54 protein-coding genes, 1 rRNA gene and 2 riboswitches (1 of these 57 running past the window's edge) are annotated in these 57,671 nt (G+C 46.8%); of the genes, 8 read left to right on the top strand and 47 right to left on the bottom strand.

The window, feature by feature from the left end; all coding sequences use genetic code 11:
• Positions 1-855 carry the 5' portion of a class I SAM-dependent methyltransferase gene (locus tag FQV30_RS17175; RefSeq protein ID WP_146501360.1) on the bottom strand. It extends 141 nt beyond the left edge of the window, so 855 of the gene's 996 nt are visible here — the first part of the coding sequence; it begins with the start codon at positions 853-855; its stop codon lies beyond the left edge, outside the window.
• Positions 852-2,159 (bottom strand): FAD-dependent oxidoreductase, encoded by a 1,308-nt coding sequence (locus tag FQV30_RS17170; protein ID WP_146501359.1) that lies wholly within the window; start codon positions 2,157-2,159, stop codon positions 852-854. Before FQV30_RS17170 ends, FQV30_RS17175 begins: the two co-directional genes overlap by 4 nt.
• A gap of 206 nt (positions 2,160-2,365) precedes the next feature.
• Here FQV30_RS17170 and FQV30_RS17165 point away from each other — a divergent pair, with 206 nt between their 5' ends.
• From FQV30_RS17165 to FQV30_RS17155, 3 genes are all read left to right on the top strand, one after another.
• Positions 2,366-3,598, top strand: coding sequence for an aminopeptidase (locus FQV30_RS17165; RefSeq protein WP_146501358.1), 1,233 nt, complete (start codon positions 2,366-2,368; stop codon positions 3,596-3,598).
• Positions 3,599-4,065: 467 nt separating this feature from the next.
• Complete coding sequence (gene mreBH / locus FQV30_RS17160; RefSeq protein ID WP_146501357.1) at positions 4,066-5,073, top strand: rod-share determining protein MreBH; 1,008 nt, start codon at positions 4,066-4,068, stop codon at positions 5,071-5,073.
• 105 nt (positions 5,074-5,178) lie between these two features.
• A complete protein-coding gene (locus FQV30_RS17155; RefSeq protein WP_146501356.1) occupies positions 5,179-5,742 on the top strand; it encodes a beta-class carbonic anhydrase in 564 nt (187 codons plus the stop codon).
• Positions 5,743-5,765: 23 nt separating this feature from the next.
• Here the strand turns inward: FQV30_RS17155 and FQV30_RS17150 are convergent, their stop codons facing one another.
• The 3 genes from FQV30_RS17150 to FQV30_RS17140 form a co-directional block, all read right to left on the bottom strand.
• Positions 5,766-6,248 carry a DinB family protein gene (locus FQV30_RS17150; RefSeq protein ID WP_146501355.1) on the bottom strand — a complete coding sequence of 161 codons (483 nt, stop codon included), beginning with the start codon at positions 6,246-6,248 and terminating at the stop codon, positions 5,766-5,768.
• Positions 6,249-6,333: 85 nt separating this feature from the next.
• Positions 6,334-6,882, bottom strand: a complete 549-nt coding sequence (locus tag FQV30_RS17145; protein WP_146501354.1) for a GNAT family N-acetyltransferase — start codon at positions 6,880-6,882, stop codon at positions 6,334-6,336.
• 1 nt (position 6,883) lies between these two features.
• Positions 6,884-8,683 (bottom strand): M3 family oligoendopeptidase, encoded by a 1,800-nt coding sequence (locus FQV30_RS17140; RefSeq protein ID WP_146501353.1) that lies wholly within the window; start codon positions 8,681-8,683, stop codon positions 6,884-6,886.
• Positions 8,684-8,897: 214 nt separating this feature from the next.
• On the opposite strand from FQV30_RS17140, the gene FQV30_RS17135 reads away from it, so the two are divergent.
• Positions 8,898-9,620, top strand: a complete 723-nt coding sequence (locus FQV30_RS17135; protein WP_146501352.1) for a tryptophan-rich sensory protein — start codon at positions 8,898-8,900, stop codon at positions 9,618-9,620.
• Positions 9,621-9,636: 16 nt separating this feature from the next.
• On the opposite strand, the gene map is transcribed toward FQV30_RS17135, so the two are convergent.
• Positions 9,637-10,386 (bottom strand): type I methionyl aminopeptidase, encoded by a 750-nt coding sequence (gene map, locus FQV30_RS17130; RefSeq protein ID WP_146501351.1) that lies wholly within the window; start codon positions 10,384-10,386, stop codon positions 9,637-9,639.
• Between the two features lie 85 nt (positions 10,387-10,471).
• Positions 10,472-11,047, bottom strand: a complete 576-nt coding sequence (thiT, locus tag FQV30_RS17125) for an energy-coupled thiamine transporter ThiT (RefSeq protein ID WP_146501350.1) — start codon at positions 11,045-11,047, stop codon at positions 10,472-10,474.
• Positions 11,048-11,151: 104 nt separating this feature from the next.
• Positions 11,152-11,251, bottom strand: a riboswitch (TPP riboswitch).
• 113 nt (positions 11,252-11,364) lie between these two features.
• Here thiT and FQV30_RS17120 point away from each other — a divergent pair.
• Positions 11,365-12,435 (top strand): M20 family metallopeptidase, encoded by a 1,071-nt coding sequence (locus FQV30_RS17120; protein ID WP_146501349.1) that lies wholly within the window; start codon positions 11,365-11,367, stop codon positions 12,433-12,435.
• 70 nt (positions 12,436-12,505) lie between these two features.
• Positions 12,506-12,649 carry a hypothetical protein gene (locus FQV30_RS18060; RefSeq protein ID WP_186725698.1) on the top strand — a complete coding sequence of 48 codons (144 nt, stop codon included), beginning with the start codon at positions 12,506-12,508 and terminating at the stop codon, positions 12,647-12,649.
• Between the two features lie 46 nt (positions 12,650-12,695).
• On the opposite strand, the gene FQV30_RS17115 is transcribed toward FQV30_RS18060, so the two are convergent.
• From FQV30_RS17115 to FQV30_RS17100, 4 genes are all read right to left on the bottom strand, one after another.
• Complete coding sequence (locus FQV30_RS17115) at positions 12,696-13,607, bottom strand: SGNH/GDSL hydrolase family protein (RefSeq protein WP_370512412.1); 912 nt, start codon at positions 13,605-13,607, stop codon at positions 12,696-12,698.
• A 3-nt stretch (positions 13,608-13,610) separates the two neighbouring features.
• Positions 13,611-14,840 (bottom strand): aminopeptidase, encoded by a 1,230-nt coding sequence (locus FQV30_RS17110; protein WP_146501348.1) that lies wholly within the window; start codon positions 14,838-14,840, stop codon positions 13,611-13,613.
• A gap of 2 nt (positions 14,841-14,842) precedes the next feature.
• Positions 14,843-15,997 (bottom strand): DEAD/DEAH box helicase, encoded by a 1,155-nt coding sequence (locus tag FQV30_RS17105; protein WP_146501347.1) that lies wholly within the window; start codon positions 15,995-15,997, stop codon positions 14,843-14,845.
• A gap of 222 nt (positions 15,998-16,219) precedes the next feature.
• A complete protein-coding gene (locus FQV30_RS17100; protein WP_146501346.1) occupies positions 16,220-17,689 on the bottom strand; it encodes an MDR family MFS transporter in 1,470 nt (489 codons plus the stop codon).
• A gap of 163 nt (positions 17,690-17,852) precedes the next feature.
• On the opposite strand from FQV30_RS17100, the gene FQV30_RS17095 reads away from it, so the two are divergent.
• Positions 17,853-18,713 carry a TetR/AcrR family transcriptional regulator gene (locus FQV30_RS17095; protein ID WP_146501345.1) on the top strand — a complete coding sequence of 287 codons (861 nt, stop codon included), beginning with the start codon at positions 17,853-17,855 and terminating at the stop codon, positions 18,711-18,713.
• Between the two features lie 30 nt (positions 18,714-18,743).
• On the opposite strand, the gene FQV30_RS17090 is transcribed toward FQV30_RS17095, so the two are convergent.
• The 35 genes from FQV30_RS17090 to FQV30_RS16925 all read right to left on the bottom strand — a co-directional run bounded on the left by FQV30_RS17090 (position 18,744) and on the right by FQV30_RS16925 (position 56,712).
• On the bottom strand, positions 18,744-20,198 hold the full coding sequence (locus FQV30_RS17090) for an amidase family protein (protein ID WP_146501344.1): 1,455 nt from the start codon (positions 20,196-20,198) through the stop codon (positions 18,744-18,746).
• A 65-nt stretch (positions 20,199-20,263) separates the two neighbouring features.
• The gene (locus FQV30_RS17085) at positions 20,264-20,416 is read right to left on the bottom strand and encodes a Fur-regulated basic protein FbpA (protein WP_255473527.1); all 153 of its coding nucleotides are present in this window, start codon (positions 20,414-20,416) and stop codon (positions 20,264-20,266) included.
• A 144-nt stretch (positions 20,417-20,560) separates the two neighbouring features.
• Positions 20,561-21,325: an ion channel gene (locus FQV30_RS17080; protein ID WP_146501343.1), complete on the bottom strand. Its 765-nt coding sequence runs from the start codon at positions 21,323-21,325 to the stop codon at positions 20,561-20,563.
• Positions 21,326-21,561: 236 nt separating this feature from the next.
• Positions 21,562-22,539 carry a tRNA dihydrouridine synthase gene (locus FQV30_RS17075; protein WP_146501342.1) on the bottom strand — a complete coding sequence of 326 codons (978 nt, stop codon included), beginning with the start codon at positions 22,537-22,539 and terminating at the stop codon, positions 21,562-21,564.
• A gap of 140 nt (positions 22,540-22,679) precedes the next feature.
• Positions 22,680-24,050, bottom strand: coding sequence for a 23S rRNA (uracil(1939)-C(5))-methyltransferase RlmD (gene rlmD, locus FQV30_RS17070; RefSeq protein WP_146501341.1), 1,371 nt, complete (start codon positions 24,048-24,050; stop codon positions 22,680-22,682).
• Positions 24,051-24,648: 598 nt separating this feature from the next.
• Positions 24,649-24,759, bottom strand: coding sequence for a cytochrome bd oxidase small subunit CydS family protein (cydS, locus tag FQV30_RS18405; RefSeq protein ID WP_483312753.1), 111 nt, complete (start codon positions 24,757-24,759; stop codon positions 24,649-24,651).
• A gap of 30 nt (positions 24,760-24,789) precedes the next feature.
• Positions 24,790-25,818 carry a cytochrome d ubiquinol oxidase subunit II gene (locus FQV30_RS17065; protein WP_146501340.1) on the bottom strand — a complete coding sequence of 343 codons (1,029 nt, stop codon included), beginning with the start codon at positions 25,816-25,818 and terminating at the stop codon, positions 24,790-24,792.
• A complete protein-coding gene (locus FQV30_RS17060; RefSeq protein WP_146501339.1) occupies positions 25,815-27,167 on the bottom strand; it encodes a cytochrome ubiquinol oxidase subunit I in 1,353 nt (450 codons plus the stop codon). The genes FQV30_RS17065 and FQV30_RS17060 overlap by 4 nt, the downstream gene beginning before the upstream one ends.
• Before the next feature lie 427 nt (positions 27,168-27,594).
• Positions 27,595-28,548 carry a diacylglycerol kinase gene (locus FQV30_RS17055; protein ID WP_146501338.1) on the bottom strand — a complete coding sequence of 318 codons (954 nt, stop codon included), beginning with the start codon at positions 28,546-28,548 and terminating at the stop codon, positions 27,595-27,597.
• 116 nt (positions 28,549-28,664) lie between these two features.
• The gene (locus FQV30_RS17050; protein ID WP_146501337.1) at positions 28,665-29,225 is read right to left on the bottom strand and encodes a thioredoxin family protein; all 561 of its coding nucleotides are present in this window, start codon (positions 29,223-29,225) and stop codon (positions 28,665-28,667) included.
• Positions 29,226-29,344: 119 nt separating this feature from the next.
• The gene (gene gatB, locus FQV30_RS17045) at positions 29,345-30,775 is read right to left on the bottom strand and encodes an Asp-tRNA(Asn)/Glu-tRNA(Gln) amidotransferase subunit GatB (protein ID WP_146501336.1); all 1,431 of its coding nucleotides are present in this window, start codon (positions 30,773-30,775) and stop codon (positions 29,345-29,347) included.
• A complete protein-coding gene (gene gatA, locus FQV30_RS17040; protein WP_370512413.1) occupies positions 30,772-32,211 on the bottom strand; it encodes an Asp-tRNA(Asn)/Glu-tRNA(Gln) amidotransferase subunit GatA in 1,440 nt (479 codons plus the stop codon). Before gatA ends, gatB begins: the two co-directional genes overlap by 4 nt.
• Positions 32,212-32,259: 48 nt before the next feature.
• On the bottom strand, positions 32,260-32,550 hold the full coding sequence (gatC, locus tag FQV30_RS17035) for an Asp-tRNA(Asn)/Glu-tRNA(Gln) amidotransferase subunit GatC (RefSeq protein ID WP_106534813.1): 291 nt from the start codon (positions 32,548-32,550) through the stop codon (positions 32,260-32,262).
• Positions 32,551-32,651: 101 nt separating this feature from the next.
• Positions 32,652-33,779 (bottom strand): CamS family sex pheromone protein, encoded by a 1,128-nt coding sequence (locus tag FQV30_RS17030; protein WP_146501334.1) that lies wholly within the window; start codon positions 33,777-33,779, stop codon positions 32,652-32,654.
• A 12-nt stretch (positions 33,780-33,791) separates the two neighbouring features.
• Positions 33,792-35,798, bottom strand: a complete 2,007-nt coding sequence (gene ligA, locus FQV30_RS17025; protein WP_146501333.1) for an NAD-dependent DNA ligase LigA — start codon at positions 35,796-35,798, stop codon at positions 33,792-33,794.
• A 15-nt stretch (positions 35,799-35,813) separates the two neighbouring features.
• On the bottom strand, positions 35,814-38,027 hold the full coding sequence (gene pcrA / locus FQV30_RS17020) for a DNA helicase PcrA (protein ID WP_146501332.1): 2,214 nt from the start codon (positions 38,025-38,027) through the stop codon (positions 35,814-35,816).
• 31 nt (positions 38,028-38,058) lie between these two features.
• Positions 38,059-38,760 (bottom strand): heptaprenylglyceryl phosphate synthase, encoded by a 702-nt coding sequence (gene pcrB, locus FQV30_RS17015; protein WP_146501331.1) that lies wholly within the window; start codon positions 38,758-38,760, stop codon positions 38,059-38,061.
• 74 nt (positions 38,761-38,834) lie between these two features.
• Positions 38,835-39,155, bottom strand: coding sequence for a YerC/YecD family TrpR-related protein (locus tag FQV30_RS17010; protein WP_146501330.1), 321 nt, complete (start codon positions 39,153-39,155; stop codon positions 38,835-38,837).
• 29 nt (positions 39,156-39,184) lie between these two features.
• A complete protein-coding gene (locus tag FQV30_RS17005; protein WP_146501329.1) occupies positions 39,185-40,216 on the bottom strand; it encodes a DUF3048 domain-containing protein in 1,032 nt (343 codons plus the stop codon).
• Positions 40,217-40,220: 4 nt separating this feature from the next.
• Positions 40,221-41,948, bottom strand: coding sequence for an adenine deaminase C-terminal domain-containing protein (locus tag FQV30_RS17000; RefSeq protein WP_146501328.1), 1,728 nt, complete (start codon positions 41,946-41,948; stop codon positions 40,221-40,223).
• 143 nt (positions 41,949-42,091) lie between these two features.
• Positions 42,092-42,682 (bottom strand): GNAT family N-acetyltransferase, encoded by a 591-nt coding sequence (locus FQV30_RS16995; RefSeq protein WP_146501327.1) that lies wholly within the window; start codon positions 42,680-42,682, stop codon positions 42,092-42,094.
• A 215-nt stretch (positions 42,683-42,897) separates the two neighbouring features.
• Entirely contained in the window at positions 42,898-44,154 is a 1,257-nt protein-coding gene (gene purD / locus FQV30_RS16990) for a phosphoribosylamine--glycine ligase (RefSeq protein ID WP_146501326.1), read from the bottom strand.
• Between the two features lie 15 nt (positions 44,155-44,169).
• The gene (gene purH / locus FQV30_RS16985; RefSeq protein WP_146501325.1) at positions 44,170-45,705 is read right to left on the bottom strand and encodes a bifunctional phosphoribosylaminoimidazolecarboxamide formyltransferase/IMP cyclohydrolase; all 1,536 of its coding nucleotides are present in this window, start codon (positions 45,703-45,705) and stop codon (positions 44,170-44,172) included.
• A gap of 151 nt (positions 45,706-45,856) precedes the next feature.
• Positions 45,857-46,429 (bottom strand): phosphoribosylglycinamide formyltransferase, encoded by a 573-nt coding sequence (gene purN / locus FQV30_RS16980; protein ID WP_146501324.1) that lies wholly within the window; start codon positions 46,427-46,429, stop codon positions 45,857-45,859.
• A complete protein-coding gene (gene purM, locus FQV30_RS16975) occupies positions 46,419-47,480 on the bottom strand; it encodes a phosphoribosylformylglycinamidine cyclo-ligase (protein ID WP_146501323.1) in 1,062 nt (353 codons plus the stop codon). Before purM ends, purN begins: the two co-directional genes overlap by 11 nt.
• A gap of 11 nt (positions 47,481-47,491) precedes the next feature.
• Positions 47,492-48,913, bottom strand: coding sequence for an amidophosphoribosyltransferase (gene purF, locus FQV30_RS16970; protein ID WP_146501322.1), 1,422 nt, complete (start codon positions 48,911-48,913; stop codon positions 47,492-47,494).
• Positions 48,889-51,114: a phosphoribosylformylglycinamidine synthase subunit PurL gene (gene purL / locus FQV30_RS16965; protein WP_146501321.1), complete on the bottom strand. Its 2,226-nt coding sequence runs from the start codon at positions 51,112-51,114 to the stop codon at positions 48,889-48,891. Before purL ends, purF begins: the two co-directional genes overlap by 25 nt.
• A complete protein-coding gene (gene purQ / locus FQV30_RS16960) occupies positions 51,098-51,781 on the bottom strand; it encodes a phosphoribosylformylglycinamidine synthase subunit PurQ (RefSeq protein WP_146501320.1) in 684 nt (227 codons plus the stop codon). The genes purL and purQ overlap by 17 nt, the downstream gene beginning before the upstream one ends.
• Positions 51,778-52,032: a phosphoribosylformylglycinamidine synthase subunit PurS gene (gene purS, locus FQV30_RS16955; RefSeq protein WP_146501319.1), complete on the bottom strand. Its 255-nt coding sequence runs from the start codon at positions 52,030-52,032 to the stop codon at positions 51,778-51,780. Before purS ends, purQ begins: the two co-directional genes overlap by 4 nt.
• Positions 52,029-52,745, bottom strand: a complete 717-nt coding sequence (purC, locus tag FQV30_RS16950) for a phosphoribosylaminoimidazolesuccinocarboxamide synthase (protein WP_146501318.1) — start codon at positions 52,743-52,745, stop codon at positions 52,029-52,031. The genes purS and purC overlap by 4 nt, the downstream gene beginning before the upstream one ends.
• 15 nt (positions 52,746-52,760) lie before the next feature.
• Entirely contained in the window at positions 52,761-54,056 is a 1,296-nt protein-coding gene (gene purB, locus FQV30_RS16945) for an adenylosuccinate lyase (protein WP_146501317.1), read from the bottom strand.
• 16 nt (positions 54,057-54,072) lie between these two features.
• Positions 54,073-55,197: a 5-(carboxyamino)imidazole ribonucleotide synthase gene (gene purK, locus FQV30_RS16940; protein WP_146501316.1), complete on the bottom strand. Its 1,125-nt coding sequence runs from the start codon at positions 55,195-55,197 to the stop codon at positions 54,073-54,075.
• Positions 55,194-55,682 (bottom strand): 5-(carboxyamino)imidazole ribonucleotide mutase, encoded by a 489-nt coding sequence (purE, locus tag FQV30_RS16935; protein WP_146501315.1) that lies wholly within the window; start codon positions 55,680-55,682, stop codon positions 55,194-55,196. The genes purK and purE overlap by 4 nt, the downstream gene beginning before the upstream one ends.
• A 138-nt stretch (positions 55,683-55,820) precedes the next feature.
• Positions 55,821-55,920, bottom strand: a riboswitch (purine riboswitch).
• 85 nt (positions 55,921-56,005) lie between these two features.
• A complete protein-coding gene (locus FQV30_RS16930) occupies positions 56,006-56,194 on the bottom strand; it encodes an NETI motif-containing protein (RefSeq protein ID WP_146501314.1) in 189 nt (62 codons plus the stop codon).
• Entirely contained in the window at positions 56,191-56,712 is a 522-nt protein-coding gene (locus tag FQV30_RS16925) for a DUF2179 domain-containing protein (protein ID WP_146501313.1), read from the bottom strand. Before FQV30_RS16925 ends, FQV30_RS16930 begins: the two co-directional genes overlap by 4 nt.
• 223 nt (positions 56,713-56,935) lie before the next feature.
• Here FQV30_RS16925 and FQV30_RS16920 point away from each other — a divergent pair, with 223 nt between their 5' ends.
• On the top strand, positions 56,936-57,493 hold the full coding sequence (locus FQV30_RS16920) for a cysteine hydrolase family protein (RefSeq protein WP_146501312.1): 558 nt from the start codon (positions 56,936-56,938) through the stop codon (positions 57,491-57,493).
• 49 nt (positions 57,494-57,542) lie between these two features.
• Here the strand turns inward: FQV30_RS16920 and rrf are convergent.
• A 5S ribosomal RNA gene (gene rrf / locus FQV30_RS16915) occupies positions 57,543-57,658 on the bottom strand.
• Positions 57,659-57,671: the final 13 nt, after the last annotated feature.

Genomic DNA, 57,671 nt, shown 5'->3' with positions numbered 1-57,671 from the left:
ATCGAACGAAGAGAAGAAGCTGTTAAAGACGTTGGCAAAAGGCGGACTGTCGCTGCTCCCGGCAATCGGGGTCACGATCGACAGTACGCCTTCCTTGTTTAGCCAGCCAGCAAGCTGATGGTATAATTTTTGCCGATCCTCCAGGTCGATGTAGTGGATAACGTTATTCATCAAAATCAAATCCTGCTGCGCATCGGGCGTATATTTCCATAAGTCCGCATTTTCGATTTTGATGTTGTCTATCCCTGCAATCAATCTTTTGGCCGTTTGGGTGACTGTCGGACTGATTTCGATTCCTGTAAAGTGAGTGCTCGGGAAACGTTCCGCCAATTTCTTAATATAACCGGCTTCCCCGCATCCGATATCGAGTACATTTCCGCCTTTTTTCTCTTTCAGTTGTTTTGCCATTTTCGGCAATGCGAGAACTTCCAGCAAACGGCTGGTCTCCGCAACAGTCGGCGCGTGCTTTTCCTCATCAAAATGGCGGCGCTTTCCTTCCCGCATCATTTCCGGATAACTCAGCAGCGTCGGAATGTGCAATTCCATCATTTCTTTCAATAAGACGCCCGAAGAATTCTGCCCTTTTGGTTTCGGCAGCTTCCAGGCATTCCATGTCTTATAGCGGTTTCTCCCTGCTTCTTTCAGATGCCCGATAGACACCCCGACGCTGACCCATTGCTCCAGCAAAGCTTCATCAAGCTGCAGCGCATCGGCAACATCAAATTTTGTAACAGGGCGTTCAAACGCCTTAAACAAGTCCAATTCATAGCCAACGTAAGCATGCCAACTGTATAGAAAAGGCTCGTTCCGTTTCATGTACATTCTTGCTTTTAACATCTTCATCACGTCTATCATAGGAGTCCCTCCACTTTCCACGGGTAATCATCTTCTCTTGTAAAGTACTTCAATTCTTTCATATCTATCGGCAAGCTCTTGGACCTGATTGGCATCAGCCCGCCCTGGATAAAACGGTCATGGACATTTTCCTTCCACATGCCAAGACCCGAAACATTCAGCATCTGCTTAAAGTGAAGAATGGCATCTTCCTCCATTCGTTCAAATGTCCTTTTCCGGATAAAACTGATCGGCTTGAATGGGAACGAATAAGCCAATGCTGCCAAGTGGCTAAGTTGCAGCACATGGTCGGCCCGCTTATAGCGGACCTTTTCATACCACGATAAATTTGCCGGATCGGTCTTTCCATTTTCAATCATGTCTGCGGCCAATTCACCCAGTATATCCGCATCTTGAATAGCCATGTTCATTCCTTCTCCAGCCATGGGATGTACCGCGTGTGCGGCGTCTCCGATAATCGCTTTGTTTTCTTTCACGTATGAAGGCGCATGGAACATGACCGGAATCATCAGCTGGATTTCTTTCCAGTCCGTCAATTTCTGGACATAGCCATCCACAATCGGCGCCAAATCCGTATAAAGTTTATGGAAATGGCTGATCGGTTTTTCTTTCAGCCGTTTGTAATCTCCCTGAGGAATCAAATAAACGCTTCGCACCGTCCCATTCGGCAATGGAAACAAACCCAGAAACCGGTTGTATGTAGAAACGATTTGCCCGTCTGTAAAATTTTCATCACGGGGAAACGATACGGTTAAAAAGTGATGATTATATGTGGTTTGCTTCACTTCGATGCCCATCTCTTTCCGGGTTACGGAGGAACGCCCTTCTGCTCCGAAAAAATATTTGGCTTCCACTTCGAATTGTTCTTTTCCTCTTTGCAGCAATGCTGTCTTCTTGGTGTAGCCTTTGCAGACAGTTCCCTTCAAGTAATGAAACTGATGATGCGCAGAAGCGAGTTCCAGCATCAAAGCTTTCAGTTCTTCATGGGGCATCATATAAGAGGCATTGTATTTGCCGGGGAGCACACTATAATCCATGAAGGATTGGTCCAAAACTTTCAATGAACTTGATAACTCAAGCATATCCAGGACTTCAATCCGGTTGGAGCGCGCCTGGACTTCTTTGAAGAAGCCAAGGTCATCAAAAACTTTCATGCTTTTTGGCTGCAGCAACTCGCCTTTATAGGTAGCAGGCGCTTTTGCCTGCCGTTCCGCAAGCACAACGTCCACTCCCCGCTGCACCAATTTGAGTGCCAGCGTCAAGCCGCCGATGCCGCCGCCGCTGATGAATACGTCTGTCTTCATATTCCTCATCCCCTTCCTTTTCTGTACCCGCATTTCAAGCATCGAGAAACATTTATGGCCATGGGGAATGGGAGGAAATCCGTTGCGGCTTCAGTCATGCCGGAGTGAGGACGCTTGAAGGAAAATATTTTCGTAAAAGCACCGATATAGATTGCGGGGAATGATTGAATATTGCTACTATGAAAAAGATGAGAGGAGAGATTTTATTGACATCTTTTAATGAAAAATTATCTCGGTATGCTGAATTGGCTGTAAATGTCGGGGTTAATATCCAACCCGGCCAGCCACTTTATGTCGCAGCATCTATTGAAGCGGCACCGCTAGTACGCCTGATTGCAAAAAAAGCATATGAAAAGGGATCTAAACAAGTTCATATTGACTGGAACGATGACGAAACAAGCCGTTTGCGTTTTGAATTGGCGCCTGAAGATTCTTTTTCAGAGTTTCCGGCTTGGAAAGTCCAAGAACGTGAACAACTGGCTGAACAAGGCTCCGCTTTTCTCAGCATCATTTCTCAAAGCCCGGATCTTTTGAAAGGCATCGACTCGAAGCGGATATCGGCTGCCCAGAAAGCTACCGGGACAGCTTTAAGCAAATACCGGCAAATGGTCCAATCGGACAAAGTCAGCTGGTCCGTGATCGCGGCTCCTTCAAAAGCGTGGGCAGCGAAAGTTTTCCCTGAGCTCGCTGAAGAAGCGCAAGTCGAAGCGCTATGGGATGCGATTTTCAAAGCCGTACGTGCAGACCTTGATCAGCCGGTTGAAGCTTGGCTTGCCCATGATCAATCGCTCCATACCAAGGTCGATTATTTGAACAATAAAAAATACGCGAAACTGCACTACACATCGCCAAAGACCGATTTGGAGGTCGCTCTCCCTGATGGCCATCTTTGGTGCGGCGCCGGTTCGGTAAATGAAAAGGGAAATACATTCATGGCCAATATGCCGACTGAGGAAGTTTTTACAGTTCCGCATAAAACGGGCGTAAACGGGTATGTAACTAGTACAAAACCGCTAAGCTATGGCGGCAATATTATCGATGATTTTAAGATCACCTTTGAAAACGGAAAAATTACGGACATAACAGCCGCCCAAGGAGAGGATGTCCTGAAACAGTTAGTGGAATCGGATGAAGGCTCCCATTACTTAGGCGAAGTTGCACTGGTTCCGCATCAATCCCCGATCTCAGCATCAAACATTTTGTTTTACAATACCTTGTTTGATGAAAATGCATCCAATCACTTTGCTATCGGCAGCGCTTATGCATTCTGTGTTGAAGGCGGAAAAACGATGTCTTCCGAAGAGCTGTTGAAACATGGATTGAACCAAAGCATCACCCATGTCGATTTCATGGTCGGCTCTGCTGAGATGGATATTGACGGCATACTCGAAGATGGAACGCGTGAACCGATATTCAGAGGCGGCAACTGGGCATTTTAAGGTTCTGAAAATCGACACTTAATTTTCTCTTGGTTTTTCTGTATAATATGTAATGATGATTACAAACAGGAGAGGAGTTATCCTATTATGCTTTATGGCATTACAGTTGTCCTTGGTTTCATGGTCGTTATTGGCTTATTTTTCGTAACGCTTATGCATTTTCTTGGAAAAGAATTGCATTCGCACGATGCAGAACACGTAGACCCGGTACCAACAAAAAAATATCAATAGCGTAAAGAGGGCGTTTTACACGTCCTCTTTTTTTATTTCAAATGACAATTATTTAACATTAATAATACATTTATATTTCAAAACGATTACAAAACATGTATATGAACCTATTTTATGCACGAATTCAAAGCCATAAGTCCTTCGTAATGTAACAAAAATATTCACCTCCGCTTTCCCTTCATTTTTTCATGGTAAAATGCCAAAGGAACTTGTTTTATAATAGGAGGAGTTTGTGCATGTTTTCTGCTACAGATATCGGTATTGACTTAGGAACTGCGAATATTTTAGTATACACAAAAGCAAAGGGCATTATTTTAAATGAGCCTTCAGTTGTTGCATTAGATACAAAAACGAATAAAGTCCTTGCAATTGGAGAGGATGCAAAAGCGATGATGGGGAAAACACCAAGCCACATCCGTGTTGTCCGTCCACTTAAAGATGGTGTTATTGCTGATTTCGAAGTAACCACTGACCTACTAAAGATTGTTATGCAAAAAACTGCAAAAATTATGGGAGGCGCATTCCGCAAGCCAAATGTCATGATTTGTACTCCTTGTGGAGCGACTTCCGTAGAACGCCGGGCTATCCATGACGCAGCCAAGCAAAGCGGCGCAAAAAATGTTCACTTGATCGAAGAACCGGTGGCAGCTGCAATCGGTGCTGATTTACCGGTCAGCGAACCAATCGCAAGTGTTATCGTTGATATCGGTGGAGGTACGACGGAAGTTGGAATTATCTCTTTCGGTGGTGTGGTATCTTCAAACACAGTAAAAGTAGCAGGAGACCGGATGGATGAAGATATCATCCAATACGTTCGCAAACATTACAACGTGTTGATCGGTGAACCGACTGCTGAAAACATAAAAAAAGAAATCGGCTATGCCCTTATTCCTCATAAAGCGGAAACGATGGAAATCCGCGGCCGTGATGTAATGACGGGATTGCCAAAAGTTGTGACATTGACATCTACTGAAATTCAAGAAACATTAAAAGAACCATTGTCAGCAATTTTGGAATGTATCCGTGCGACTCTTGAGAACTGCCCTGCTGAGCTATCCGGTGATATCGTGGACCAAGGCGTAGTCATCTCTGGCGGCGGTGCTCTTTTAAAAGGAATGCAACAATGGCTTTCAGAAGAAATTTCTGTTCCCGTCCATACTGCTCCTCAGCCTCTTGAATCTGTTGCCATCGGCACAGGACGCTCTCTTGTTATGATGAACAAACTCGAACGAATTTCAAGATAATGAAATCCGGAAGCATCCATGCTTCCGGATTTTTTTACACTTCATTCGTCTTTTGGAATTGTTTCGATTAAAATAGAAAAGAAGAATAGTTAAGGAGGACTCATCATGTCAATGTTAAATGAAATTTTGGAGTATAACGAAGGATTTGTAGAAGATAAGAAATACGAACAGTTTATCACAACTAAATTTCCGGATAAGAAAATCGTTATTTTAACGTGCATGGACACCCGTCTTTTTGAATTGCTGCCAAAAGCAATGAACTTAAAAAATGGAGACGTCAAGATTGTAAAAAGTGCAGGAGCAGTCATTAACCATCCGTTTGGCGGAATCATGCGCAGCCTGTTTGTCGCCGTTTATGCGCTGGGAGCAGATGAGATTTACATAATTGGCCACCATGATTGCGGTATGGCTGCGATTGAGCCGGATTCGGTCCTCGAAAAGATGAAAGCACGTGGAATTGATGAAAAAACAATTGAGATGGTAGAGTACTCAGGAATCGATTTAGGACAGTGGCTTCGAGGATTTGACAATGTCACCGATAGCGTTCGCCACAGCGTCAACATGGTCAAAAACCATCCATTGATGGACCGTTCCGTTCCGGTTCATGGCTTGGTCATCGATCCAAAAACCGGCAAGTTGGATCTTATTGTGGACGGAAATGAAGAATAAAAACGAAAACCGCTGAGAAATTCTCAGCGGTTTTGCTGTACATAATAATAAAACTCAAGCAATGTGCCTTCTTTGCCAAACTGGCGCAGAAGCGAAGTGATTTGGCCTCTGTGGTATGACGCATGGTTGATGAATGAAAACAGCATTTCTTCACGCGTGTTCTCGCAATCATCGCCCCGCGTGTTCTTGAAATTCAGCGACTCTTGCCATTGTTCTTCTGACAAAGAAGCAAAATACAATTCCATTTCAGCATGCAGCAGCATAATGGATTCTTTCGCCTTTTCAATTGTTGAAACGTCAAAGCGTTCAAACACCGGCTGTTTGACCCCATGCATTCTTAAAAACCAAAGCCTTTCCACGCCAATGATATGTTCGACAGTTTTTTGGATGGAAGGGAATGAACTCGAACCTTCACGTGTGTAAAGCTCTTCACCGGCTGTTTGAATATGGTTTAGACATGCTAAAGCGGCCCATTTGTGATATGAAAAAAGCTTGTCTTTATTCATTTTGCACCTTCTTTCGCTTTGTCCCTTATTCGAAAAACCATCTTTTTATTTCTTTCCACCATCTTTTGTAGGCGGCCTTTCCCTTTCAAAATTCGCTCTCGAGCATTGCAAAATGGAAATGGTCTTCCCATATGCCGTTGATATGCAGGAATTCCCTCAACAGCCCTTCATTTTGAAAACCTGACTTCTGGAGTACCCGAATCGACCCCAAATTCCGTGGAGAGACATAGGCTTCCAGCCTGTGCAGGCGCAATTGTTCAAAACCGAAAGCGACTATAAGCCGAACCGCTTCTGTGGCTATCCCCCTTCCGACATACGCTTCATCAATCGAATATCCGACAAGTGCACTCAAAAAAGGCAATCGTTTGATGCCGTACATAGAGATATGGCCAATCAAGCGGTTGGATTCATGTTCAAATACCCCAAAACTATATTCCCGGTTTTCCCGCGCCTGATAGATCGCTTCTCTTATTTTTTCCCGTTGGACTGCAACTGTAAAATAACTGTCCCGATGGCGCGGTTCGTAGATGGCCCAGTAATCCCGGTTGCGGAGGAGCAGCTGCACCATCTCCTCCGCATCATCTACAGCCAAAGTCCGGAGGTAACATGTCCGGCCATTGAATAGCAAACTCATGTCATTCCACAGAAGACGTTAATGCGATGAATTCTTCTGCGTCTTTCACACATAAAGCGATCCCTTTTTCCCAGAACGCTTGTTGCGTAATATCTTCGCCCAAATGCTTCATCGCCAAGTCTTCAGCTGTCATGATGGCTGTATCGCGCAGAAGGGCCATGTACTTCTCCTCAAAACCGGCTCCTTCTTCAAGCGCTTTTGCGTAGATGCTCAATGAGAACAAATAGCCGAATGTGTACGGGAAATTGTAGAACGGAACATCTGTAATGTAGAAATGCAATTTTGATGCCCAGAAATGCGGATGCGTGGAGCTGATCCCCCCGGCAAATCCTTCTTGCTGCGCTTCTTCCATCAATTTGTTCAAGCGCTCTGCTGAAACCACGCCTTTTTTGCGTTCTTCGTAAAAACGGGTTTCAAACAAGAAGCGGGAATGGATGTTCATGAAAAACGCCACGCTTCTTTGCAATTTGTCTTCAAGCAGCGCAAGTTTCTCTTCGTTCGTTCCGGCATTTTTTACCGCAGCGTCTGCAACGATCATTTCCGCGAATGTGGATGCTGTTTCCGCTACGTTCATTGCATACGAACGGTTCAATGAATGGACAGGGCGCAAGGCGAACGTATGGAAAGCATGCCCTAATTCATGCGCAAGCGTAGCCACATTCGACATTGTTCCGCTATAGGTCATGAAAATACGGGATTCTTCCGTCAGGGGCAACCCGGTGCAAAAACCGCCAGGGCGTTTGTTCGGACGGTCTTCCGCCTCGATCCAGCCTTTTTCAAAAGACTGCTCTGCAAATTCCGCAAGTTCTGGACCAAACTTTTCAAAATGCTTTAAAATGAATTCAGCGCCTTCTTGATATGAAAAATGCTGCGTGCTTTGGGTTACAGGTGCATCGACGTCATACCAGTCAAGCCCTTCTTTCCCAAGCATCCGCCCTTTTCTGTTCAAGTAGTCCACGAATGGCTGTTTGTTTTTGCTGATTGCCCCCCACATGGCATTTAACGTCTCTTCTTTCATCCGGTTGATATGAAGCGGTTCCTGGAGCGGATTTTCCCATCCGCGCTTGCCGTATACCGCCAAGCGGAATCCTGCGATTGAATTCAGTGTTTTAGCGAAGAATTCCTCTTTCTCCGTCCATGCCGCTTCCAATTTCTCATAAGATTCCTGGCGGACAGCTGCATCCCCATGCGAACTTAAGTTGTTCGCCTGGCCGACTGACAGGATTTTCTCTTTTCCATCAACTGTCATCTTAATTTTGATTTCACCGACGAGCATGTCATACAATTGGCTCCAGGCATGATAGCCATCCACACTCAAAGCCGTAATCAGATTTTCTTCTTTTTCGGAAAGCTGCAATTTCGCTTCTTCACGCCATTCGTTCAATAGGAAGCTGAATTCGTGGAGAGACGGTTCTTCCAGCAAGATTGCCCACGCACTGTCTTCTGTTTTGGCCAGATCCTGTTGGATTTTTTGAACGGCCGATTGGAAACGCGCGCCCATCGACGAAGCTTCGCTTTGCAATAATGCCGCTTTTTTATCTTCCGTATCTTGGGCCATCAGACAGCCGATGAATGCGTCGGACTGCTGCAAATGAAGCATTGTATTTTTAACTTCTTCAAGAAGGCCCGCTACTTGCTGCGCATCTTCTTTCGATTCCGGCACTTGGAAATTCCGGGCCAACGCTTCAAATTCATCCAATTTTGGTCCGGCGTTATCCATATGTAATCTTAGTTCCTTGGAATTGCTGCCTCCCGGAAACAGCACATCCAAATCCCATACTTCAGAAAATTTAACTGTCATTGTCTTTCCTCCTACAAAACTTAATTTTCTAAAAACACTTATAAGTATATCATTGTTACAGATTTGGAGGAATAAAATCCCTTCAGTTGCGGGCGCTGGATGACGAATAAATATCAGGCTTTCTCTTTTTTACTATTATTATGGGATTTCTGGGAATTTGATATTTGTTGAACCGAATAAGGACAGGTATACTGTATACAAGGAGGGATCTTTAATGGTTCGTACACTGGTGATGACCATTGCTTTTTTAAGCATTGTCATTTTTAATGCTCTGGCAAACATTTTGCCGATTAATGGACAAACTACAGGCGGGATTTCCAACCGGCTTCCTGTGTTGATCACACCGGCCGGTTATGTATTTTCCATCTGGTCCATCATCTACATATTGTTCGCCATCTGGATTGTCGGCTGGTGGATTCGCGTAAAAAATGGTGAAATTCCCTCCGCAAAAATCACATTGTATTTTACATTGAGTGCTGTATTCAATATTGTATGGCTGTTTCTGTGGCATTATGAACATTTTGGCTGGTCCATTGCTGCAATTATCGCTTATTTGTTAGCGGTAGCCGGACTTTATCTGCAATATAAAAATACAGAACGCAAAGCAACGGAAAGAATGCCGGTTTCAGTCAATCTTGGCTGGCTCATCGTCGCGGCCATCACTAATATTAATTATGTTTTAATTTACTACAATTGGAGCGGCTTCGGGCTCAGCGATCAGTTATGGACGGTTATCATGTTGACCGTTGCCACTGCCATAGCGCTCCATATCCGTTTCCATCATTTTGATGTTCCGCTGGCTCTTGTGTTCATCTGGGCATTTATCGGCATCGCCGTAAAAAACGGCACCGATGAACTGCTCGTGACAACCGCTTCGCTGTTTTTGAGCGGTGTGATCGCAACCGGCATACTACTGATAAAAAAAAGGCCCGCTTAAGCGGGCCTTTTTACGTTCAATCCAATTTAGTTAAAAGAATCGGTTCGCCTTTTGTTACAAGGACAGTGTGTTCAATTTGGGCAACCAGCGATTGGTCCGGCGTGATAAAGGTCCAGCCGTCTCCGGATTCGATGATATGCTCGGCTTTTTGCGAGATAAATGGTTCAACGGCAAGAACCATGCCTTCTTTCAGAATAGTTGTTTCCCAGGCATCATAGTAATTCAATACATGCTGGGGTGCTTCGTGCAGGGATTTCCCGATACCGTGGCCAGTCAAATTCTTGATGACGAACAAACCATTGTCTTTTGCTTCGCGTTCAACCGCTTTGCCGATCTGGTTCAGCTTCGCCCCAGCCTTGACCTTGGTCATTGCCCGTTCAAATGAGGAAAGGGCAACTTCACAGAGTTTTTCTTTTTCCGGATATCCATCCCCCACCACAAAAGAAATGCCTGTGTCTGAGAAATAGCCTTCATACGAACCTGATACATCAATATTGACGACATCGCCTTCTTGGATAACGCGCTTGCCTGGCATACCGTGTGCTACTTCTTCATTCACGCTGATGCAAGTATAGCCTGGAAAATCATATTCCGATTTCGGGCCTGATACGCCGCCAAGCTCTTTGAACAGCCGTCCCCCAAGTTCGTCAAGCTCTTTTGTTGTAACACCCGGTTTTGTCGCTGCCTTCATGGCTTCCCGGATTTTCGCGACCATCTGGCCGGCTTTTTTTAACATTTCAATATCTTTCTCAGTTGTTGCAATCATTGAATACCCTTCTTTCAAGCTTTTCTAATTAAAAATTATACCATAAGAAAAGAGGACTATCCTAGCGATAGTCCTCTTCTTCGTATTAAGCTTTGCTGTCGACAAGTCTTGGAGCGGCTGCAAAAAGCGCCGAACAAACTATTGCCGCAAGCAAAAAGACTGGAATCATATATGTTGCGTTATAAATGACAGAGTAAATCAAAACGTTGCCTTCTGCGTACATGCCGAAAAACAACACTCCAGTTATTACGTGAACTACATAGCGCAGCAACGAAGCAAACAAGACCCCTGCAATAATGGCAGTAATCATCTTGCCAGTTCTCCCATTTCTGTGTCCATCCAAATAATTGCTTCGTGTAACCCCTGCTAACCCGACAACAGCGTAAGCAACAAGATAATCCAAAAACACTTGCAAGACGACAAATCCGAAAGAAAGCGGTGTGATTGAAATGGTTCCGGTAACAATTTGCAGCAACCCCACCAACAATCCCGTCAACACACCCGCCAATACCCCTCTTCTAAAAGCCATCAATATAATGGGGATCATAACCAAGCTGACAGAGCCGCCTTGAGGCATCTTAAAAGCAACGAAATCGAGCACAAATCCAAGAGCTCCAAAAATTGCGATCTCCATCATCAACAAAACCCGTTTATTTCTCATAATTTCCTCCTTATGTGTTTTGCACAACACCAGAAGGGACAGCAGAATAAAACCTTTTTTCCATATAAAAGCGGCGTCAGGATAGAGCCTGACGCCGCATAAGGGCAGGTTTCCATCCACATCCCTGCGCAAGCATTAACTTACAGGTTCAAAGGGTAAGAACAAAATTGTTCACTCTCAGCAAAAGCTCCCCTTGTGGTGTATACATTAAATTAGGTAACATGAACATTGTACCTAAGCAATGGAGTGAAAGCAACAAGACAGTTTATAAATCTAACGAGGGGGGTGAAGGCAGCCGGCCAAACTGGCTGCTCAAAATGATTGAACTTTTAAAAAAGCTGATTGAAATCAAAAGCGATAGTAAGTCTGGGGCAAATGAAGCGCTTCTTTTCTGTGCCGCCTGGCTTGAAGAACATGGCCAAGAAGTGACGGTCCATGAAAACAACGGCTACTTGATGCTGACTGCCGTAAAAGGGCAAGGAAACGAGACCCTCATTTGGAATGGCCATGTAGATGTCGTACCAGGCAATGCCAGCCAATTTGCACCTGTTGAAAAAATGGGCCGCCTTTATGGCCGGGGCTCTGCTGATATGAAAGCCGGTGTGGCAGCCATGATGATGGCTTTTGTGGAACTTGAAGCCGCAGCTTTGTCCCGCACTGTCCAACTGCATATCGTAACGGACGAAGAAATTGGCGGGCATAACACTTCCGAATGGTTGGTCGATCAAGGCTTCACCGGGGATTTCGTCATTTGCGGCGAGCCGACAAATTTAAAAATCGGCCTTCAATCAAAAGGAGTTTTGCATATGGACTTGATATTCAAAGGCAAACCCGCCCACGGGAGCCGCCCGTGGGAAGGACAAAACGCAATCGAGTCTGCAATGAAGTTTCATAATCAGCTAGGAACTTTGCCGTTTCAGCAGGAAGCAACGCCTTATTACGCCCATCCTTCCGTCAATCTCGCAATAATCGGTGCCGGCGACCGCTATAATGTTGTTCCGGATCGCTGCCGAATGTCTTATGATATCCGCTTTTTGCCCGGCCAAGATCCAAATGATATCATCCAGCAAATGGATGGGCTTGCTAAAAAACTTGAAATAGACATGGAGTATAAAGCCGACCCTTCCACCCCGGCTTTGACCACTAAACCAAGCCATCCGTATATCGAATCGCTGCAGCAAGCAATCCGCAAAGCAGGGCACGCCGATCCTGTCCTTTTTGGGCAGCATGGTGCAGCGGATACACGTTATTATGCAGCAACTATGGGCGGTGAAGGCGCGATCGAGTTCGGTCCAGCCGGTGCAGATTGGCACGGCGACGGTGAATATGTGATCATTTCCAGCTTGTTTGACTATAAGGCTATTCTCTCAATACAAGCACTTTCCTGAGAAATAAGGTTTGCGCTCCCCCTTTTTCGGGAACTTGTATACTACCTTGACTAGGATTGGAGAGATGATGATGGGAATAGGCCGTATCGTAAAAACTGCCATTAAATATGGACCAATCGCTTACCCGATTATCCGCAAAGCCATGAACAAACGCAAAGCTGGCAGCGCACAAAATACTACCCAATATAATAGACCCGACCAGCGAAAGCGCTAAACGCTTAAAAGCCGCCCCGAAACCATTCGGGGCGGCTTTTGTCTGGTCAAATATAGGGCAGCGGTTTCTGCAGAGCCAGGTAGTCTTCCTCTATCTGGGTGGATGGGCGTGCAGAAGTCCTTTCCACTGAAGAAGACTGCTCACTCTGTTTTTCTTGCATTTTTTGAATTTCTTCAAATGTCATCGGGTTGGGCTCTGGCAGTTCCCGTTTCTCGACTTTCCAGCCTTTTTGATAATGGTCCAAAAAAGCGTTCGCCATGGCCTGGTAGCCTAATAGATTGGGATGGACATCAGCCGGGTTCGGCACTTTTTTTACGGCATTTTCACCAAAAGCCTTATCGACAGCAACAAATGTCGCCCCCGCTTTTTTGGCGCTGTTTTTTAGAATCTCATTTAGCCGATCGAGCTGTTCGGCCGTGCCTTCTTTTTGGTTATCACGCACATGCGGGTAGGCGAAATAATACCCCATTACGTAAATGTCGGCATTCGGCGCTCTTTCCTCAAGCTCCGCCAATATGGCTTCCATATTGAGGCGGGCCTCATTCAATGCGAAATCTACTTGGACTTGCTGAAACGCAAGCGCACCTTCTTCCGGATTTGCTTGGACAAGGCGCAGCAAATCATTGGCCCCTGCAGACAATGTGATGATATTTGCGGACGCTAACACTTCCTGCGCTGGTTTTGATTTGATCCGCTCCAGCACATCTTCTGTTGTAAAACCGGGGAACGCCAATTGTTTCGTATAGAGAGCGACCGGCTGATGCCGGGACAGCTCCTGCGCAATCAAGTCCGCATACCCAGCATCAATTTTTGAATCCGGCGTCTGGCCGGCGGCAAGAGAATCGCCGAGCGCTACATAAACGGCCGGTATTTTGACGGCCGCTTGAACAGAAAAAGATCCATTGGCCATCGACAAAGCCGCCAAAACTGCGATTATTATTTTTTTCAATATGCTCACCCCTTAAAAAGCCCAATTTTCATTTCGGAAAATCGGTTCTCTGGACCCGTCTTCATAAATGCCGTCAATGTCCATATTCTCGCTGCCAATCATGAAATCCTCGTGGACAATGGACGTATTCAAGCCAATCGACTCCAGCTGTGCGCGTTCCAAGTCGCGGGCGCCTTCGTAACACGTCGGATATGAATCGCCAATCGCCAAATGGTTAGAGGCATTTTCATCGAACAACGTATTGAAGAACAGGATGTTGGAGTTCGAAATTGGGGAATGATGCGGCACTAAAGCCACTTCACCCAAATATGCGGCCCCGTTATCCGCATGAATCATTTCATGGAGCAGCTCTTGCCCTGTTTCAGCTTCCGCTTTGACTATTTTCCCTTTTTCAAACGTCAGTGAAAAGCCATCGATGATATTGCCTTGATAGACAAGCGGCTTTGTATTGCGCACCTGTCCTTCGACTCCATATTTAGCCGGCACCGTATAAACTTCCTCTGTCGGCATATTGGCGATAAATGCGTTGCCCTGGGGCGTCTGTGCGGCCCCCGTAAGCCATTTGTGCTTTTCAGGCAGCGCAATAACCAAATCTGTGCCAGGAGCTTGATAATGCAATTTGGCATATTTTTTTCTATTCAGCTGGGAAGCGCGTTTTTCCAGTGCCTCAATATGATCTTTCCATAGCTGGACTGCATCGCCTTCGCCGATGCGCACAGTTTTGAAAATCGCTTCCCAAAGCTTTTGCATGCCATCTTCAGCTTCATGGCCCGGGAATACTTTTTCTGCCCATTTTCGGGATGGAATCGCCACGATGGACCATGCTACTTTATCGGAACCGACAGCTTGGCGGTAGCGTTCCAATGCTTTTCCTGCAGCTTTTTGGGAATCAGCCAGCCGTTTGGCTGGAATGCCGGTCAGCAAATCCGGATCTTCTGCATCGATCCATAAAAAAGATCCTCCTGCGTCAATCACTTCATCCCGCTGAACAACGGACCATTTCGGATATTCCCGGAATGCTTCATCCGGAGCCAATTCGTAATGGATCCTTGTCTGGACCGGATCGCTGTAATTCAAATAGACAGTTTTCGCCCCGGCTTCATAAGCCTTTTTCACAACTTGGCGCGTAAACTGGATGGTATCGGTCGTTGTATTGATGACAATGAGCTGGCCTTTTTGAACGTTCAAGCCTACTGAAACGGTCAGCTCTGCATACTGCTCTAATTTTTCATCAAAAGTCATTGTTATTTCCCCTTCGCGGAAATTGTCTTGCTGGACCCTTCAATCAGTTTGCCGCCATGCAGCACTTTTTGCACCGGCTTTGAAGGCAGCTCTTTCGTGAATTTCTTGTAATGGCGTTCATCGGAATATGCCAGAAGCGTCAGGACTTCGCCGTCCGCTCCCGCTCTTCCCGTTCTGCCGGACCGGTGCAAGTATTGTTCGACAGTCTGCGGAACATCCACATGAATAACATGCGTCACTTGATCGATATCCAATCCACGGGCAGCGACTTCTGTCGCAATCAGCACAGACACTTCGCCTTTGCGGAACGAGTCAAGCGCCTTTTTGCGCTCATCTTTCTTCATTTCAGAGTGCAATGCCACAATTTTCGCGTCGCGGAATTTCAATTTGTTTTCTTTCATCAGCAACTGGTCCAAGTTATTGACAAATGCCAAAGCTTTCACGCCCTCGATATGGGAAATTCTGCGAAGCAGATCGGTTTTGTCCCGTTCATCCACTTTAACAAACGAGTGCGTCACTTTGCCTTGCATCGGCATATCGTCAAGCGTAACGCGCAAGCGGGTCGGATGGGTCATCAGCCGATCGGCCACCAGCTCGACTTCTTCTGTGATTGTCGCCGACACCAATACTAATTGGCGGTCGTGCTGCGTCTTCTCGATTAGATCCTTCATGATGCTGCGGTGTTCCCGAGCCATCAATTGATCGCCTTCATCTAGAACAATGATGCGGATTTCATGCATTTTCAACTTTTTGTTTTTCACCAGTTCGTTCAACCGTCCCGGTGTCCCGACTACAATTGTCGGTTTCTTCTTCAATTTTTCAAGCTGCCGCTGCATGTTGGCTCCCCCAATCAACTGGGTGACGGTTACATCGGTGCCTTCCGTCCATTCGCGCAGCACATTGACAATCTGCATCGACAATTCTTGGGACGGGGCGATGATCATCGCTTGCGTCGAGGGTTTTTCCGGATTCACACGTTGAAGAATCGGCAAAACATATGCTAGTGTTTTACCGGATCCTGTCGGCGATTCCGCCACGATATCGTTGCCAGCCAACATTTCCGGAATCATTTGCTCCTGGATCGGCATCGGGGTTGCAAATCCTGCTTTGTTCCATTTTTCTTGCCATATTGGATTGAGTTCGTTTATAAAAGTCATGTAGATTCCACCTTCTTTTGAATGCATCTAGTGTATCATATTTGGCGCTGCAGCGCTTTTTTGGAAGCGAAAAGCCTGTCTTGAAACTAGTCCGAAAACTTCTCTTTCCGCTCTGGCCGGGCACTTTCACGCCTAGAGGATCTTGGCCAACCTTTTAACCCCATCTTCTTGGAGTTCCCCTAGCAACTCCAAAAGGCTGACCCATCCAGGGTCAGCCTTTTATCATTCTGTCACTTCTTTTTGTTGGTAGACAATATCTTTTTCAGCTTCTGTTGCCACCCGGTTCGGCTTTTGGATGAATAAAGCCAACACTAGCGCAAAAAGTGCAATGAACATGGAAACAAAGAATGAATAGTTAATGCCTTCAAGCATCGCATTGTTCATGATGGTTTCAGGAGCTGCGCCGCTTGCTGCCAATTCTTTGCCGGCCGACTCGGCGCGTGTGTTCATAACTGTGATCAAGAACGCTGAACCGATAGCTCCTGCAACTTGCTGAAGCGTATTGTTGATGGCTGTGCCGTGCGGATAAGATTTCATCGGCAGCGTATTCAAACCGTTCGTCATTACCGGCATCATAACCATTGAAATCCCGAACATCCGGGCCGTGTATATCGCCATGATTTCCAGATATGTTGTCTCAAGAGAAAGCTGGCTGAAAAGGTAAGTCGTGAAGACGACAATTGCCAACCCTGGAATTGCCAGCACTTTGGCACCGAATTTATCAAACAGACGGCCAGTGACCGGCGACATGAAGCCCATTGCCAGCGCTCCCGGCAACATCAAGAGCCCCGATTCAATCGGCGATATGCCTTTGATGGTTTGGACGTATATCGGCATCAAAATCATGGCCGAAAACATTGACATCGAAAGGGCAATTGAAATGACCGATGATAAGGCAAACATCGGATATTTGTAAATCCGGACTTCGAGCAACGGCTCTTTCAATTTCAATTGGCGGAAAACGAAAACGACCAATGAAACTATGCCGATTGCAATTGTCCCGTATACCGCCGGATTGTCCCACCCCATCGTGCCAGCTGAACTGAAGCCGTATAAGATACCGCCGAAGCCGATGCTTGAAAAAATGATTGATAGTTTGTCCAAAGAAATGTTTCTGTTTTGGACAGTTAGATTTTTCAGTTTGAAAATCCCAAGGCCAAGTGAGATCAGTGCGACCGGCAATATGATGAAAAATAGGACGCGCCAAGAGTAATGTTCAACAATATATCCAGAAAGTGTCGGCCCGATTGCTGGAGCCACTACCATTACGAGCCCAAAAACGCCCATTGCCGATCCACGCTTTTCAACTGGGAAGGCTGCGAGGATTACGTTCATCAACAATGGCATCATCAATGCTGCGCCAGAAGCTTGGATCATCCTTCCTGCAAGCAATACACTGAATGCCGGCGCTACGCCCGCCAGAAGCGTCCCCAGCGAAAACAGCGTCATCGCTAAAATGAAAACCGAACGGTTTGAATACCGCTGGATAAAAAAGGCGCTTGCCGGTATCAAAATACCATTGACCAGCATATAACCGGTCACAAGCCATTGGACCGTTGAAGCCGATACTTCCAAGTCTGCCATGATTCTGGGAAGTGCAATGTTCAATAAGGTCTGTGTAAAGATTGTCACGAATGCCCCGGTAAAGAGAATCGCGATAATGCCATAAGGCGGTTTTTTCTGTTCTGTCATTCTTTTATTCCTCCGTACTTTCCAACTGTATTTTCCTCATTGCACTATTCTATACCGCTCGTCTATTTTTATCAACAAAAATATACTACCGGTCTATTCTAGTTGATTTGAAAGGGATTACAGGATAAGATAGGACTAGACTGATAGTACAAAGGTGAAGAAAATGAACTTAAAAAAACAGAAAATCATCGACGCCGCTTATTCGTTGTTTATCAATAAAGGCTATATCTCTTCATCCATCCAGGACATTTTAGATGAAGCCGGTGTTTCAAAAGGGACTTTCTATAATTACTTCTCTTCGAAAAGCGAATGCCTCATTGCCATTATGGAATCCATCGGCAGTGAAATCCGCCAAAAGAGAATGGCGGCCGCTGTCGGCAAAGAAGCAAGCGACCCCGAAGTATTGGCTGAACAACTGTGCATCCGGATCCAGCTGAATCAGGAGAAAAACTTGTTTACGCTATACGAAAGCATATTTTATTCGCAGGAAGAAGAACTGAAGCTTTTTTCAAGGCAGACGTACGTGGCAGAACTGGAATGGATTTCTTTGCGCATAATCGATCTTTTCGGTGAAGAGGCCGCTCCATATGCACTGGAGAATGCAGGCATGATCCATGGTTCAATCCAGCAATTGATCCATCTTTGGAGGCTTAGCTCTGAAGAAGAACTTCCGATTGAAAAGCTGGCCGATTTTATCATCAGGCGCTTGAAATCGACGATCACAAAACAAATGGAGACCGGAGACAGATTTATCCGGGAACATAAACTTTCTACCGAAGCACCGGCTGAAGCTGCCTCACTGGAAACATTGAGCGTCCAGCTGAAGGAACAAGCTGAAACCTTGGATGAAGAAGAAGCGGATGCCAAACAACTTGTCATCTTTCTGTCCGAAGAACTGGGCAGCGGAAAACCGCGGAAAATTGTATGTGAAAGTGTGTTAGCAACTTTGGCAAATTTTCCGGCGCATGAAAAAACGCTGGTCGTTTTGCTTGAACAAGCATGGAAACAGCTTCAAAAAAGATAAAAAGCAAAGCCAAAATCCGGCTTTGCTTTTTTAATATGGTTTGACGCGCCCTTTGGCAGCCTGTTCAAATGCATAGGCGTATTCAATCAGCTTAGGCTCGCTGAAAGCGTGGGAAGTCAACGTAATGCCGAAGGGTTCTTTTGTCTCCGATAACCGATAAGGAACAGCAATGGCCGGAAAACCGGCTGCTGCGTTAATATTGCAGCCGTGATCCTGAGGCAACACGAAAGCGTCTGCTCCAATTTCCTTCAAAGTAGCGGCTATCCCTTGTTCCGCAGCTAAAAAACGGTTTCGCTCAAGCGCTTCGATGTAGTCCCGTTCATTAAGTTTCCCGGTCGTCATGCTGGCTTGTTCGAGAAGATTCTGGCCAAAGCGCAGCATCTCTTCCGGATGCTTGTTGTTGAAAGCAATCACATCTTCCAATGACCGGATCGGGTTCAATGGATTGGATTTCCCTAAATAAGCGTCAAGGCCGGCCTTGAACTCATGCAGCAGCACCGCAAATCCCAAATCCTCTTGATCGGCGCCAAGATCGACATTATCGATGATTTCCGCGCCGCATGCCCGCAATTGTCCAAGCGCTTCTTCAAACAAAGCCCGGTGCTCTGCAGAGATGCTGTCTTCAAAGAGGCCTCTTGGCACGCCCAGCTTCACTCCCTGCAACCCATCTTTTTTAAAGTGGATCGACCAATCGTACTTCTCAAACGGTTCGGCAAAAATGGTGATGGGATCTTCCGGATCGACAGCTATCAGCGAAGCGAACACCGCGACCGCATCTTCCACCGTCCGTGCAAGCGTTCCCGGGACATCTTGTGTATGGGAAATCGGAATGATGCCTGTGCGTCCGACCAAACCCACTGTCGGTTTGATGCCGACCAAATGATTCTGCACAGCCGGGTTGATGATAGAACCGGATGTCTCCGTGCCAAGGGCAGCGGCCGCCAAGTTGGATGCAACAGCTGCTGCGGAACCGGAGCTGGAGCCTCCTACATCAAATGGGCCGTATGGATTTTTTGTCTGGCCGCCTCTTGAACTGAAGCCGTTGGTCATTTTATCGGACATGAAATTCGCCCATTCCGTCAAGTTCGTTTTCCCTAAAATGACCGCTCCCGCCTCACGCAGTTTTCCCACCACTTGGGCGTCTTTTAACGCATAATGGTCTTTCAGCGCCCGGGACCCGGCGCTTGTATGCATTTTATCGGCGGTATCCATATTGTCTTTCACCAGTACCGGGATGCCGTGCAATGAAGAACGCGGCCCTTTTAGCTTCCGCTCAAAATCAAGGGCTTGCGCAATCTGCAGAGCATCCGGATTGATTTCCAAAATGGCGTTGGTGTTTTGGTCGCGAAGGGAAATGGTTTCCATGTACATCAAGACCAGCTCTTCTGATGTTATCCGGCCTTCGGCAAGTTCTTGCTGCATGTCGGCAATGGTCATTTCATCCAATTTCGTCAAGCGGTATTCCTCTAATTCCTTCTGGTGCATGCGAGTTCCTCCAATCTATTGGTAGCGAAATTTTTATCCAATGAAAAGAGCCGGAATGCACCGGCTCAATTTTTTTCTGTATAAGTTTTCATCAATTCATATAAGGATAATTCATACAACTGTCTGCCATCAATCTTAAAGACATTTTGTGCGACAAGGTCTTCAATTATATTGCTGCGCTTATCTTCAAACTTCGATTCTGGTATTTGGTGCTCCATGATGTTCTTTCTCTCCTTGTTCAATGTATCTACGTATCTTTTACCCCCTTCTTCCATTTTCTAAAACCTAAAAAAGGAAAATCCAATTAAAAAACGGCCGCAATATTGCGGCCGCCTGCTATCTGTTCGCTGATGGATGAACGGCTACAAAATCGAGTCGACCGCGAGCTTCGCTATAGTGGCATTCGACAAAATGAAATTATCTACCTTGATATGTGAAAAGTTCAGGATGTGCTCTTCACGTTCAATTTCCACTGTCGTATGGACACCGGGAGAGATGCGTTCGACTGCACAGGCAATCATCAGCGATTTGCCGTCCGCAAGCATCTGGTCATCGATTTTATCATCGGAAAAAATCAATACTGCTTTGGCATGCTGGGCATTGGCTTTTCGCAGGACGTCTGCATCTGTAGCCCTGCCGCGGATAAAATGGATGCGCTCGTTTATCTCTTTCGCTTTTTCGATCGTATCGATTACAACAATCTGCACTTTTGCGTCCCTCTCCAAAATGTCCTTCATGGCGTTTTCCGCTTTATGCGACCAGTCGATGATCACGATATGGTTTTTTCCTTCAAACATCAAATCCCCTCTTTCTTTTTGGCGCCTATAAAACGTCAAACTATCCACCGCTTTGCCGATAAATGAAGCAAACAACCCGATTCCTATGATGTATAGAAAAAGGACCGTGAAAATTCTTCCCCCGGTTGTCGCCGGAAACAAATCCCCATAGCCAACCGTCAGCATGGTCGTCATCGTGAACCACAGGGCGTCCATATGGTTTGTAAAAGTCCCTGGCTCAATGAGCGGCAGCAGCAATGTACTGAAAATAATCAGGGCTATTGTACAGGCAGTTAAGACCAGCCAAGAAAGATTAGTGGCTTGAAAATACAACTTCTTTAAAATGATCATAATTCTCACGCCCCTTTTTCAAAGTTCATCGAAGATGGAAGGAATTTCTTTTTCTTCTAGTATACAACGCACATAAGGGTTTGTTTTATTATTTTTTCGCCTAAAATAAAAAAGACCGCAAGAATCACCAAGGATTCTAACGGTCTTTTCAGTTTGGAAACTAGAGCCGGCCCTAGTTTCCCCATACCTGGAATACCAGGCGCATCCCAACTCTAAAATGGCCGGCCATAATATGGTTAAACCAATTGCTCAACATTGTCAGGCTCGAGATTTTTGAGCAGTGCACGCACTTCATCCGTTGATTTTGTATTCATCAATTGATTTCTTAATTCGCCTGCTCCTCGGAATCCTTTGACGTATATTTTGAAGAAGCGGTGAAGTCCGCTGATTGAGCGCGGCAATTCTTCTATATATTTGTCATGAAGGTCCAGGTGCAGCCTGAGAAGATCAAGAAGTTCTTCACTGCCATGTTCTTTCGGCTCTTTTTCAAAGGCGAACGGATTTTTAAAAATACCGCGCCCGATCATTACTCCGTCCACGCCGTATTGTTCTACAAGTTTCAACCCTGTTTCACGGTCAGGAATATCGCCGTTGATCGTCAGCAGCGTGTTCGGCGCTATTTGATCGCGCAATTTTTTAATTTCCGGAATCAGCTCCCAATGCGCATCCACTTGGCTCATTTCTTTTCTTGTGCGTAAGTGGATGGAAAGGTTGGCAATATCCTGTTTTAATATATGGGTAAGCCAGTCATGCCACTCATCCAGCTCTGTATAGCCAAGCCGCGTTTTCACGCTTACCGGCAAGCCTCCAGCTTTTGCCGCTTGGATGATTTCTGCAGCAGCCTCCGGACGGAGTATCAGACCGCTTCCTTTGCCTCTGGATGCGACATTCGGCACTGGACAGCCCATATTGATATCTATGCCCTTGAATCCCATCTCTGCCATGCCGATGCTCATTTGACGGAAAAATTCAGGCTTGTCCCCCCATATATGTGCGACCATCGGCTGTTCATCTTCAGTGAAAAGCAAACGGCCGCGCACGCTTTTCATTCCTTCCGGATGGCAATAGCTCTCCGTATTTGTAAACTCAGTAAAAAATACATCCGGTCTGCCAGCTTTGCTTACTACATGGCGAAAAACCACATCCGTCACATCTTCCATTGGCGCAAGCACAAAAAATGGTTTCGGCAAATCCTGCCAAAAGTTTTCTTTCATAGATTTCATATCCTCCCGTTCCAAAGCAAAAGCAGACGATTTAAAAAGTGCATGTCCGCGCTTCTAAATTTTCTGCTTTACTTCTTCAGCAAATATTTGATTGATTGTCCATAAGGCGCTTTCTATCGAACACGTTCCAATCAGATCTGTTCGGCCAGTTCCAGCCAAGCCACAGCTTCGCAATGCGTGGACTGCGGGAACATATCGACAGGCTGCACTTCTTTTGTGCGGTAGCCGCCGTCTTCCAAGATGCGCAAGTCGCGCGCCAAAGTTGCAGGGTTGCAGGATACATAGACAACACGTCCTGGACGCTGTTTTAGAATGGTCTGCAAGAGCTGTTCATCGCAGCCTTTGCGGGGCGGATCGACCATGAGGACGTCCGCTGTCTTGCCTTCCTTATACCAGCGCGGAATGACCTGTTCCGCCGGCCCCGCTTCAAACAACGTATTCGTAAAGCCGTTCAATTCGGCATTGCGCTTCGCGTCTTCGATCGCCTGCGGCACAATTTCAACGCCCATGACGAATTTCGCTTTTTGTGCAAGGAACAGGGAAATCGTCCCTATTCCGCAGTATGCGTCAATCACTGTTTCGTCGCCACTTAGCTGTGCGTATTCCAGCGCTTGCCCGTATAAGACATCCGTCTGTTCTGGATTGACTTGGTAAAACGACCGAGCGGAAATTTCAAAACGGACATCGCCAATCCGGTCTTCGATAACATCTTTGCCCCAAAGGGTGAAAGTTTCATTGCCAAAAATGACGTTGGTTTTTTCGCCGTTGACATTTTGGACGATCGATGTCACTTCCGGCACAAGCGTCCGGATCAGTTCAATCGCCTTTTGGGCTTGCGGGAATTTCTTTTTCTTCGTGACAAGGACAACCATGATCTCGTCTGTCGCGCGCCCTTTGCGGACCACGACGTGGCGCAGCATGCCGCGGTGCGTTTGTTCATCATAAGGTTCAATGCCCATTTCCGGCATTCTTTTTTTCAAAGCGGCCATGATGGCGTCCGCTTCCGGTGTCTGGATGATGCAAATATCGGTATCGGCAATATCATGCGAACGGTTCTGGTAGAAACCGGCAACAACGCGCCCATTATCGGTGCCGAACGGGATCTGGGATTTGTTGCGGTAGCGCCATGGATTCTCCATGCCTTTCACCGGATGAACCGGCACATCCGGCAATTTGCCGATGCGCGTGATAGCGTCGCGCACCAGCTTGCGCTTGAATGTCATTTGTCCCTCATAAGACAGGTGCTGGATCTGGCAGCCGCCGCATGTGTCAAAGACCGGACAAGGAGCCGTCACACGGAACGGCGAAGCATGTTTGACCTCGAGCAATTTAGCGAAGCCATAGGATTTCAAGGTTTTCAACACATGGACTTCCACATCTTCACCCGGCAATGCGCCATGGATAAAAAGCGGGTACCCCTCTACTTTAGCAACACCTGCGCCGTCATGCGTCAAATCTTCCACACGAACGAGCAAGCGATCATTTTTTTGTACTGGTTTCAAAGTGTTCACTCCATTTCAACTTTTCGTATTATAACACAAAGAAAAGCGGAAGGGGCCGTTTAGGCTCGACAGGCATAAGACGGACTGCGAGGAGGCATTCGCCGCCGCAGCAGAACGGCTTATGACCCGAGAGCCTGGCCACTGCAGCTAGACAATGAAAGGCGGAGGCGCCTGTGTCAGCTCCGACAAGCACTGGAAGACTGGAAGCTGTGGCGCATTTTGCCACTGCTTCCAGCCTGAAGTGACCTCGAGGAGCTAGGCGCTATAGCTAGACACAAAGAAAAGCGGAAGGGGCCGTTTAGGCTCGACAGGCATAAGACGGACTGCGAGGAGGCATTCGCCGCCGCAGCAGAACGGCTTATGACCCGAGAGCCTGGCCACTGCAGCTAGACAATGAAAGGCGGAAGTGGCCGTTTAGGCTCGGCAGCAAGGATGCTGTTGGATGGTTTTTGCCTTGGATTGCGGGTTGCGGCTTTTCGGTATCGAGTTCCAACTTTTTTCTGCTGAGTTCTAACTTCTCTGAAAAACTTCTCCCCAAACGCAAAAAAGAGGCTGTCCCAAAAGCCATTTTCATGACCTTACGGGACAGCCTTGCTAATTATTTTTCATCTTTTGTTGCTGGCCCATCTTTCAATGAAAACCAGAACCCAAAAGCGATGGATGTAAATAACACTAAAAACGGGGCATAAAAGATCAAGAAATCCTGCAGCATAACTGTCTCCTCCTTTAACGCCCAAAATCAGGCGTGGTAATCCGATTTCCCTTTTACGTAATCTTTATCGAACAAGAACAGGCGGAATAGCAGGTAAAGTGATGGAAGCAACAAGCCCAATCCTGCTACAAACGCGATAATCAATGAAATGGCCATCGTCTCATTCGTGAAGCTATCGTAAATCGTCAGGTGCGGATACAGAAGATATGGATAATGGGATATTCCGTAGGCGAAAAAGGCTGTGAAGAATTGCCCCACCAACAGGATGAAAGCCAAACCATACTTTCTTCGCTTCCAGATCAGGAACACCGTTCCCAGGAACAACAAGGACGATATTCCAAACAGCCACCACAAATCCATGATACGCGCAAAATGCTCGGCGTTGTGCGTCCGCAATTCAAAGATGATGCCGGTTGCCGTAATGATTGCCGGTCCTGCCCAGACAAGCGCGTATTTGCGCATCAAGTCTGTCGCTTTTTCATCTCCTGCTTTATTGGCGTACCAGGTCAGGAAGACAGCGGAAATGTATAATACCGCAGTCAAACTCAACACGACGATGCTCCAAGTCAGCGGGCTTGTAAACAATGCCCAGTAATCAAGCTGCGGCGAATCATTGACCATATTGATAAAGCCGCCTTCGGACATGGCAAGCACCGGCGAAAGAGACGCCGGCAAAAGCAAGCCCGATAATCCATACATGTAAATATAGCCGCGGTGGTTGATTTTGGCACCGTATGTCGCAAATGCATAATAAGAACCGCGAATTGACAGCAAAATCAAAGCAAGGCTCGCGGGAACCAAAAGCGTTGTTCCGTAATAATAAGCCGTCAGCGGGAAAAAGCCGATCATACCGACAAAGAAGAACACGAAGAAAACATTCGTGACTTCCCATACAGGCGATAAGTAGCGCTGAATGATATTGGTCAAAATATGCTGTTTATTGGTGAACGCGCTATAAGCGTTGAAGAAGCCGGCCCCAAAATCGATTGACCCTACAATGACGTAAAAGAACAAGAACAACCAAAGAACCGCTATTCCTAGAATTTCAAGTGTCATTCTTGTTCACCGCCTTTTTGTTCTTGTCGCTGAGCCAACTCCTGCTCGACCGGATTGCGGCGGTACATGCGGGTCAAGACGACAATCGTCCCGATTCCCAAAATGATGTACAGTCCGCCAAATAAAATGATCATCAAGTCAACATTGCCGCTCGTTGTAGCCGCTTCTTGCGTTGTCATAAAGCCACGCAGAATCCATGGCTGCCGCCCGACTTCAGTGAACCACCAGCCGGCTTCAATTGCCACTAAGGCTAATGGACCGCCCAGAAGCAACAGGAATCTGAACCATTTCGCTTGGATAAAGGACCAGCCGCGCCATGCAGCCACCACGTAAACAAAAGATAAAGCTGCCAAGCTCATGCCGATCGTAACCATCGTGTCAAAGAGATAATGGATCCAAAGAGGCGGAATCGGAACATCGTTTTCTGCCAATTCGTTGAGGCCAGTCACTTCTTCACCTGGAGTTCCATGCGCCAAGATGCTTAAAGCATAAGGGACTCGAATGGCATACTTAACTTCTTCCCCGTCAAGAACCCCAAACATAACCAATCCTGCATTGGCTTCCGTTTCAAAATGCCATTCTGCTGCAGCCAATTTTTCCGGCTGGTATTCAGCCAAGTATTTACCTGAGAAGTCGCCGATAATTGCTGTCGCGATAGAAAATACCAAGCCCAGTTTCATCATCAAATACAACGCTTTTTTATGGTAGACGTGCTTCGATCCGCTGAGAATGCGCAAGGCGGCAATCGAAGCGAGCAAAAACGCACAAGTCATGAAAGCTGTCGCTACAACGTGCGCAACTTTTGTCGGCATCGCCGGATTGAATATCGCAAGCAGCGGCTGAACATTGATCAGCTGACCGTTCAACATTTCAAATCCTTGCGGTGCGTTCATAAAGGCGTTGACAATCGTGATAAAGACTGAAGACGCCGCTGCACCAAGTGCCACTGGGATCAGCAGCAGCAAATGCTTGCGCTGATCTTCAAACCGGTCCCATGTGTACAAGTAGATGCCCAGGAAAATTGCTTCAAAGAAAAATGCGAATGTTTCCAAGAATAGCGGCAAAGCGATAACATTTCCTGCCACTTGCATAAAGTTTGGCCATAATAACGATAATTGCAAACCGATAATCGTCCCGGTTACAACCCCTACAGCCACTGTAATGACAAACCCGCGCGCCCAGCGCCGTGCCATTAAAATATAATGATCATCTTTTTTCTTGATTCCCACCCATTGGGCAATCATGATCATGAGCGGAACCCCTACGCCGATTGTTGCATAAAGTATATGGAACGACAGCGTCATCAGAGTCAATATGCGACTCAGGAGGGCTGTATCTTCGAATCCCATCTGTTTGTCCCCTTTCAACAGCTTTTATCAAACTCACCTTTTACTACCCTTATTGTACCTCATTCATAGTTGCTGAAACTTCTGCCATGCTCCACAAAGCTTATATTTCCTTGCCATCTTTGAATAACGTGTGACATTCAGTCGGAAGACTTATACCAAAAGAAGCTCTTTTCATGGACAAATGAACAACCGGATGGAAAGAAAATTACCGGTTTCGGGCTATATTTAACTTATATATCATCATTTTCGATTTCCGTTATCCTGTGCTTTTCTGCTTGGAACAATGGTTTTTCTGCACTGAAAATGAAGCAATAGCAGAGGGCATACTCTCTACCACTATTGCTGGCGGCCTTAAAAAAGCGCAAAAAAAAGACCAAATCCGATTTGGATTTGGTTCTTCGACTATCGCTTGTTGGAAAGGGTTCCATTAAAATGGAGCTGTTTCAGGTTCTTCTTCGGAACCCTCTTGTTTCCGGTCTTTTTCACCAATGGAGGAGATTGGCACTAACACTTCGATATGCTGGCAAAGGTTTTCGAACGTCGCAGGCAGTATACCGCCATATTCCCCGTCCAAATTCAGCAAGACCGTTTCTTCGGAAGTAACGGAAATCTTGCTTGCCTTCGTATAAATCACATGCGGATCTGATAGGTGTTCTCCGCGCAAAGCCAGAGAAGCCAACCGGATAAACTCAGCCATATTAACTTCTTTCAAAATCATCAATGTGAATTTGCCGTCATTGATGCTGGCATCCGGCGCCAATTTTTCAAAACCGCCGACTGAATTTGTCAAACCGATCAAAAACATCATGGCTTGATCTTCAAAAACGTTCCCATCGTATTCGATGCGCACTTTTGATGAACGAATAGATGGAAGCATTTCAATGCCTTTCAGGTAATAAGCCAACTGCCCAAGCACCGTTTTCAATTTGCTCGGCACTTCATAGGTCAGCTCCGTCAACCTGCCGCCTCCGGCAATGTTGATAAAATAACGGTTGCTATCCATCAGTCCGACGTCTACGGGAATCGAATCGCCCGCCAAGATAATATCAACCGCTTTGTTGATATCCCGGGGAATGTGGACGGCACGCGCAAAATCATTTGTCGTTCCCATAGGGATCAAACCGATTTTGGGGCGTTTTTCAAATTGGGAAATGCCTGATACCACTTCGTTCAGAGTTCCGTCGCCCCCCACAGCCACAATCAGATCAAAGTTTCGCTCTACCGCACTTTTAGCGGCTGATACAGCATCCCCTTCACCTGTTGTCGCGTGGCATGATGTTTCGTATCCCGCTTTTTCCATCTTCTCTAAAACTTCCGGTAAATGTTTGCGAAACAATTCTCTTCCGGAAGTAGGATTGTATATAATTCGTGCACGTTTCATGCGAATTCAGCCTTTCTGATCGTTCTATAGAAATAAGACAGAAAAGAACCATAAAAAGTTCCCAAGAAAAAAGCCGACAAATGGCCGGCCAGTTTTCCACTTCCACTCTGCTGCATTTACTTTAACGATTCCATAAAAGTTTTGCGCAAATCTTCATATACAGCTTGCCAGAATTCAGTATTCCATGTAAAGGCGTCCGAGATTTCCCCAATCATCGTTTCGTGGTTGATGGCATAGCGCGGATCGTCCTTCTCTGGCAATGTCGCTCTTTTTTCCGTAACGAATTCCTGGATTTTTGGAGCGCGCGGCCCCCAATGCCCGAGCACTTCTCCTTCTTGTGAAAGGATGATGTATTTAGGAATGGAGCGTCCGCCGTTCGTCAAGTATTGATCCATCAATTCTGGATTTTGATCACGGTAAACACAGCGCACTTCAAGGTCAGCCGCTTCTGCTATTCTGCGAAGAATTGCGTTGTTCATCATCGCATCGCCGCACCAGTCTTCTGTAATAACCAGCACATTCGGCTTTTTTTCTTTCAAAAGGTTGATAAACTCCGGATCTTCCGGAAGCTCGAATTTTTCATAGATCGAATAAGTTGTTTTTTGATTGGATTCCATTTGAGCCATATAGTTTTCAATCGCGATGGCTTCTTCAAAATATTCCTGTTCGATTGGCATAGTATCACATCTCCTTTCCTTTAGTTTACTTGTACGGGATAAAAGCTTCAAATTATTCACTTTAAAAAAGATGGTCCGACTCATCGGACCATCCTTTCCCCCATCACTGGCGCTTTGGTTTAGCGTTTCGCGATTTCTTCAAGCAATATTTTATTGAGCAGCGGCGGATTTGCCTGCCCTTTGGTTTGTTTCATGATTTGTCCGACCAAGAAGCCGATTGCGCGGTCTTTGCCGTTTTTGAAGTCTTCGATCGATTGCGGGTTGTTGTCGAGTGAAGCTGTAACATATTCGCGCAGCGTACCTTCGTCAGAAATTTGGACAAGGCCTTTCGCTTTGACGATATTGTTCGCGTCGCCGCCTTTTTCGATCAGTTCCTTGAAGACTTTCTTGGCAATTTTCGATGAAATCGTGCCATCGGAAATCAGCTTGATCATTCCTGCCAAACCAGCCGGCTCAAGCTTTGTATCGCTTAATTCCTTTTGTTCGGCGTTCAGATAAGCCGACACTTCGCCCATCAGCCAGTTGGATGCCAGCTTCGCGTCTGCACCTGCAGCTACAGTCGCTTCAAAGAAATCCGAAATCGGCTTTGCCAATGTCAAGACCATGGCATCATATGGCGACAAGCCGAGTTCCGATACATAACGCGCTTTGCGTGCATCCGGAAGCTCCGGAATTTCTGCCCGCACTCTTTCAAGCCAAGCGTCGTCAATAATGATGTCCACCAAATCCGGCTCCGGGAAATAACGGTAATCGTCTGAACCTTCTTTTATGCGCATCAACACAGTTTTCCCGGTTGACTCGTCGTAGCGGCGAGTTTCCTGCTGGATAATCCCGCCTGACAGCAGCACTTGCTCTTGGCGAATTTCTTCGTGTTCAATGCCTTTGCGGACGAAGTTGAAAGAATTCAAGTTTTTCAGTTCTGTTTTCGTGCCGAATTCTTCCTGGCCATATGGGCGAAGGGAAATGTTCGCGTCGCAGCGCAATGAACCTTCTTCCATCCGTACATCGGATACACCGGTGTATTGGATGATCGCTTTGATTTTTTCCAGATAAGCATAAGCTTCATCCGCTGTACGGATATCCGGCTCTGAAACGATTTCAATTAGCGGTGTGCCTTGGCGGTTGAAGTCAACCAATGAATGGCCATTGCCTGTGTGAGTCAATTTTCCAGCATCTTCTTCCATGTGAAGGCGAGTGATGCCAATGCGCTTTTTCTTGCCGTGGACTTCAATTTCCACCCAGCCATGTTCGCCGATCGGCTCATCAAACTGAGAAATTTGGTAGGCTTTCGGATTGTCCGGATAGAAATAGTTTTTGCGGTCGAATTTAGTATGGCGGTTGATTTCACAATTCAGTGCAAGCGCGGCTTTCATCGCCCAATCGACTGCCCGCTTGTTCACTACCGGCAAAACGCCTGGGTAGCCAAGATCGATGACGTTTGTATTGGTGTTCGGTTCTGCACCGAAATGCGCCGGTGCAGGAGAGAACATTTTTGATTCCGTCTTTAATTCGACGTGGACTTCAAGCCCGATGATTGTTTCAAAATTCATTGTGCTGCTCCCTCCCATGTTTGAGGAGTTTTTTTATGGAAATCTGTTGCTTGTTCAAAAACATCCGCAACACGGTAAACCGTTTCTTCATCAAAATATTTCCCGATGATTTGAAGGCCGAGCGGCAAGCCATTTTCGAATCCGCAAGGAACCGAGATGGCCGGCACCCCTGCCAAGTTGACCGGAATTGTTAAAATATCGTTCGCATACATTGTCAACGGATCATCAATGATTTCACCGATTTTGAATGCCGGCGTCGGAGTTGTCGGCCCGATAATGACGTCGTACTCTTCGAAAGCTTTATCGAAATCCTGTTTGATCAGTGTGCGCACTTTTTGCGCTTTTTTATAATAAGCGTCGTAATAGCCGGAGCTTAGCGCATAAGTTCCAAGCATGATGCGGCGCTTCACTTCGTCGCCGAAGCCTTCGGAACGTGTGTTCATGTAAAATTCCAGCAAGCTGCCCGCTTTTTGTGTGCGGTATCCGTAACGAATGCCGTCAAAACGGGAAAGGTTGGAAGACGCTTCAGATGAAGCGAGCAAATAATAAGTGGCTAACGCGTATTTGGAATGCGGAAGCGAAATTTCTTCCCATGTTGCGCCTTTTTCCTCAAGCACTTGAAGTGCATCGCGCACCGCTTGTTTCGCTGCTTCGCCGACGCCTTCTGCGAAATATTCCTTCGGCACGCCGATGCGGAGGCCTTGGATATCGCCAGTCAGTGCTTCAGCAAAGTTCGGCACTTCGATATCAGCAGAAGTCGAGTCCCGCTCATCATGGCCGGAAATCGCTTCGAGCAAAAGTGCATTGTCTTTTACGGTTCTTGTAACCGGTCCGATTTGGTCAAGTGATGACGCAAAAGCGATCAATCCGAAACGGGAAACACGTCCATATGTAGGCTTCATGCCGACTACGCCACAGAAGGACGCTGGCTGGCGGATTGATCCGCCTGTGTCTGAACCAAGAGTGAAAGGCACTTCTCCAGCAGCCACAGCCGCTGCCGATCCACCAGAAGAACCGCCGGGCACTGTTTCCAGATTCCATGGATTTTTCGTTTTTTTATAATAAGAGTTTTCATTGGAAGAACCCATTGCAAATTCATCCATGTTCAACTTTCCGACTGTAATCATGCCGGCAGCTTTCAGCTTTTCCACCACTGTCGCGTTATAGATTGGGTTAAACCCTTCCAGAATACGGCTTGAAGCTGTAGTCTCGAGGCCTTCTGTCACGATATTGTCTTTAACGCCAATCGGCAAACCAAACAACGGTCCGCGTTCTGCAAATGGCACTTTGTCCATTTCTTCCGCTTGTTGTGTAGCTTGCTCTTTGTTCATCGCCAGGAACGCATCCACTTTTGGATCAAGCGCTTCAATCCGGTCAAACGCCTGTTTTGTTACTTCAGCAATTGTCGTTTGTTCCGTATGTATCAATTCCTGCATTTGTGCAGCTGTCTTATCTGCGAATGTCATTTGTCGCCCTCCTCCCGCTTACTCTAAAATTGTTGGAACTTTAACTTGTCCCGCTTCATGTTCTTTAACGTTTTTCAATACCAATTCCCGGTCCAATCCTGGTACCGATTTATCTTCACGCAGGACATTGACCATTTCCAGCACATGTGTGGTCGGCTCCACATTCTCAGTATCCAATTCGTTCAGCAATTCCATCGCGTTTGTGATTGCTTCTAATTGATCTGCAAAATGCACAGCTTCTTCGTCTGTAATTGCCAATCTCGCTAAATGCGCAACTTCAATTACTTCTTCTTTTGTCATTTTCGCCATTCTTCTACACCTCCGGATTCAGTAAACATACGTTATATCATATCATTTCTCTGGCAAAATGAATAGGGACAGCCCGCAGGCTATCCCCATTTCATCACACTTTAATCATAAATATGGACAATTGGTTCCGTTTGGTTCACTTTTCGGATGACTAAAGCTTCCGGGCCGTTTGATGAAGTCACACTCACTTCGACTTGGACATTTTCAGGGAAATGCTCCATGACCAGACCAGTCAAATATTGTGTGAAACCGATGATTTCAGCCGCTCCATAAAACTGGATCGGTATATCGATCTTCATTTCGCGAAGCTGATCTCCTTGATAAAAGCCGGTCCCGATGACGCTCGTGAAGTTTGAGAAGTATTCCTCAACATCTTGCTTGAAGTTCAGGAATGCGGTGTCGACTTCCCGGTATTTCTCCTCTGTCCCCGATGTCGGGAACACGACATACTCTTCGTTGATCGCTTTCCAATCGGCTACTTCATCAGCTTTTTTAGGAGCCACTCCATAAGCGAAATAAGTGGAAGGGGCGATTGCGTTTCGGGGGCTTTGTTTGAAGAGGCCCACCGTAATCGGTATATTGGCCATGCCCTCTTTCTCGCGCAGGCGTTTGACTATTTCGTTCGCCATCCGCTTTCCTTCTTCTTCAAGCTGTTCATTTGAAATCGTCTCTTCGTACGAAACTCCGTCTTCGGTATTGTAGTATACCGAGTTCAGCGCCAATCCGACCGATACGCCGCCAAGCCTGATTGTATTTTCGTTGGTTTTCACCAAATAGTTCTGTTCAACAATATGCGCCAAAATTTCTGCAGGCGGCTTGTCGCCGTCTTGTTTCTGCCCTTTTGTCCGCTTGTCTTCCGGATTCAAGCCAGCTGGATTGTCTTTACTGGCGCGTCCAAGCCACGCGGATGCATCTTCGTCCGTAATTTTTTGGCCTTCTTGAAAATAATAATCATCCGGCGAAAATTGGTTTTGGGACAAGCGCAGAAGCCCATTCTCCGCTTCTTCGATGTCATAGCGCGAATTCAATCGGTTTATGATTTTCCCTCGTGTCGCACTTTGCTTATAAGGCAGCAGCGTCCGGTAATATTGGGCATCCAATTGCATGCTCGGGATGATTGCCGTTTCTACTTCTTCTTCCGTATTGAGAACTTCCGTTTCATCGTTTGTGGAAGGGACACATCCCGTAAGCAAAAGCATGCTGATCGGAATCCACCATATGCGTTTCATGTAATAATCTCCTTATTTGTTCAATTCCTCGATGAGACGTTCTTCGTCCCAGACGTCCACTTTCAGTTCCATCGCCTTCGCCAATTTCGAGCCTGCTTCTTCGCCTGCAATCAATAAATCCGTCTTTTTGCTGACGCTGCCGGACAATTGCCCGCCAAGCGCCTCGATTCTAGCGCCGGCTTCGCTTCGCGTCATCTGTTCCAGCTTGCCGGTCAGAACAATTTTTTTGCCTGCGAAAGCATTGGTTCCGGCTTCTACGCGGACGCGTTTTCCGGTGTATGTTAAATTGACGTTTGCCGCAGCCAAACGTTCCATCAATGCCTGAACTTCTTCAGTGGAAAAATACGTCACAACCGATTCGGCCATTTTCTCGCCGATTTCATGGATGTCCTGCAATTCCTCGACAGTTGCTTGCATCAGTTTTTCAAAAGAGCCGAAATGCTCGGACAGGATGCGTGCGCCTTTTTCTCCTACGTGGCGGATGCCAAGGCCGAACAGCAAGCGTTCCATGGAATTAGAGCGTGAAGCATCAATTGCAGCAATCAAATTTGAAGCTGATTTTTCTCCCATACGCTCTAAATTCAATAATTGTTCTTTTGTCAGTCTATAAATATCGGATATATCGGAAATTAACCCTTCCCGGTATAATTGCTCAATCACTTTAACACCCAAACCTTCGATATTCATCGCGTTTCGGGACACAAAATGGATGAGCCCTTCCGTGATTTGCGCGGGGCACTTTGGATTCACACAGCGAAGTGCCACTTCCCCTTCAATCCGGACCAGTTCGGCACCACATGCCGGGCAGCTTTCCGGCATTTCAAATGGAACTTCTTCTCCGGTCCGAAGTTCTTTCAGCGAAGCTACGATTTCCGGTATAACGTCACCGGCTTTCCGGACAATCACCTGATCTCCGATGCGGATATCTTTTTCGCGGATCAAATCTTCGTTATGCAGCGAAGCCCGCTGAACAGTCGATCCTGCTACCAGCACGGGATCTAAAATAGCGGTCGGTGTCACAGCACCGGTCCGGCCCACGCTCAGCTCAATATCCCGTAATGTGCTCAGCACTTCTTCTGCCGGGAATTTATAAGCTGTTGCCCATTTGGGGCTTTTCGCTGTAAATCCAAGTTCCTGCTGTTGAAGGAAACGATTTACTTTGATGACGATGCCGTCGATTTCATACGATAATTCCGAACGGCTTTCCGTCCACTTTTCGATGAATGCGAGAACTTCTTCGACACTGCGGCAAACTTGGCGTTCGTTATTTGTCTTGAAGCCAAGCTCTGCGGCATATTGAAGTGTCTCTTCGTGTTCGCTCAGCCCATGCGCTTCGCCGTCTCCGCCGATTCCGTAAATGAAAACATCAAGATTGCGGCTTGCGGTTATTTTCGAATCCAACTGGCGAAGCGATCCGGCTGCCGCGTTCCGCGGATTAGCGAATAGCTCTTCGCCATTTCCAGCGCGTTCTTCATTTAATTGAAGAAATGACTTTTTAGGCATGAACACTTCCCCGCGCACTTCGATCGCAACCGGTCTTTTCAGCTTTAACGGAATTGTCCGGACGGTGCGCAGATTGACGGTGATATCTTCGCCGATGCGGCCATCGCCGCGTGTGGCGCCCCGGACAAACTTGCCGTCCTCATACGTCAGCGATACAGCCAAACCATCGATCTTCAGTTCACAGACATATTCGACTTCATCGCCGGCGCCGTTTCGGACGCGCCGGTCGAAATCGCGTATATCTTCTTCGTTGAAGGCATTCGACAAACTGAGCATTGGCTGGTCGTGGGTGACTTTATCAAAATTGGACAGCGGTGTCCCGCCTACCCGCTGAGTCGGTGAATCCGGAAAAACCAAATCCGGATACATGGTCTCCAAGCCGATCAATTCATTCAGTAATTGATCGTATACAGCGTCCGGCACTTCCGGCTTATCCAGTACATAATAAGCGTAGCCATAGCCCCGGAGCTGTTCGTTCAATTCAATTACCCGCTGTTCTGCTTCTATACGGTCCATTTTCTTTCCTCCCGCTTATTCTTTTTCGATCGGCGCAAATTTGGCCAAGAGCCTTTTGATGCCGACAGGGCTTGGGAAAGCAATATCAAGTTCTGTTTGTTCGCCTTCTCCTTTGACGCTGACCACGGTTCCGGTGCCCCATTTTTTATGCGTTGCACGGTTCCCGGGCTGCCACCCCAATTTGTCGCCGCCTGATTTCTGATAAGCCGGACGTGAAACCGCTGCGCGTTTTGGAGCCTGCTTATAGCTGGTGGCTGCGCCGGCTCTATGGTTCGCTATAGTCGGTTCGATCAAGTCTTCGGATATCTCACCGATAAAGCGGGACGGCATGTTGTAGCTGCTCTTGCCAAACAGGGTCCGCGACGAAGCATGGGTCAAGTACAGCCGCTTTTCAGCCCGGGTAATGCCCACATAGGCCAGGCGGCGTTCTTCTTCCATTTCTTCTTCGTCATTATTGGAACGGGAATGCGGAAAGACATTTTCTTCAAGCCCGATGATGAACACCACCGGAAACTCCAATCCTTTTGCCGCATGCATAGTCATCAAGATGATCGGCCCATCCGCTTCTTCTTCATCATCAAGTGAATCGATATCGGAAATCAAAGCCAGATCCGTCAGGAACGCTACGAGCGATTTATCATCGCTTTGTTTTTCAAACGCCTTTGTTACGGTCAAAAACTCTTCAATGTTCTCTAAACGGCTTTCTCCTTCGATGGTTCTGTCAGCTTGGAGCATCTGGCGGTAGCCGGACTTCTTCAATACTTCTTCCACCAATTCCGTCACTGATAAATATTCCTGCATTTGTGTAAACCCGTCAATCATCGAGCGGAATTCCATCACCGTCTGTGCAGTTTTTGGGGATAAGCCCATAAAATCTACTTCCTGCAGCGCATCCATGATTGTCCGGTCCTGTTCGATTGCGAAACGCGCCATCCGTTCAAACGAAGTTGCCCCTATGCCGCGCTTCGGTTCATTGATAACACGCGACAAAGAAAGATCATCATCATTATTTGCAATCAGACGCAAATACGCCAGCAAGTCCTTGATTTCCTTGCGGTCGTAGAACTTCGTGCCGCCGACGATCGTGTAATTCATGTTCGACTTGACGAACATTTCCTCCATGATCCGCGACTGGGCATTGGTCCGGTACAAAATAGCGAAATCGGATGTTTTGTAGCCTTCCGTATCCATCAGCTTCTGGATGGTCTGGACAACGTATTGCGCTTCCTGGCGCTCATCCCCGGCTTTATGCAAGGTGATTGCCGGGCCTTCAGCATTATCGGTCCGCAGTTCTTTCGGGTAGCGGCTCGTGTTTTTCTTGATGACGTCATTAGCAGCTTGCAGAATCCGTTTTGTGGAGCGGTAATTCTGTTCAAGCATGATCACTTTAGCGTTCGGATAATCTTTTTCAAATGACAGGATATTCGTGATATCCGCTCCGCGCCAGCGGTAGATCGACTGGTCCGAGTCGCCCACTACGCAGATGTTCTTGAACTTGCTCGCAAGCTTTTGGACAAGCTGGTACTGCGCGTTGTTCGTATCCTGATACTCATCCACATGGATATAGTGGAATTTGTTTTGGTAAAATTCCAGAACTTCGGGTACTTTATTGAACAGATTCAATGTTGTCATGATCAAGTCGTCAAAATCGAGCGACTGGTTTTTTTGCAGGCGCTTTTCATAAGCGGTATAAACGTCCGATACCGTTTTTTCATACGGATTGTGCTGATTCATATCCGCTGCAAATTGGCCCGCATCGATGCATTCGTTTTTCGCCGATGAAATGGCATTCAGCATTGTTCTGGGTTCGTATTTTTTCGGATCCAGGTTCTTCTCTTTCAAAACACCTTTAATGACCGTCAATTGGTCGCTCGTGTCCAAAATGGAAAAGTTTTTTGAAAAACCCATGCGGTCGATATCACGGCGCAAAATCCGGACGCACATCGAGTGGAACGTTGAAACCCACATGCGCTCGCCTGTACCGTGCCCCAGCAAGCCGTCAATCCGGTTGCGCATCTCACGGGCCGCTTTGTTTGTAAATGTAATTGCCAAAATATTGGATGGATAAACTTGTTTTTCCAGCACCAAGTAAGCAATGCGGTGCGTCAGGACCCGGGTCTTCCCTGATCCTGCGCCAGCCATGATCAATAACGGGCCTTCTGTCGTTTTGACCGCCTGCTCTTGTTCCGGGTTCATCCCTTTAAGTAGATTTTTTGTTATGATTTCCATTGTGCACCACCTCGAACAATTGTTCTTATTATTATAGCGATTGTTGTTCTGTTTCCGCAACCGCCTGGACAGTTTCAATCGCTTTGCTTATATTTTCGTAAATGATATTCCCCACTACTACTGTATCTGCCGCTGCCGCCATTTCACGCGCCTTTTGTGGCGAGTCGATGCCGCCGCCGTAAAACAGCCTTGTTTTTTCGAGCTGTTCTTTGACCCGTCCAACCAGTCCGATATCGCCATACATGCCGCTGTATTCCAGATAAAAAATCGGCAGCCGGAAAAAATGCTCCGCCATCCGGGCATACGCCACCACGTCTTCCTCTTCTAGATCGGTTTTGGCTTCGGTCACTTCCGCTGCCTTGCAGTCGGCGTTCAGTATGCAATATCCTTCTGGAACCAGTTCCTCCCAGTCCATGATATCCCCGTACTCGCGGATCGCTTCATGGTGAAGCCCCTTGATCCACAGCGGATTTTCGCTGTTTAGCACTGTCGGGATAAAATAAAAATCAAACCCGGGCGTCACGGAATCGATTGTCGAGACTTCCAGCACCACTGGAACGGTATAGCGGCGCACCCTTGCCATTAAATCGAGGACATTGTCGAGTGTGACATCATCGCTTCCGCCAATCAAGATGGCATCAGTCCCGGATTCGCAAATTCGTTCCAAATGTCCATCGGAAATCGATTTGGCTGGATCTAATTTAAATACATGGCGCCACGTTTGAAATTCCAAAATGATTCACCTGACCTTGCGTTTTTTTCATCATCTCATTATAACAAAAAAACCGAACAGAGTCGGTTCTCCGTTCAGTCTTTCGGAAGTTGAAATGGTTTTTCATCTGGATAAAGGCGCCCCAGCATTTCGTCGTAGGCATCGTTGCCATAGTTGAGGCAGCGGCGGACGCGGGATATGGTAGCAGTGCTTGCCCCTGTCTCATTTTTTATTTTCTCGTACGTTTTTTTCATCCGCAGCATATGGGCGACTTCCAGCCGCTGGGACAGCGATTGGATTTCACTGATCGTGCACAAATCATCAAAGAAGCGATATGCCTCTTCCTTGTCTTTCAACGCCAAAATCGCCTCGATTAATTGATCGGTTTGAGGGCCCCGTATTTTATCGACCTGCATATAGCTTCACCGTCCTTTTTTTGTTTCCATTAAGGGGAATAGCGAACCGATCCGCTGATTCCAGGCGCTTCCGGAACAATGTGGATCCATGTCTTTCCTGGCATGAGGCCAATGGGTTCCCCATTATCCGTCGGCACAAGCATCCCTTCCAGGTTGCTCCATTCCGCTTCGCGGACACCGCCGTTTTGAAAGACGAGCGCTTTGCCGCCGCTCGTCAAGTCAATCGATTGTCTTCCTTCCTCATCTATCGTCTCATGGTCCGCTTCGAAAACCAAAACGTTTGAGACTTCCATCGGTTCACCGGAAATGGCATCTGTTGTGGCGGTTCCTCTAGAAGCACGGCTGTATAGCGCCGCAGTTTCATCATATGTAAACTTATTATGGAATTGCTGGCTAGTGCCATACAAAACTTCCAACACAGAAGCCTGTTCCATCAGTTTATCACTTTCCCCTGAGTCATAGAAATAATAAGGCGAACGTCTGCTGTAATCGGCCGATGCCTGCACTTCGTCCATGCCTTTCAAGATATTTTCGTAAGTAATATAGCTATTGTGCGGCGCTATTCTATCAGTCGACCGCTCGAACAGTGTGCCATCATAGAAGAGTCCGTTAATATGTTCAACAGCTCCCGCCTCAAGGAGCTCTTTGGCATCCGGGCTCCAGCCATGAGCAACAAAAAAACCATCATATCCTGCGGCAAGCTCTACAAAATAATCCCTGGCACTCCGGACCGGACCGACAGCTTCCGGAAATCCGCTTTGATACAATGCCAGAAACCGTGTAACACTGCCTTCGGCCAGCATCTCAAACACCATATCCGCTTCGTTCAAACCGGTTTGGGGACGGGCATCCGGGTGATTGTTGATGACGGCCATAATCGGCCGGCTATCGAACGGCTCGGTTCCTTCGATTCCGCTAAACGGCGCTTTATATGACTGCGGTCCTTCAGCCGGCGGGTTTACCGGCTCTTTTTCCGGTTCCTGCCGGCTGTCCGACAAATAAAAAACCGCTCCTGCAACAAGCAACAAAATAGCCAGAATGCCCAATGTCCATTTTTTCATTTTCCTACCTCATGAATGAAGGGAACAAAGTTTTTTTGTTCATAACGTCATAGATTCCTTTTTGCGTGACCCGGATATACGGCAAATGGGTCGCCTGCAGAAACAGGAGCGTATAAATTGCATCGCCTTTTGTATATCCTCGTTCTTTCAAAGCCGCCTTCAATTCCCGTTCTTGTTCAATCAATTGTTCCATCGGCAGATTCGACATGATTCCACCAATCGGAAGCGGCATTGAACAAACTGTTTCTTTGTTTTCTACAAGGACGATCCCTCCCTGCATAAGCTTCATCTGGTTAAAGGCTTCCCACATATCCTCCCGGTTTTTGCCGATCAAAATGATATCGCCTGTATTGCTGTAGGATGAAGCAAATCCGCTTACGTTGGTGGCGAATCCTTTTATAAGCGTATTGACACGCCATTTGCCCTGTTTGTCGAGCAGCATAAGAAAGCTTTCTTCATGGTCAGCCGATAAATTCCCGTTATTGGTGTCGACGCTCACTGAATAAGGTTTTGTAATGACATCATTGACCATTTCCAGTCCGAATGGCATCGAAAATTGAAAATCGTCTTCTGTCAATTCAAAATCCAATTCAAGATCAGGCATGGCCGACCAGTCGATTTTCGGGAGCGCTTGCGTTTTTTCCCCTTCTTTTTTCAGCCAGACGCCTTTTGATATAACTCCGGACGGGACTGGATTTTCCAGTGAATCGAGGATGTTCAAATTCGCATACCGTCCTGTTGCGATAACTCCATGAAGGCTTGTTACGTTGTAATATCTGGCAACGTTATAAGAAGCCATCAAATATGCATCAATTGCCGGAACCCCCGCCTCCAATGCGATTTTTATGCATAAATCCATGATTCCGTCCACATGGAAGGAAGGGGTCGAACCGTCTGTCGTCATCATCAGCTTGTCAAAAACACCGATATCCTTCTCGATAATCCCTTTCAAAAGGGCCGGGAGATCCGGACGAATCGATGAATGGCGAAGTGTGACGCCATAGCCATGAAGCAAGCGCATCTCCACTTCTTCGGCCGTCATCGCTTCATGGTCTCCGTCTGCTCCGAGCAGCCTCATGCGGGCCAGCGTTTTCTCAGAAGCCCCCGGGAAATGCCCTTCAATTTTTTTCAATCCTATTTTCGCCTGTTGAATCCAATACAGCATCTGGTCATCCCCAGCCAGCAGTTTCGGCCAGCCCGTCAATTCACCGCCAAGCAAAACATCCGGCCGATCCAGCCACTCTCCCACCGCTTTTGTAGTAAATAACTGGTCTTCTTCGTTCAGCTCTGTCTGCGAATCAAAACGCGTCCACCAATAAAAAGAAAAAGGCAGGTGGTTCAGCTGATCCAGCAATGAAAACGCTTTCTCGTTTTCTAATGCCAAAAATAAAGCTAAGTTGTCCGATAGGAAGGCAGTTGTCCCGCGCTGGGCGGAGTAGTCTGCAAACGTTTGGGGGTTGTACAATTGATAAGGATGGACATGAGGCTCAATATATCCCGGAACGACAAACTTTCCTGTCAAATTCACTATTTCAGTAGAAGAGTCGATTTTCGGCATTTCTTTCCCCGCATATACGATACGGTCATCTTTGATCCAGATGTTGCCCGTCATCCATTTTTTGAAGATGCTATGTAAATAATACGCATTAGTCAAAACAAGATCCGGAGCTATCTCTTTTGTAATCACTTTCAGTTGTTCTCTGAGTTCAGTGTTTTTCCATAATGGATTCACTTCTATCCGCTCCTTCTGTTACTATTTCAATACATTACATACTAGCATAAAGGTGCATGAAAATACAGTTTCACATGGAAAATAATGAGCATTCCAGTCGTCTTTTGACACAAAAAATCCACGCACAAGGCGTGGATTTTCCATTAATTTGCAACTGGATTTATAAAGGGTTCCAAAACATCTTCTTTATCCACTTCATTGTATGTGAGGACTTTCGACACTGGTTCGTGCGTTTCGCCGTAAAGCTCTTCCACTTTATAGGAATGGATATCTTTGTAAGCTTTTTTCATCGCTTCGTAAATGTCTTCTTCAGTTTCGCCGTTTGGAGCCCAGTACAAGATTTCCATTGAATTTTCCTCACCTGTCGCAACCGACCGACGGCAATAGCCGATCGAGGAGGCGTGTTCAAATCCTTCTCGTGCATAAAAGCGCAAACGTTTCTCGGTATCTGTATCTTCATACTTTACGGGTTCCACTTCAAGGATGATCGGTTTGTTTTTATCCTTCAGCATCTGCAAGGTCTTTTTGCCAAGGCCCATGCCGCGGGACTCTTTAGAAACGAACAAATAATCGACAAAGGAAAAGTCTGAGAACTCGGCGTACATCAGTACATGGTGCGGGCCTTCATCCTTGTAATAGACATTGCCTTTTTCTTTCAGCAACATCTCCATATGCTCTTTTGATTTCATTTCTTCTACCGGAAAATACTGATTCAACTTTTCATACCAATTCATCAAATTGCTCCCTTCAAATTAAAAAAATGCGCTAACCTTTCAGCCTATCAAGGCCGTGTCGTTCTGGAGAGTGGATAGAGGTAACTGTGGGCCGTTTATAATTTAACTTAAATCTATACCCAATTGGCTGAGGAATAAAACAAAATGGCACAAATCCATAGGAACTTGTGCCATTTCTAATCTTATAAAATAATTATATCATTTTTACCCCTGATTTACGATTGTTTTGCTCGCCAACCAATATCCGAACGAAAGAAAAACTGATTCCATTGAAGGCGTCCCAATTGCTTATAGACATTTTCCTGGGCATCCTGTATCGATGTTCCGGCTGCAGACACAAGCAATACGCGGCCGCCATTGCCGACAAATCCGTTTTTCTCCCTCTTGGTTCCGGCATGGGTGATTTCCACACCCTGCAATTCAGATAGATCGGGAAGCGCATGGCCTTTTTCCACTGCTCCGGGGTAGCCTTCGCTTGCCACTACAACACCAAGAATCGCCCGTTCATCCCACTCCAGAGAATAATCGCCGCCGCCTAGAATAGCATGGATAAACTCGGCAAAATCGGATGCCATCCGGGGAAGCACGACTTGCGTTTCCGGATCGCCGAAGCGCGCATTGAATTCAATCACTTTCGGGCCATCTTCGGTCAAGATGATGCCGGCATATAAAATCCCATTGAACGGAGTGCCTTCTTTCTGCATTGCTTCGACCGCCGGTTGGACAATGCGCTCGAACGTTTCGCTAACAACAGACTCAGGAATCTGTGGAACCGGTGAATAAGCTCCCATGCCTCCTGTATTCGGTCCACGGTCGCCGTCGTATGCCCTTTTATGGTCTTGGGAAATAGGCATCGGGTAAATTCCGCCGTCCTGGACAAATGACATGAACGAGAATTCTTCGCCTGCCAGGAATTCTTCAATCACAACTTTCGAACCGGAGCTTCCGAATTTCGCATCTTCCAGCATATCAGTGACAGCGGCTATGGCTTCGCCTTCTGTCATTGCGACAACTACGCCTTTGCCGGCAGCCAAGCCATCCGCTTTTATAACAATCGGCGCCCCGTGTTTGCGGATAAATGCTATAGCCGGTTCAGCTTCTGTGAACGTTTCATAAGCAGCGGTCGGAATCTCATACTTCTTCATCAATTCTTTTGCGAATGCTTTGCTGCCTTCGATTTGCGCAGCAGCTTTTGAAGGGCCGAAAATCAGCAGATTTCTTTCATGGAAAAAGTCGACTATGCCTTCGGCAAGCGGCTGTTCCGGACCGACAAACGTAAAATTGATTTCATTTGCTTCGACGAAATCCGCCAATGCGCTAAAATCCATTTCATCGATTGCCACCAGCTCTGCTTCTGTTTCCATTCCATCGTTGCCTGGAGCCGCATAGACGCGCTCCACAGCAGAAGAACGGGAAAATTGCCTAACGATAGCGTGTTCTCTGCCGCCACGGCCAATGACCAATACCTTCATATAGATCCACCTCGCTTAGTGTTTGAAATGACGAACGCCCGTAAAGACCATGGCAATACCGAATTCGTTCGCTTTGTCGATCGACTCTTGGTCTTTTTTCGAACCGCCCGGCTGGATGATCGCTTTGATGCCAGCTTTCGCTGCAGCTTCCACTGTATCGGACATCGGGAAAAACGCATCAGATGCCATAACAGCCCCTTGTGCCCGTTCTCCCGCCTGCTCAAGGGCGATTTTAGCAGAACCGACGCGATTCATCTGTCCTGCACCGATGCCAAGCGTCATATCTGCATCGCAAACAACAATGGCATTCGATTTAACGTGCTTTACAACGTTCCAACCAAGTTTCAGCGCTTCGAGTTCAGCTTCTGTCGGCTGGCGTTCTGTCACTACTTGAATTTCAGCATCTTCATATCCCAGCTCATCCGGCTGCTGGACAAGAAGGCCGCCTTCGACAGTCACTATGTTCCAGCGATCTTTTTTCGCCCATTCGAATGGTATTGTCAACAGGCGGATATTTTTCTTTTGTGTAAGTATTTCAAAAGCTTCTGCCGTGAAAGCCGGAGCGATAACAATTTCCAGGAAGATGCCGGCCAATTGCCGAGCCGTATCCTCATCCACTTCCCGGTTCAACGCGACGATTCCGCCGAAAATCGACGTAGCATCCGCTTCATAAGCTTTGGCGAAAGCTTCACTGATTGTTTCGCCTGTGCCTGCGCCACAAGGGTTCATATGCTTGACCGCAACAGCAGCAGGCATTGTGAACTCTTTGATGATCTGAAGCGCCGCGTTGGCGTCTTGAATATTATTATACGACAACTCTTTGCCGTGCAATTGGTCTGCGTTAGCAATCGAAAAATCAGAACCGAGCGGACTGCGGTAAAAAGCCGCTTTTTGGTGCGGGTTCTCCCCATAGCGAAGCGACTGGTTCAATTCATATGTAAGGGTCAATTGATCCGGGTATTCCTCTCCCGTAAGTTCAGTCAAATAATTGGATATGTAAGAATCGTACGCTGCTGTGTGGCGGAAGACTTTTGCGGCAAGGCGGCGGCGTGTTTCGGCTGTTGTGCCGTTTTGTTCACGAAGTTCGACCAAGACCGCTTCATAATCCGAAGCATCAACGATAACTGCCACATACGCGTGATTTTTCGCAGCTGAACGGAGCATCGTCGGTCCGCCGATATCAATGTTTTCGATGGCATCTTCCACTGTTACGTCCGGTTTTGCAATCGTTTCGCGGAATGGATACAAGTTGACGCACACGACATCAATTGGGGCAATGCCATTTTCAGCCATTTCACGCTGATGCTCCGGGTCGTCCGCTTTCGCAAGCAATCCGCCGTGAACCAGCGGATGAAGCGTCTTAACGCGGCCGCCAAGAATTTCAGGGAATTTTGTCACTTCATCGACAGCGGTGATCGCGACGCCATTGTCTTCCAAAAAGCGCTTGGTGCCGCCTGTCGATAAAATTTCATAGCCCATCTTTTCAAGCTCTTTAGCAAAATCCAAAATCCCTGATTTGTCCGATACACTCAATAACGCTCTTTTTTGCACTATAAGTCCTCCTGTATGTTGAATTAATAGCCATCAATTCAGTGCTCTTCGAGTAAAAAATCCATTGCAGACCGCTCCTCCGCAAAGCACCGGCCTAAAACCCGTGCTTTGGCGCAGAAAGCGGTGGATCACCAAAATGGGTTGGAACACCTTACCTGGCGAACAATTCCTGAAGCGTCGCCGGATACAGCTCATGCTCCAGCTTATGGATTTCCGCTTCTACTGCCGCCCTGTCACGGCCTTCAATCGGAAACGATTTTTGGGAAATGATTGATCCGGTGTCCATTCCGGCATCCACAAAATGAACTGTGACGCCTGCCATCTCCGCTCCCGACGCTATTGTCTGTCCAATGGCGTCCTTGCCAGGGAAAGCCGGCAAAAGAGACGGATGGATATTTACGATCCGGTTGTCATACGCCTCAAGCAACACCGGCCCAATCAAACGCATATATCCTGCAAGAACAATCCATTCTACCCCGTATTCTACGAGTTTTTCTTTCAGCATTTCTTCATACAGCCCTTTGGAATCAAATTGGGCCGGAACAAAAGAAAACGACTCGATTCCAAGTCGTCTTGCCCGTTCGACTACAAATGCCTCCGGGCGGTCGGTCACTACAAGCGCAAGTTCCGCATTAAGCTTGCCCGTTTGGATTGCGTCTGCAATCGCCTGAAAATTAGAGCCGTTCCCTGAAGCGAAAACGGCGATTTTTGGTTTAGTTGCCATGTAAGCTGCCGTCCTGTTCACCAGAAAATTGAACACCCGCTGCCTCAGAAACTCGACCGATGATAAACGCTTGCTCACCATTTGAAGTTACCGCATCCAATACACGGTCCGCATCTTCAGGTGCAACAGCCAAGACAAAGCCGATGCCCATATTGAAAACCGAATACAGATCCCGGTCTGCGAGATTTCCTTTTTCTTTCAATAAGTTAAAAACATCAAGCACCGGCCAGCTGCCCAGCTGAATTTCCGCTCCTAGTCCCGCTGGCATCATCCGCGGAATGTTTTCGATAAATCCGCCGCCCGTTACATGCGCCATACCGTGGACGTGAATGTCTTTTGACACCGCAGCAACTGCCTTGGCGTATATTTTTGTAGGCGTCAACAGCACATCGCCAAGAGCGCCTAACGCTTCATAGCCTTCCACTGCCTGGTTCAGCGTAAAATTGTTATCTTCAAAAACAATCTGGCGGACAAGCGAGTAGCCATTCGAATGGATGCCGCTTGAAGCTAGTCCGATCAGCACGTCACCCGCTTGGATGTTTTCGCCTGTGACAATTTTGGATTTCTCCGCAGCGCCAACCGCAAAACCGGCAATGTCGTATTCGTCTTCTTCATAAAGCCCCGGCATCTCTGCCGTTTCACCGCCGATCAATGCAGCGCCGGCTTCGACGCAGCCATCTGCCACGCCTTTGACAATTTGCTCGATTTTTTCCGGCACCGCTTTGCCGACTGCAATATAATCAAGGAAAAACAACGGTTCTGCACCTTGTGCCACGATATCGTTGACGCACATTGCAACGCAATCAATACCGATCGAATCGTGCTTGTCCGCCATGAAAGCAAGCTTTAATTTTGTTCCGACTCCGTCCGTTCCGGATACCAAAACCGGTTCTTTCAAGTCGAGCGCCGACAAATCGAACATGCCGCCAAATCCTCCGAATGCCCCCATTAAGCCTTTTCGTGCTGTTCTTTCCACATGGGATTTCATGCGGTTGACTGCTTCATAGCCCGCTTCGATATTAACGCCTGCTTTTTCATATGCTTTTGACACGTTGTATCCTCCTATCGCACTGTTTCTTTTTCATGCGGCAATACTGTACTCGGAAAAATATTTGTCGGGTATTCCCCTGTGAAACAAGCCAAGCAATGGCCGCATTTCGAGCCCGGATCGGTTCTGCCGATATTTTGCACCATGCCGTCCACTGACAAGAACGACAGCGAATCGGCGCCGATGATTTCACGCATTTCTTCTATTGTATTGTTTGCCGCAATCAATTCACCCGACGTACTGATGTCGATGCCATAGAAACATGGGCTTTTGATCGGGGGTGAAGAGATGACTACATGCACCTCTGTCGCGCCCGCCTCTTTCAGCAAATTGACGATATGGCGGGAAGTCGTGCCGCGGACGATGGAATCGTCGACCATAACGACGCGTTTGCCTTTGACCACCTGGCGGACCGGCGACAATTTCATCTTCACGCCTTGTTCACGTAAATCCTGCGACGGCTGGATGAACGTCCGGCCAACATAACGGTTCTTGATAAGCCCAAGTTCGTATGGAATGCCGCTTGCTTCCGAATACCCAATAGCAGCCGAGATGCTTGAATCCGGCACGCCGGTTACGACATCCGCTTCTATTTTGAATTCTTTTGCCAATTGGATGCCGAGGCGTTTGCGAGCCGCATGGATATTGACTCCGTCAATATCGGAATCGGGGCGTGAAAAATACACATACTCCATTGTGCAAATTGAACGTTCTTCAGGGTAAGCAAATCGTTCTGCACGTACGCCTTCATTTGTGACAATCAAAAATTCGCCAGGTTCGACTGAACGGACAAATTCCGCTCCCACGATATCAAAAGCGCAAGTTTCAGATGCTACCACCCAGGCATCGCCCAGCTTGCCTAGCGACAATGGGCGCAAACCGTTCGGATCAAGCGCAACATACATCGCTTCTTCCGATAAAATAATACAAGCAAAAGCACCTTTTAAAAGAGACAATGCATTCTTTGCTTTTTCTTCAAATGTTGCATAACCGCTGCGTTTGATCAAATGAGCCAATACTTCTGTATCGGACGTTGTTTGAAAAATGCTGCCTTGGCGCTCCAAATGGCCTTTCAGTTCGGTCGCATTCACCAAGTTGCCATTATGCGAAATAGCCAAACTGCCAGTTGTTGAATTGAACAAGAGCGGCTGGACATTCTCAATGCCGCTGCCTCCTGCTGTTGCATAACGGACATGGCCGATTGCCGCATTCCCTGCAATTTTTTCAATTTTTTCAGGCGTGAACACTTCACTGACCATGCCTTCGCCTTTTAACGGTTTTAGTGACTGTCCGTCTGTTGAAACAATTCCGGCGCCTTCTTGCCCGCGATGCTGCAGCGCATGCAACCCGTAATAGGTCAATTGAGTTGCATTGGCATGTCCCCAAATTCCGAAAATACCGCATTCTTCGTTTAAGCTTCTGATTTCAGCAAGCATGGGATAGCTCCTTTCCAAGCTGAGCGAAGCGCATCGACTGATTCATTGATCCAAGCCGTGCCGTCTTCACTTTTGATGATTACCTGTTCTCCAGTGACAGTACCGATCCGCTTGGCATCTTTGACGATTGCTTCAAACCCTTCCACATGTTCCGGTGATACAGAAACGATAAAGCGTGACTGTGATTCGCTGAAAAGAGCTGTAGTCGCTGAACCTGAAAGCGTTGCTTCGATCCCTAATCCGTTGCCGAATGTTTTTTCCGCAAGTGCGACAGCTACACCGCCTTCTGCCACGTCATGTGCAGAAGCGATAAGGCCTTGCTTGATAGCAGTCAGAATCTGCGTTTGGCGCTCTGCTTCAACAGTCAGATCGATAGCTGGCGCTTTTCCGAATATGCGGCCTTCAACAAGTTTTTGCAGCTCACTTCCGCCGAACTCCGTCATGCTTTCACCGATCAGATACACAACATCGCCAACGTTTTTAACGTCTTGCGTTGTTACGTGAGCCAAATCTTCTACAAGACCGACCAAGCCAATTGTCGGCGTCGGGTATATGGCTGTACCATTTGTTTCATTGTATAAAGAGACGTTTCCGCCGATAACTGGTGCGTCCAAAATCGTACAAGCTTCTGACATGCCATCAGCCGCTTTTTCCAGCTGCCAGAAAATCTCAGGCTTTTCAGGATTCCCGAAGTTCAAGCAATCGGTGATTGCCAGCGGTTTTGCACCTGATACGACCACGTTGCGTGCCGCTTCCGCTACCGCAATCTTGCCGCCGGTTTCCGGATCCAAATAAATATAGCGGGAGTTGCAATCTGTTGTCATTGCCAAGCCTTTGTTCGTGCCGCGCACACGGATTACCGCTGCATCAGACCCTGGGCTGACTACCGTGCTCGTGCGAACTTGGTGGTCGTATTGATCGTAAACCCACTCTTTTGAAGCGATTGTCGGCTGCTGCAGCAAGTTCAACAAAGCTTCCTGATGATTCTCCACTTTTGGCTCAGCATTGTCCATAGCCTGGTATTCTGTAAAATAAGCAGGAATGCTTGATGGCTTGTGGTAAACCGGCGCATCTTCTGCGAGTGCGTCGACAGGAACTTCCGCTACCACTTCCCCTTTATGAAGAAGGCGGAGTGTGGAATCGTCTGTTACTGTTCCAACGGTCACAGCATCCAGGCCATACTTTTCAAACAGCTCAACGATTTCCGGCTCGCGGCCTTTTTTCACAACGATAAGCATACGCTCCTGTGATTCGGACAACATCATTTCATATGCAGTCATGCCAGTTTCACGCTGCGGTACGTGGTCCAAGTTCATTTCAATTCCAGATCCGGCTTTTGATGCCATTTCAGCAGATGAAGAAGTAAGTCCAGCAGCGCCCATATCTTGAATGCCGATAAGCGCATCCGATTTCACAAGCTCCAGGCAAGCCTCGAGCAATAGTTTTTCCATGAATGGATCGCCCACTTGGACTGCTGGGCGGTTATCCCCTGATGACTCCGTTAATTCCTCTGAAGCGAATGTTGCTCCATGAATGCCGTCGCGGCCAGTTTTCGCGCCGACATACATAACCGGGTTTCCTACGCCTGAGGCTACGCCTTTTTGGATATCTTCGTGATTGATCAAACCGACACACATGGCGTTAACCAATGGGTTGCCATCGTATGAATCGTCGAATTGCACTTCGCCGCCTACTGTCGGGATTCCGATGCAGTTTCCGTAGCCTGCGATTCCAGCAACCACTTCTTCAAACAAATATTTCACGCGCGGAGTTGTCAGTTCGCCGAACCGAAGCGAGTTCAGCAAAGCAATCGGACGGGCACCCATCGAGAAGACATCGCGGATAATGCCGCCGACACCAGTTGCGGCTCCTTGATAAGGTTCAATGGCAGATGGGTGGTTATGCGATTCCATTTTGAAGACGACTGCTTGGCCATCACCGATGTCAACGATGCCCGCACCTTCTCCTGGTCCTTGCAAAACACGGGGTGCTTTTGTCGGGAATTTGGAAAGAACCGGTTTTGAATTTTTATAAGAACAGTGCTCAGACCACATTACCGAAAACAGACCGGTTTCCGTGTAGTTTGGCGTTCTTCCCAAAATTTTCTCAACCATTGCAAATTCCGCATCTGATAAGCCCATTTGCTGATAGATCTTCTGTTCTTTAATCTGTGATGTATTTGGCTCAAGCATGAGTGACATTTGCTTCCCTCCACTGTTTTACAATTGATTTGAATAATGCGAGTCCATCGTTGCCATTGATCAATTCGGATACAGCACGCTCAGGGTGCGGCATCATGCCGAGCACATTCCCTCGTTCATTGATGATGCCCGCGATTTGGTTGCGGCTGCCATTGAAATCATCTGCATATGAAAAGACGATTTGATTGTTTTTCTGAAGTTGCTCATACGTTGCATCGTCGCAATAGTAGTTCCCTTCGCCATGTGCGATTGGAATCTGAATCTCTTGCCCTTTTGCGTATTCGTTTGTGAACAAAGTATCGGCATTTTCCACTTTCAGGCCGACTGTCTTGCACATGAATTTCAAGTTCTTGTTGCGCAATAGCACACCTGGAAGAAGTCCTGCTTCCGTCAATATTTGGAACCCGTTGCAAATGCCAAGAACCGGCTTGCCGGCTTCTGCCGCTTTTTTCACTTCATCCATCACTGCCGAGGACTGGGCAATTGCGCCGCAGCGCAAGTAATCGCCGTATGAGAAACCGCCTGGCAAAAGGATTCCATCGTATTTGCTTAAATCTTTCGAATCATGCCAAACGTATTCCGCTTCTTCACCCAACTCATCCTTGATCGCATGATACATATCCAAATCGCAATTTGAGCCTGGAAAAACAATCACTGCGAATTTCATTGGGAGACAGCCTCCTCAACTTCAAAACGATAATCTTCAATTACAGTATTCGTAAGCAATTTTTGGCACATTTCATTTACCAAAGCGTCCACATCTTGTACGTCATCCGCAATATTCAATTCCAAATATTTGCCGATTCGGACATCCTCAACTCCACCATAACCCATTTTATGAAGAGATCCCATAACCGCAGAGCCTTGTGGGTCTAATACGCTTTCTCGCAATGTCACATAAATTTTTACTTTTTTCATAATTGTTGACCTCCCAGTCGAGTTAAAATGAGTTCGTATGCGTCAGTTAAGTTGCCGAGATCCCGGCGGAATACATCTTTATCAAGCTTCTGTTTTGTTTTTGCATCCCATAGGCGGCATGTATCCGGAGAAATCTCATCCGCCAGCAGGATTGCGCCATTTGAATCACGGCCGAATTCAATTTTAAAATCGATCAAATCGACGCCGATTTCATTGAAGAAACCGATCAATACTTGATTGATGACAATTGCTTTTTCACGCAGCTGCGCTACTTCATCCGGAGTCGCCAGCCCAAGCAGGTCAATATGGTCTTCGGTGATGATCGGGTCGCCGAGTTCATCGTTTTTCAAGTAAAACTCGATAATCGGGCGGGCAAGCACAGTGCCTTCTTCAATGCCAAGGCGTTTTGCCATGCTGCCAGCCACGATATTCCGTACTACGACTTCAATCGGGATAATGGAAACTTGCTGAACCAGCTGTTCACGGTCGGACAATTGGCGAACGAAATGAGAAGCAATTCCCGCTTTCTGCAATTTCTCAAATAATAACGAAGTTATTTTATTGTTCAGCAGACCTTTTCCGGCGATTTCCGCTTTTTTCTCACCGTTGAAAGCGGTCGCTGAGTCTTTATATTCAACCCACAAAATTTCCGGTTTATCTGTTGCATATAAGCGTTTTGCTTTTCCTTCGTACAATAGTTGACCTTTTTCCATTATGAAAGCCCCCGTTTAGTTTAGTCCAAGTCGATTGAAAATCATGTCTACTTGCTGTATGTGATAGTTATAGTCAAAGCAATCATCCAACTCTTCTTTTGTTAAATGAGAAGTGATGGTTTCGTTCGCTTCCACAATCTTCCGGAAATGCGTCTGGTTTTCCCATGCTTCCATCGCGCAAGGCTGAACCGTGTCATATGCCGCTTCACGGGCAAGGCCTTTGTCAATCAGCGCAAGCAGTACCCGCTGTGAATAAATAAGCCCTAGCGTCGAATCCATATTGCGCTTCATGTTTTCCGGGAACACAGTCAAGTTTTTCACGATATTGCCGAAACGGTTCAGCATGTAGTTGAGGGCGATAGTCGCATCCGGCAGTATTACACGCTCGGCAGATGAATGCGAAATGTCCCGTTCGTGCCATAGAGGAACATTTTCATAAGCAGTTATCATATAGCCGCGGATAAGGCGGGCAAGTCCGGTCATGTTTTCAGAACCGATTGGATTGCGTTTGTGCGGCATCGCTGATGAGCCTTTTTGGCCTTTTGCGAAAAATTCTTCCACTTCACGGGTTTCTGATTTTTGAAGGCCGCGAATTTCCGTCGCAAATTTTTCAACTGATGTCGCAATCAATGCCAACGTGCTCATATATTGGGCATGCCGGTCGCGCTGAAGCGTTTGTGTGGAAATCGGCGAGGCAGCAAGGCCCAGTTGTTTGCACACATATTCTTCAACAAACGGATCGATATTGGCATATGTCCCAACGGCTCCGGACATTTTTCCGGTTTCAATCGTCTTCGCAGCTGCTTCAAAACGCTCTAGATTGCGCTTCATTTCTTCGTGCCACAATGCCAGTTTCAAACCGAATGTAGTCGGTTCTGCATGAACGCCGTGGGTGCGGCCCATCATGACCGTCATTTTATGTTCTATTGCTTTGTTTGCTAAAATCTCGATAAAGTTCGTTAAATCTTTGCGAAGGATTTCGTTCGCTTGCTTAAGCAAATATGACAATGCCGTATCCACGACGTCAGTTGATGTTAACCCGTAATGAACCCATTTTCTTTCTTCACCAAGGGTTTCCGATACTGCTCTTGTAAAAGCGACCACATCGTGGCGGGTTTCTTCTTCGATTTCCAAAATACGATCTACCGAGAACGAAGCGTCTCTCCGGATTTTCGCCACATCTTCTTTTGGAATATCCCCAATTTCCGCCCAAGCTTCACATGCCAGAATTTCAACTTCCAGCCAAGCGTTGTACCGGTTTTCATCTGTCCATATGGCACCCATTTCGGGCCGTGTGTAACGTGCTATCATCTTTTAGTTCCTCCAATTATTCCGGCCAAATGCCGGATTCGTCTATTTCTTTTAATGTTGCATCCAAGTTTTCAGTCAAAATGGTGATATGCCCCATTTTTCGTTTGTGTTTTGCTTCTTCTTTGCCGTAAAGGTGGATGGACCAATTTGGGTAGTGGGAAATTTTCGATGCAAGCGGCGCCACATGTTCGCCTAACACATTCACCATTACCGTATCTGACCACAATTTCGGTTCTCTGAGGGGCCAGCCGCAAATTGCGCGGATATGCTGATGAAACTGGGATATGTTTGTTCCTTCAATTGAATAATGGCCGGAATTGTGGGGGCGCGGCGCCAATTCATTTACTACAATATTGCCGTTTTCCAACACAAACATTTCAACAGCCAATGTCCCTACCATGTCCAGGTGTGCAGCGATTTTCCGCGCCGCTTCTTTTGCTTGTTCCAGCGTACTTGCCTCAATACGCGCCGGCACAATGGTTTGATGGAGAATATGGTCTTTGTGGATATTCTCTCCCACTGGCAGCACCGTCATTTCGCCATGTACGTTGCGCTGGATAATCACTGAGATTTCTTTTGTGAAACGGACGAAAGCTTCTGCTACGCAATCACCATTTTGAAATAGCGGTTCTGCCAAAGGAAGCTCTTCGTGTGAAGAGATTGTTTGTTGTCCTTTTCCGTCATAACCGCCAGTTGCGGTCTTAACGACAAAAGGGAAATCCAGCTGAGCGCTTTTCTTCACTAACTCTTCATAACTGGTTGCTTCTATATAACTGGCAATCGGTACGCCGGCAGCTGCAATTGCCCGCTTTTCAAAAATGCGGTTTTGCGTCACCCGGATCAACTCAGCCCCTTGTGGGACATAGGATGTTTCCGCCAATTTCGCCAAGCCGGCTACATCAATATTTTCAAATTCATAGGTGATGACGTCGCTTACTTCAGCCAGCTCATCAAGTGCTTCCATATCATTAAACGGAGCGATAATCTGGATATCCGCTACCTGCCCTGTCGGCGAGTCCATGCCCGGATCAAGGACGGCGATCTTAAATCCCGCTTCTTTAGCGGCCAATGCCATCATGCGCCCTAATTGACCCCCGCCAATAATGCCGATTGTCTGTCCTGGCAATATCGTCTTTGTCATATCAAGTCACCCGAACTTTCCAACACTTTTGCATTTGTTTGATTTCTTCTTTCCTGCAAAGCATCAGCTATTCGAGAATCAACAGTTCCCAGTATTTGAGCGGCAAGAAGACCCGCGTTCGTTGCTCCAGCTTTTCCGATAGCTACTGTCGCAACCGGTACGCCTCCTGGCATTTGCACAATCGATAGAAGTGAATCCAGGCCGTTCAGAGCTTTGGATTGTACCGGCACACCAATTACCGGCAATGTCGTCTTAGCAGCGACCATTCCTGGTAAATGGGCGGCCCCGCCTGCTCCAGCGATAATAACACGCAATCCTCGTTCCCGTGCTTCCTCCGCGTAGGAAAACATTAAATCCGGCGTGCGATGAGCAGAAACTACTCGTTTTTCATAAGAGATGCCCAGCTCATCTAATATATCACATGCATGTTTCATCGTTTCCCAATCACTTGTGCTTCCCATTATTACACCGATTTGCGGATTCATTCTATTCTCTCCTTATAAACAAATAAAAGTCCCTAAGTAAACTGCTCACTTTACGTGAAAAGCAGAATACTTAAGGACTTTGTTGCATACAACGAAATATCAATAGGCAACAGCATAAGCCCATCTTTCGTCAAGTCTCTATAAGTTGCTTTCCCGCATAGTCCGGACATTACGGTGTCCTGGTAGAAACGCAGAAGCCAATCCTTCTGCATATATGGGGTATCCTCAACCATCATAACAAGTTGAGTATAGCGAGTCAATGATAAACTCGAACGATACATGACCAAAAATTATTATCGTTCGGTTTTTACAAAAGATGGTTGCTAGTTTTCCATTTTTATGCCTTTAAATTTCACAATTTGCTTTACTGGCACCGGTTCGCCGTTAACTTCCTCAAACACAGGCTCTTCCTTGCGTCCCATGGCCATATAGCCCTGGGATTTCATACGTTCCAAGCAGGCATCCAAGGTTTCGTTCTCGCCAACTTCAAACCACACAGTTTTTTTGCTCATTTGAACAGATTTCCCTTCCGTACAGTTTTGACCCAAAACCCTCCATGAATCGTTTTCGGTTCATAGGTAATAATAAAAGCTTTCGGATCAATTTCTTGAATAGACTTATACAAAGCCAGTTCCATTTTCCGCGGAGTAAGAATTTGCATTGACTGGCGATCGCCATCTCTTCCATTTGCCGTCCAGTCTGTTACACCATATCCTTTTTCCCTCAATAGGCGCGGCAAAATTTCTCCTGCATCACTTGTAATTACATTTACTGTTATATATCCCAACGCCATCTTTTCTTCGATTTTTGAACCGACAATGACTCCTGTACCAAATCCTATGGCATAGGCGATTAAATTTTGAATCTGATCTAAATTATCAAGCACCAGTCCTAATCCTACTATATAAATGACAGTTTCAACTATACTGACCCCAGCAGCGATATACCGATAGCCTTTTAGGGTTAAAATCATCCGTATAGTTAAAAACGCTACATAAACGATATTTATAGTAAAAATTATAAGGATCATCAACCAAGGATTTATATCCACTAACTTCTTCCTCTCTTCACTCAATTATTAAGTTACATACTAGTTTAATTAACAGGGGAATGCAAGGATACAGCAAATTCAGCCTTCTTTAAAAACACTCGCTTTCTAAAGGAATTGGCATACCTTTTGCAGAATAGAACTACACAATAAAATGGACAGAAGCAACAAATTTTAACCAGCCCATTGAAAGGAGTAGATCGAGTTGAAACAAGCATTGTTGATTATCGACGCCCAACAAGAACTGATTGACGGCAATCAAAATGAACCAGGTGTAACAGCTAAAGAAAAATTGATCCATACTATCAACAAGGTGATTAAAAAAGCTGTAAACCTTGCCATTCCTGTTATATTTATTCGTGATTCTGATGTTTCTGACGGTGAAGGAGCAGGTTTCCAGATCCATTCCGCTATTGCAATGCCAGAGAAGGCGGCAATATTCGATAAGAAAGCAACAAACGCTTTTTATGAAACTCCTCTTCTCGATTATTTACAGCAGCAAGAAATCGAACATCTTGTTATTATGGGATGCAAAACCGAATATTGCATCGATACGGCAGTTCGTACCGCTACAGCCAATAAATTCGATGTCACGTTAGTCAGTGACGGGCATTCCACTACCACTTCTGTTGTATTGCCAGCGGAAAAAATCATCGCGCATCATAATAAAACTTTGCACGGATTTGATAACATAGAACATTTTTCTTTGGTCCGTGATAGTGAAGAAGATATTTTTTCCCCGGCTCACCATAACTACCGTTGAATAAATGAAAAAAGCCAGAACCGGAAACGGTTCTGACTTTCTTTCTGGTGCCCAGCGACGTCCTACTCTCACAGGGGGAGACCCCCAACTACCATCGGCGCAAAAGAGCTTAACTTCCGTGTTCGGGATGGGAACGGGTGTGGCCTCTTTGCCATCATCACTGGACTCTTTTTTTAGA

This window comes from Planomicrobium sp. CPCC 101110, assembly GCF_007859395.1.
Classification (GTDB): Bacteria; Bacillota; Bacilli; order Bacillales_A; family Planococcaceae; genus Planococcus.
This window is presented reverse-complemented; position numbering and strand designations above follow the sequence as displayed.

What these genes read in the sequence shown, in the direction of transcription:
- FQV30_RS17100 (WP_146501346.1), bottom strand. Translation starts at nt 17,689, where the DNA reads ATGACAGAACAGAAAAAACCGCCTTATGGCATTATCGCGATTCTCTTT.
- FQV30_RS17080 (WP_146501343.1), bottom strand. Translation starts at nt 21,325, where the DNA reads ATGATCATTTTAAAGAAGTTGTATTTTCAAGCCACTAATCTTTCTTGG.
- gatB (WP_146501336.1), bottom strand. Translation starts at nt 30,775, where the DNA reads ATGAATTTTGAAACAATCATCGGGCTTGAAGTCCACGTCGAATTAAAG.
- FQV30_RS17145 (WP_146501354.1), bottom strand. Translation starts at nt 6,882, where the DNA reads ATGAGTTTGCTATTCAATGGCCGGACATGTTACCTCCGGACTTTGGCT.
- purE (WP_146501315.1), bottom strand. Translation starts at nt 55,682, where the DNA reads ATGAATCCGCAAATCGGTGTAATAATGGGAAGCACAAGTGATTGGGAA.
- gatC (WP_106534813.1), bottom strand. Translation starts at nt 32,550, where the DNA reads ATGGCGAAAATGACAAAAGAAGAAGTAATTGAAGTTGCGCATTTAGCG.
- map (WP_146501351.1), bottom strand. Translation starts at nt 10,386, where the DNA reads ATGATTGCAACAACTGAGAAAGATATTGAAATGTTAAAAAAAGCCGGC.
- FQV30_RS18060 (WP_186725698.1), top strand. Translation starts at nt 12,506, where the DNA reads ATGGGAATAGGCCGTATCGTAAAAACTGCCATTAAATATGGACCAATC.
- thiT (WP_146501350.1), bottom strand. Translation starts at nt 11,047, where the DNA reads ATGAGAAATAAACGGGTTTTGTTGATGATGGAGATCGCAATTTTTGGA.
- purC (WP_146501318.1), bottom strand. Translation starts at nt 52,745, where the DNA reads ATGGAAAAAGGTCAACTATTGTACGAAGGAAAAGCAAAACGCTTATAT.
- purD (WP_146501326.1), bottom strand. Translation starts at nt 44,154, where the DNA reads ATGAAGGTATTGGTCATTGGCCGTGGCGGCAGAGAACACGCTATCGTT.
- FQV30_RS17135 (WP_146501352.1), top strand. Translation starts at nt 8,898, where the DNA reads ATGGTTCGTACACTGGTGATGACCATTGCTTTTTTAAGCATTGTCATT.
- FQV30_RS17140 (WP_146501353.1), bottom strand. Translation starts at nt 8,683, where the DNA reads ATGACAGTTAAATTTTCTGAAGTATGGGATTTGGATGTGCTGTTTCCG.
- FQV30_RS17005 (WP_146501329.1), bottom strand. Translation starts at nt 40,216, where the DNA reads ATGAAAAAATGGACATTGGGCATTCTGGCTATTTTGTTGCTTGTTGCA.
- ligA (WP_146501333.1), bottom strand. Translation starts at nt 35,798, where the DNA reads ATGGACCGTATAGAAGCAGAACAGCGGGTAATTGAATTGAACGAACAG.
- gatA (WP_370512413.1), bottom strand. Translation starts at nt 32,211, where the DNA reads ATGCAGGAATTGATACATACGGAACAAACGACAATTGCTGAAGTAACA.
- purQ (WP_146501320.1), bottom strand. Translation starts at nt 51,781, where the DNA reads ATGAAATTCGCAGTGATTGTTTTTCCAGGCTCAAATTGCGATTTGGAT.
- FQV30_RS16925 (WP_146501313.1), bottom strand. Translation starts at nt 56,712, where the DNA reads ATGATCCTTATAATTTTTACTATAAATATCGTTTATGTAGCGTTTTTA.
- FQV30_RS17110 (WP_146501348.1), bottom strand. Translation starts at nt 14,840, where the DNA reads ATGACTTTTGATGAAAAATTAGAGCAGTATGCAGAGCTGACCGTTTCA.
- FQV30_RS16930 (WP_146501314.1), bottom strand. Translation starts at nt 56,194, where the DNA reads ATGAGCAAAAAAACTGTGTGGTTTGAAGTTGGCGAGAACGAAACCTTG.
- FQV30_RS17030 (WP_146501334.1), bottom strand. Translation starts at nt 33,779, where the DNA reads ATGAAACGCATATGGTGGATTCCGATCAGCATGCTTTTGCTTACGGGA.
- FQV30_RS17065 (WP_146501340.1), bottom strand. Translation starts at nt 25,818, where the DNA reads ATGACACTTGAAATTCTAGGAATAGCGGTTCTTTGGTTGTTCTTGTTC.
- FQV30_RS17150 (WP_146501355.1), bottom strand. Translation starts at nt 6,248, where the DNA reads ATGAATAAAGACAAGCTTTTTTCATATCACAAATGGGCCGCTTTAGCA.
- FQV30_RS17090 (WP_146501344.1), bottom strand. Translation starts at nt 20,198, where the DNA reads ATGCACCAGAAGGAATTAGAGGAATACCGCTTGACGAAATTGGATGAA.
- FQV30_RS17105 (WP_146501347.1), bottom strand. Translation starts at nt 15,997, where the DNA reads ATGACTTTTATAAACGAACTCAATCCAATATGGCAAGAAAAATGGAAC.
- FQV30_RS17170 (WP_146501359.1), bottom strand. Translation starts at nt 2,159, where the DNA reads ATGAAGACAGACGTATTCATCAGCGGCGGCGGCATCGGCGGCTTGACG.
- FQV30_RS17155 (WP_146501356.1), top strand. Translation starts at nt 5,179, where the DNA reads ATGTCAATGTTAAATGAAATTTTGGAGTATAACGAAGGATTTGTAGAA.
- purL (WP_146501321.1), bottom strand. Translation starts at nt 51,114, where the DNA reads ATGTCACTCATGCTTGAGCCAAATACATCACAGATTAAAGAACAGAAG.
- FQV30_RS17095 (WP_146501345.1), top strand. Translation starts at nt 17,853, where the DNA reads ATGAACTTAAAAAAACAGAAAATCATCGACGCCGCTTATTCGTTGTTT.
- purB (WP_146501317.1), bottom strand. Translation starts at nt 54,056, where the DNA reads ATGATAGCACGTTACACACGGCCCGAAATGGGTGCCATATGGACAGAT.
- FQV30_RS16995 (WP_146501327.1), bottom strand. Translation starts at nt 42,682, where the DNA reads ATGAATTGGTATGAAAAGTTGAATCAGTATTTTCCGGTAGAAGAAATG.
- purK (WP_146501316.1), bottom strand. Translation starts at nt 55,197, where the DNA reads ATGACAAAGACGATATTGCCAGGACAGACAATCGGCATTATTGGCGGG.
- purS (WP_146501319.1), bottom strand. Translation starts at nt 52,032, where the DNA reads ATGAAAAAAGTAAAAATTTATGTGACATTGCGAGAAAGCGTATTAGAC.
- purF (WP_146501322.1), bottom strand. Translation starts at nt 48,913, where the DNA reads ATGCTTGCTGAAATCAGAAGCTTAAACGAAGAATGCGGTATTTTCGGA.
- pcrA (WP_146501332.1), bottom strand. Translation starts at nt 38,027, where the DNA reads ATGGAAATCATAACAAAAAATCTACTTAAAGGGATGAACCCGGAACAA.
- FQV30_RS17085 (WP_255473527.1), bottom strand. Translation starts at nt 20,416, where the DNA reads ATGGAGCACCAAATACCAGAATCGAAGTTTGAAGATAAGCGCAGCAAT.
- FQV30_RS17075 (WP_146501342.1), bottom strand. Translation starts at nt 22,539, where the DNA reads ATGAAAGAAAACTTTTGGCAGGATTTGCCGAAACCATTTTTTGTGCTT.
- FQV30_RS17055 (WP_146501338.1), bottom strand. Translation starts at nt 28,548, where the DNA reads ATGAAACGTGCACGAATTATATACAATCCTACTTCCGGAAGAGAATTG.
- FQV30_RS17050 (WP_146501337.1), bottom strand. Translation starts at nt 29,225, where the DNA reads ATGCCAATCGAACAGGAATATTTTGAAGAAGCCATCGCGATTGAAAAC.
- FQV30_RS17010 (WP_146501330.1), bottom strand. Translation starts at nt 39,155, where the DNA reads ATGCAGGTCGATAAAATACGGGGCCCTCAAACCGATCAATTAATCGAG.
- mreBH (WP_146501357.1), top strand. Translation starts at nt 4,066, where the DNA reads ATGTTTTCTGCTACAGATATCGGTATTGACTTAGGAACTGCGAATATT.
- FQV30_RS17120 (WP_146501349.1), top strand. Translation starts at nt 11,365, where the DNA reads ATGATTGAACTTTTAAAAAAGCTGATTGAAATCAAAAGCGATAGTAAG.
- purN (WP_146501324.1), bottom strand. Translation starts at nt 46,429, where the DNA reads ATGGCAACTAAACCAAAAATCGCCGTTTTCGCTTCAGGGAACGGCTCT.
- FQV30_RS17060 (WP_146501339.1), bottom strand. Translation starts at nt 27,167, where the DNA reads ATGGGATTCGAAGATACAGCCCTCCTGAGTCGCATATTGACTCTGATG.